Genomic DNA, 57671 nt, shown 5'->3' with positions numbered 1-57671 from the left:
GGGTCGAGGTGGGCGTACCGCCCGCGGCGCTCGCCGGGCACCCGGCCCGACGCGGAGCCCGACGGCGCGCCGTCGCCGGCGGGCGAGCCCGCGCCGTCGGGAACGGCCGGGTCGTCGGTCCAGCGCGGGGCGGTCCGCGGGAGGCGGGACTCGCCGCCATGGTCGACACGCGGGCCGTCGAACAGCGTGTCGAGGCCGGGCAGCGGGAGGTTCTCGAAGAGCGAAGCCATAGCCCCTCAAGCCTAGGCGCCCCCGCCCACATCCGAAGCCGCCGCGACGGGTCCCACGGTGTCGGTACGGGGTGCCGACCGGAACGGCGTCACCGGACGGAGAGGGTCTGGATCAGGGTCACCCTCGACCCGAACGGTTCCGGTGCCGGTCCGACCACCTGCCACGACTGCAGGCGCCAGCCGATCTCAGCGATCTCGTGCAGAGCACGCTCCCAGCGTTCGCCGTCCCGCGAGACCGGCTGGAAGAGCACCGGGGCGAAGTACTGGTCGGCGGCGGCCCACGCGTCGCGCGCATCCGAGACCGCCTGCCGTCGGACCCCGGCGAGGTCTTCCCGGGCGGCGGCCTCGGCGTCGTCCGCGCTCCGCCGGTCCTCCTCGCGGCGCGCGGCGGACTCGGGCGTCCCGCCGAGCGCTCGGGAGAGCCACAGGTCGGGGTCCTCGCCCAGGCGTTCGAGGCTCGCGCGAGCCTCTGCAGCCTCGTTCTCGGCGTCCTGGGTGCTCGCGAGCCGCACGTCGACGGACGTGGCCCGCGTGGCGAAGTAGCGCATGGGCAGGATTCTCGCCCGTCGTCAGGTGATCGCGAGCCCGACACCCCACGTCGCCGCCGCGAGGAGGCCGCCCAGGAGCTGCACGAGGATCGTGATGCCGGTCGCCTGCATCGCGGCGACGGTCGCGCGCCACGCGGCGCGGCGGTCGCGGCGGCGCAGGAGCTCCGCGACGAACACCGCGAGCACGAAGCCGATGAAGAGCCCGATCACGGGGATCACGAAGAACCCGACGACGCCCGCGACCCCGCCCCACACGAGGGTCGACCAGGGGACCTCCGCCCGGCGCATGTGGCGGCCCGCGAGGACGTACTGCGACACCTCGGCGGCGACCACGAGCACCGCGGCGACCGCGAAGACCACCCACGCGGCGGTGCCGCCCGTGACGATCGCCCACACGAGGACCGCGCCGAGCACGAGCACGTTCCCGGGCAGGACCTGCACGACGATCCCGACCAGCCCGACCAGGATCGCCAGCCCGACGAGGACCTCTCCACCGACGCTCACGGGGGAAACCCTCGCACGTCGCGCGCGCTACGCACGCCCCGCGAGCGGCACCAGCCGTGGGTGCGCGACGCCGTCGAGCACCCACGACCGGATCATCGCGCTGAACAGGTCCGGGTCCTCCGCGCTCCACTGGTGGTGCATCCCGGGCGCCAGGCGCACGACGGCGCCCGGGACGCGGCGCTCGATCGTCGCCAGCGCGCTGCGGGCGGGGCGGAGGTCGCGGCCGCCCGCGACGGCGAGCACGCGGGCCCCGGACTCCGCGAGGCCGTCGGGCCAGCGCCCGCCGTAGACGTCGGCCAGCAGCCGCGCCATGGTCTCGCGGCGGATCGCGAGACCCGAGCGCACGAACAGGTCACGGGACTCCGCGGGGATCCCGGTGGCGACGGCCTGGCCGCGCCAGTACCAGCGCCGGTCCCAGACCCGGAGCTGCGCGCGGCCGAGCGCGCCGGCGAGCCCGGGCACGCCGTCGACCACCGCGCCCGACGCCAGGACGGAGCGCACGAGGCCGGGGTGCCGCGCGGCGAGGTGCAGCGCGACGATCCCGCCGAGCGACAGCCCGACGACGTGCACCTCCCGCCCGGCGGGGAGCGCGGAGACCGTCGCGGCGACGTCGTCGACGACCGCGTCGAGCGACGCCGGGACCTCGTCCCCGCGGCTCCCGAAGCCGAGCAGGTCGGGCGTCCACACGTCGAGGTCGTCGAGCGCCTCGACCTGCGGCTCCCACATCCACGACGCCACGGTGCCCCCGTGCAGCAGGACGACGGAGACCGAGCCGGCGCCCGGCGCGCCCGGGCTGCTCGCGGGATGGTGCACGACGACGTCCGGCAGGCTCACGGGAGCACCTCGCGCTCGGTCTCGTCGAGCCACGCGAGCTCGGTCCGGGCGTGCGCGAGACCGTGGCGCAGCGTCGCGAGCCGGAGGGCGAGGCCGCGCGTGCCGCGCACGCGGTCCGCGTCGGGGCCGCCGCTCGCGAGGACCGCCGCGACCCGCTCCTCCTCGGCGGTGAGCGCCGCGACCGTCTCCTCGGCCAGGGTCCGCCGGGACGCGAGCAGCGCCGCGACGCCCTCGTCGTCGAGCTGGTCGGCGAAGAACAGCCGCCCGAGGAAGGGCTCGCGCGGGTCCTCGGGCCGCAGCGGCGAGGCGAGCCAGTCGCGCAGCGCCGCGCGGCCGGCGTCGGTGATCGTGTGGACCTTGCGGTCCGGGTAGCTCTCCTGGGGCACCACCTCCACCTCGGCGAGCCCGGCGTCCACGATCGCGGCGAGGGTGCGGTAGAGCTGCGAGCGGTCGGCCGCCCAGAAGTGGCGCACGGAGGAGTCGAACGCGCGCTTGAGGTCGTAGCCCGTCATGGGCCGGACCGTGAGGAGACCGAGCACGAGGTAGCGGAGGACCATGCGACTAGTGGACCATGCACCTAGTTTTCCGTCAACACCTCGGGGACGACGGAGGCCCGCCGACGGACGATCCGTCGACGGGCCCCGGCCGGGTCGCTGCGGTCAGTTCCAGAAGACCGCGACGAGGATGTTCACGAGGGTCAGACCCCCGATGGCGTGCTTGACGCCCGGCGCCACGGCGCCGTCGGCCGCCTTGGCCCCCTGGCGCTTGGCGACGAACGCCAGGACGGCGATGACCAGGGCGATGACCAGCTTGACGCCGATCTTGGCCATGTCCGGGCCGCCGTCACCCCAGACCGACGCCTCGCCGATGCCGACCATGGCGATCCCCGCGACGAGCGCGGTGAGCGCGCCGTGGAAGACGCCCTTGTACAGGCCCGGCGAGCGCAGGGACGCGAGGTAGCCGCCGAGGACGATGGCCCACCCGATGAAGTGCAGCGCGACGAAGACGTTGTAGAGGAACTCCATGGCGCCATCCTATTTGCTGACGCCGCTGTCGTGAAACTTTGCACAAGGTGAGCCCGGTCGCACCGACCCCTCTTCCGGCAGCCGGCCGAGGGGCCCGAACCGCTCGACAAACTGGACTCGACCAGTCTAGTATTTTCCGTTTTCCCACCATACGGACGAGGGGTGTCCACCACGCTGGACCGCGGCTATCGTTCTGCGCATGACCACGGCAGCCCGCACCCTCCTCGTGACCTCGCGTCACGGGATGCCGGCGTGCGCGCACACGTGTCTCAGCTGTTGTCGCTGAACCGCGCCCGACTCAGCGCGAGCCCGCAGGCTCGCCCCTCTCCCCGGAGAAACCCTGAGAACCGGCGCGCGCCGTCGGTCCTCAGCCACTCGCACCCTCGCTGAGCGCTCGCCGTCGCGCGTCCCCGCCCCCGAACGAGGACACGAGGAACCCCGATGACGCAGGCCACGACTGCGCCGGAGACCACCGAGGACGCCACCGCGCGACCTGGTCGTCCCGCCGGCGAGCGCGCCGCACGGCCGGCGCGCGCCGCCCGCCCGAACGGGCAGTGGAAGGTGGACGGCACCGAGCCGCTCAACGCCAACGAGGAGCTCAAGCGCGCGGGCAACGGCCTCGACGTGCGCGAGCGCATCGAGACGATCTACGCCCGCGAGGGCTTCGACTCCATCCCCGGCGACGACCTGCACGGCCGCTTCCGGTGGTGGGGGCTGTACACCCAGCGCAAGCCCGGGATCGACGGGGGCAAGACCGCGACGCTCGAGCCGAACGAGCTCGAGGACAGGTACTTCATGCTCCGCGTCCGCTCGGACGGCCAGGAGCTGGACGTGCGCGCGCTGCGCGTCCTCGGCGGCATCTCGCGCGACTTCGCGCGGGGGTCGGCCGACATCACCGACCGGCAGAACATCCAGTACCACTGGATCGAGATCGAGTCCGTCCCCGAGATCTGGGACCGCCTCGCGACCGTCGGCCTCGAGACGACGACGGCCTGCGGTGACACCCCGCGCGGCTTCCTCGGCAGCCCCGTCGCGGGCATCGCGGCGGACGAGATCATCGACCCGACGCCCGTGATCCTCGAGATCAAGCGGCGGTACATCGGCGACCCGGAGCTCGCGAACCTGCCGCGCAAGTTCAAGACCGCCGTCACCGGCCACCCCAGCCTCGACGTCGTGCACGAGATCAACGACGTGTCGCTCGTCGGCGTCGTGCACCCCGAGCTCGGCCCGGGCTACGACCTCTGGGTCGGCGGCGCCCTCTCGACGACCCCGCGGCTCGGCGAGCGCCTGGGCGCCTTCGTCACCGAGGAGCAGGCGGCCGACGTGTGGCACGGCGTCGTGCGGATCTTCCGCGACTACGGCTACCGCCGGCTGCGCAACAAGGCGCGCCTGAAGTTCCTGCTCGCCGACTGGGGAACGGAGAAGTTCCGCGAGGTGCTCGAGAGCGAGTACCTGGGCTACCGCCTCGCCGACGGCCCCGCGCCCGCGCCGGCGACCGGTCCGGGCGACCACGTGGGCGTGCACCTGCAGAAGGACGGGAACTACTACGTCGGGGCCGCCCCGGTCGTGGGGCGCGTGGGCGGCAGCACGCTCACGGGGCTCGCGGACCTGGTGGAGAAGGTCGGCGCCCGGTCCGTGCGCCTCACGGCGCACCAGAAGCTGGTCGTCCTGGGGGTCCCGCCCGAGGGCGTGGACGAGCTCGTCGCGGGCCTCGAGCCGCTCGGGCTCACCGCCCGGCCGAGCCCGTTCCGCCGCTCGACCATGGCGTGCACGGGCATCGAGTTCTGCAAGCTCGCGATCGTCGACACCAAGGACACGGCGGCGCGCGTCATCGGCGAGCTCGAGGAGCGCCTCGCCGACGTCCCGTCGCTGGTCGAGCGGCCGCTCGACCTCAACATCAACGGCTGCCCCAACTCGTGCGCGCGCATCCAGACGGCGGACATCGGCCTCAAGGGCCAGATCATCACCGTCGACGGGGAGCAGATGCCCGGGTACCAGGTGCACCTCGGCGGCGGCCTCGTCGGCACGGGCCGCGACGAGGGCGGCCTGGGCCGCACGGTGCGCGGCCTCAAGGTGCCCGCGACGCAGATCGCCGACTACGTCGAGCGCGTCGTGCACCGGTACGAGGCGGAGAAGGACGGGACCGAGACCTTCGCGCAGTGGGCGCACCGCGCGGACGAGGAGGCGCTCCAGTGAGCGAGGACCAGGCCACGACGACGTCCGACCCGCTGGCCGCGCTGCGTGCCGCGGCGCGGGCGAAGGCCGAGCAGCGCGAGAGCGCCAAGGCGGCGCACCACGCGGAGCGCGCGCGGCACGGCAGGCCCAAGCGGTCCCTCGACGAGCTGCGCGAGATCGCCCGGCGCGGCGAGGAGCTGCTGCACGGCGCGGGCACGCCCGGCGTCGCGGGCGCCACGCGCCCCGAGGCGACCGCGGAGGAGGTCATCGCCTGGGCGGCGCGCGAGTTCGGGACGTCGGTCGCGGTGGCGTGCTCCATGGCCGACGCCGTGCTGCCCCACGTCGTGGCGGCGCAGGTCCCCTGGGTCGACGTGCTCTTCCTCGACACGGGGTACCACTTCGCCGAGACGGTCGGCACGCGGGACGCCGTCGAGCAGCAGATGGACGTGACGATCGTCGATGTCCGGCCCGAGCTCACGGTCGCCCAGCAGGACGCCGCCCACGGCACGGACCTGTTCTCGCGCGACCCGGCGCTGTGCTGCCAGATGCGCAAGGTCGAGCCGCTGCACCGCACGCTCGCGGGCTACGAGGTGTGGGTCACCGGCGTGCGCCGCGACGAGGCGCCGACCCGGACGAACACCCCCCTCGTCACGTTCGACGAGAAGAACGGGCTCGTGAAGATCAACCCGCTCGCGGCCTGGTCGTTCGACGACCTGCTCGCCTACGCCGCGCGGCACCAGGTGATCCTCAACCCCTTGCTGAACGACGGCTACCCGTCGATCGGCTGCCAGCCGTGCACCCGGCGCGTCGCGCCGGGCGAGGACCCGAGGGCCGGCCGCTGGGCGGGGCTCGACAAGACAGAGTGCGGACTCCACGTATGAGGACGGGCATGACGACCATCGACCTGACGACCGACGCACCGGGCTCCCCCGCCGGTGCTCCCGCCGGCGCCTCCGCGGACGCGCCGGTCCCCGGCGCGGCGCTGCCCGGGGGGCGCCGCCTCGCGCAGCTCGACGCGCTCGAGAGCGAGGGCATCCACATCGTCCGCGAGGTGGTGGCCGAGTTCGAGCGCCCCGTGCTGCTGTTCAGCGGCGGCAAGGACTCCGTGGTGATGCTGCACCTCGCGGTCAAGGCGTTCGCGCCCGGCCCGGTGCCGTTCCCCGTGCTGCACGTGGACACGGGCCACAACTTCCCCGAGGTGCTCGCCTACCGCGACGCGACCGCCGAGCGCCTGGGCCTGCGGCTCGAGGTCGCGAGCGTGCAGGACTACCTCGACGACGGCCGCCTGCGCGAGCGCGCCGACGGGACGCGCAACCCGCTGCAGACGCAGCCGCTGCTCGACGCGATCTCGGGCCACAAGTTCGACGCCGTGTTCGGCGGCGGCCGGCGCGACGAGGAGAAGGCGCGCGCCAAGGAGCGCGTCTTCTCGCTGCGCGACGAGTTCGGCCAGTGGGACCCGCGCAACCAGCGCCCGGAGCTCTGGAACCTCTACAACGGGCGCCACCGGCCGGGCGAGCACGTGCGCGTCTTCCCGCTGTCGAACTGGACCGAGCTCGACGTGTGGCGCTACATCGCGCGCGAGCGCATCGAGCTCCCGGGGCTCTACTACGCGCACGAGCGCGAGGTGTTCGACCGCGACGGGATGCTGCTCGCCGTCGGGCCGTACTCGGAGCCCCGCACGGACGCCGAGGCCGCGTCGCTGCGCACGGAGACGGTGCGCTACCGGACCGTCGGCGACATGTCGTGCACCGGCGCCGTGCGGTCGGACGCGGCGGGCGTCGAGGACGTCATCGCCGAGGTCGCCGCGACGCGCATCACCGAGCGTGGCGCGACCCGCGCCGACGACCGCCTCTCCGAGGCCGCCATGGAGGACCGCAAGAAGGAGGGGTACTTCTGATGGGCACCCAGACCAGCACCGGCACCGTCGCCGAGAGCACGGCCGTCCCGCTCGACGACGCGCGCCGCGGCACGCTGCTGCGCCTCGCGACGGCCGGCTCCGTCGACGACGGCAAGTCCACGCTCGTGGGCCGCCTGCTCTTCGACTCGAAGTCCGTGCTCGCGGACCAGCTCGACGCCGTCGAGCGCGTCTCGCGCGACCGCGGCCTCGAGTCGGCCGACCTCGCGCTCCTCACGGACGGCCTGCGCGCCGAGCGCGAGCAGGGCATCACGATCGACGTGGCGTACCGGTACTTCGCGACCGCGCGCCGCTCGTTCATCCTCGCCGACTGCCCCGGCCACGTGCAGTACACGCGCAACACCGTCACGGGCGCGTCGACGGCGGACGTCGTCGTGCTGCTCATCGACGCGCGCAAGGGCCTGCTCGAGCAGACGCGCCGCCACCTCGCGGTCGCGAGCCTCCTGCGCGTGCCGCACGTGGTCGTCGCGGTCAACAAGATCGACCTCGTCGACTACAGCGAGGCCCGGTACGAGGAGCTCGCGGCGGACATCCGCGCGGCGGCGACGTCGCTCGGCGTCGGCGACGTCCACACCCTCCCCGTGTCCGCGCTCGTGGGCGACAACGTGGTGGACCGGGCGAGCGCCAACACGCCCTGGTACGACGGCCCGAGCCTGCTCGAGCTGCTCGAGGAGCTCCCGACGGGAGACGACCCGGAGGCCGAGGCCTTCCGCTTCCCCGTCCAGGTCGTCATCCGCCCGCAGGCCGCGGCCGACGAGCGCTACCGCGACTACCGCGGGTACGCCGGGCAGGTGGCGTCGGGCGTCGTGACGGTCGGGGACGAGGTCGTGGTGCTGCCGTCCCGGCGCCGCACGACCGTCGTCGGGATCGACACGGCCGACTCGCTCGCGTCCGGCGAGGTGCTCACGGAGGCGTTCGCGCCGCAGTCCGTGACGATCCGCCTCGCCGACGACGTGGACGTCGCGCGCGGCGACCTCATCGCGTCCGCCGCCGAGGCCCCCGAGGTCACGCAGGACGTCGAGGGCACCGTGGCGTGGCTCAGCGACCGCCCGCTCCTGCCGGGCGCGCGCGTGCTCCTCAAGCACACGACCCGCACGGTGCAGGCCGTCGTGCGCGACGTCGTCGGGCGGCTCGACCTCGACACCGCCGAGCTCGAGCCCGCCGAGCGCCTCGACCTCAACGACATCGGCCGCGTGACGCTGCGGCTCGCGTCCCCGGTCGCCGCCGAGGAGTACGTCGTGGCCCGGCGGACGGGCGCGTTCCTGCTCGTCGACGGCCAGGACGGCGGCACGCTCGCTGCCGGCATGGTCGGCGACGCGCTCGCCGCCGCCCGCCGTCCGGCGTCCCGGCCCGGCTCGTACGCGATCTAGGCTGGAACCCGTGACCGCACCCGAGCACGAGACGTATCCCCTGGGCCTGCGTCTCGACGGCCGCCGGACCGTCGTCGTCGGCGGCGGCCCCGTCGCGGCGCGGCGCGCGCGCGGGCTCCTCGACGCGGGCGCCGTCGTGACCGTCGTCGCGCCGTTCGTCTGCGAGGACCTCGCGGAGCTGCTCGCGGTGCACGGCCCCGCCGCCGACGCCCACGGGCACGTCACCCCGCCCGCGGACCACGGCGCACCGCTGTCGTGGGTGCGGCGCGACTACCTCACGGGTGACCTCGACGGCGCGTGGCTCGTCCACACCGCGACCGGCGACCCGCGGGTGGACGCCGAGGTCGCGGCCGACGCCGAGGCCGACCGGGTCTTCTGCGTCGCCGCGGGCGACGCGGACCTCGCGACCGCGTGGGTGCCCGCCGTGGCACGCACGCGCGTCCCGGGCGGTGCCTCTCGCGGCGCCCCGGCCGCGGAGGTCACGGTGTCCGTCAACGCGGGCCGGGACCCGCGCCGCGCCCAGCGCGTCCGCGACGCCGTCGCGGCGCTGCTCGAGGCGGGCGAGCTCCCGCTCCGGGCGGTCCGCCTGGCGGGCACGCGCCCCGCGGCCGACGACGACGCCCCCCGCGCCGGGGCCGTCTCGGAGCCGCTCGTGCGGCCGGTGGGGACCGTCGCGCTCGTCGGTGGCGGCCCCGGCGACACCGGGCTGATCTCGGTGCGGGGACGTCGCCTCCTCGCGGAGGCGGACGTCGTCGTGGTCGACCGGCTCGGGCCGCGCGGACTGCTCGCCGAGCTCGGCGACGACGTCGAGGTCGTGGACGTCGGCAAGACGCCGGGCCACCACCCGGTGCCGCAGTCGGAGATCAACCGGATCCTCGTGCACCACGCGCTCGTCGGGCGGCGGGTCGTGCGGCTCAAGGGCGGCGACCCCTACGTGTTCGGGCGCGGGGGCGAGGAGGCCGAGGCGTGCCGCGAGCACGGCATCCCGGTCGAGGTCGTCCCGGGCGTGACGAGCGCCGTCTCCGTGCCCGCCGCAGCGGGCATCCCTGTCACGCACCGCGGCCTGTCGCGCGGGTTCACCGTGCTCACCGGGCACGAGGACGTCGGCAAGGTCCCCGCCGCGAGCGACCACACGGTCGTCCTGCTCATGGGCGTCTCGCGCCTCGCGGAGACGGCCGCCGCGCTCGTCGCGCAGGGCCGTCCGCCCGAGACGCCGGTCGCGGTCGTGGAGGACGGCTACGGCCCGCGGCAGCGCACGACCGTCGGCACCCTCGCGACCATCGCCGACCGCGCGCGCGAGGCGGGCGTCCGCCCGCCGGCCGTGACCGTCGTCGGCGACGTGGTGACCCTCTCCCCCGCCTGGACCTCCGCCGCCCCGCGCGGCGGCCACGGTGCGCGGCCCCGCTCCGGGTAGCCGCGGGCTCAGCCTCCCGCTCGACCGGGGTCGTCGTGCGGGACCAGCACCCGCACGCCCGGGCGGTCGAGCACGGTCGTCGTCGTCTCGTCGAGAGTCCGCCAGGTCTCGTCGCTGAACCCGTCACCGGTCGTCCGCACGAGGACGGCGGACGTCCCCGAGGTCAGGTAGCGCAGCGCCTCGTCCTGCCAGGCGAGGTTCAGACGGCGCGGGACGGCCTCGCCGGCGGCGTCGTGCGCGCCGCGGTCGTAGGTGTACCCCGACAGGTCCACCGGGAGCTCGCAGCCGCGCTCGAGGTCACGGCTCAGCACGTCGAGGACGGCGAGCATCCCGGGGGAGTCCGCGCGCACGCAGCCGTCGTCCGGGAGCCGGGCCGCGACCTCGGCCGTCGGGATGGGCACGAAGCGGGGCGCGGTCAGCACGGCCGCCACCAGGAGGGCTCCGGCCCCGGCGCCCAGGGCCGTCCCCGCCACGACCCGCCCCGGACGTGGCAGCAGCGAGCACGCCGCCGCCAGGACGAGGACCAGGGCCGGCGCCGGGAAGGCGGCGTACTGCGCGTACGCGGACGGCGCGGCCAGCAGCACGGCGACCTGCACCACGAGCAGCGCGACCCACAGCTGCCCGCGCCGTCCGGCCCAGGCGACGACCGCCGCGACGGTCACCAGCACCAGCACCGTCCAGACGGCCGCGACCTGGGCCCGGTGCGACACGAGCTCGTCGAGACCGCCCGTCCCCGTGATCCACACGAGCCGCTGCTCGAGGTCCGTCGGCTCCCGCGGCCGGCCGAGCTGGGTGAGCACCACCATGCGGACCATGTCCGAGCCCGCGGCGAGGAGGAACGGCAGCAGCACCGTCGCCAGCGCGACGATGGCGCCCGCGGCGGCGCGGGCGGCGGTGCGCCACCCGGCGACGACCAGGAGCCAGAGGAGCACCACGACCAGCGGCACGACGCCCCAGATCTTGACGGTCGCACCGAGCCCGAGGACGGCACCGCCCGCCCACGCCCAGAGACGCCCGCGGCCGGTGCCCTCCCGGCGTGCGTCCAGGCCCCGGAGCAGCAGCACGACCCCGCCGAGCAGGCACAGGGAGCCCAGGGGCTCGAGCAGCGTGAGTCGCTCGGCCCATGCCGCGGCGTAGGACGCCGCGTACAGGAGGCCGCCCACGACCGCGGCCGTCGCGCCCCACCGGCGCGCGACGCGCGTCACGAGCACGGCGTTCGCCGCGCCGACGAGCATGACGCCGACGCGCGCGGCGACCAGGGCGTGGTCGTCGCTCGTCCACGCGGTGAGCCCTGCGAAGGGCGTCAGGGCGAGCATCGAGCCGGGCGGGTGCAGCAGCAGGAAGTCCCGGTAGGGCAGGCGGCCGTGCACGAACGCCACCGCCGCCGAGAAGTACACGCCGTCGTCGTACCCGCGGTACGCGCCGACCCCGGCCGAGCCCCCGACGAGGTGCCACCGCACCGCGAACGCCAGCACCGCCACGACGGCGGCCACGGCCCACCCCCACCGAGCGGCAGCGGGCTCTCGGCGCGGGGCACGGGCTGCCAGGCTCACACCCGCCAGTGTGCGTCAGGCCCGGGGCGGGCGCGCGGCACGGACGGTCCCGCTACAGGAGGCGGCGCTGGGCCGCCCAGCGGGTGAGCTCGTGGCGGGAGGAGAGCTGGAGCTTGCGCAGGACCGCGGAGACGTGGGTCTCGACGGTCTTGATCGAGATGAACAGCTCGGACGCGACCTCGCGGTAGGTGTACCCGCGCGCGATGAGGCGCATGACCTCCTGCTCGCGCGCGGACAGCCGGTCCAGCTCGTCGTCGCGCACCGCGACGTCGCCCGCCCCCGTGCCGAACGCGTCGAGCACGAAGCCCGCGAGGCGTGGCGAGAACACCGCGTCGCCGTCCGCGACCTGCCCGACGGCGGCCGACAGGTCCGGCCCGGAGATCGCCTTGGTCACGTATCCGCGCGCCCCGGCGCGGATGACCGCGACGACGTCCTCCGCGGCGTCCGACACCGAGAGCGCGAGGAACCGCACGTCGCCGAGCGCGTCGGCGCAGCGCTGGATGACCTCCGCGCCGCCGCCCCCGCTGCCGCCCGGCAGGTGCACGTCGAGCAGCACGACCGGGGGCCGCAGCTCGTGGACGCGCGCGACGGCGGACTCGACGTCGTCCGCCTCCCCCACCACGGTGACGAGGGCCGGGTCGAGGCTCGCGCGCACGCCCGCGCGGAACATGTGGTGGTCGTCGACGAGCACCACCGGGACGGGGCCGGTCGCGGGTCCGCCGGCGGCCGGCGTGCTGGGGATGGTCGTCACGGGGTCTCCTGGTTCGAGGGTGCGCTCGACGGGGTGCCCGACGGCGGGCGGGCGGGCTCGGGCTCGGTCGTCAGGGCGCGCGGCACGCGCAACCGTACCTCCGTGCCCCACCCGGGCCTGCTGATGATCTCGGCCTTCCCGCCGCGGCGCTGGACCCGGCCGAGGATCGACTCCCGGACGCCGAACCGGTCGGGCGCGACGTCCTCCATGTCGAAGCCCTCCCCGCGGTCGCGCACGAAGACCTCGACGGCCGCGTCGCTGACCTCCAGGTAGACCGAGTAGGGCGGACCGCCGTGCGCGACGGCGTTGACGAGCGCCTCGCGGGTCGCCTGCAGCAGCGCCGCCGTCTCCTGCGTGGGCGTGCAGTCGCCCACCACGACGACGTCGACCACGACCGGCCCGGGGTCGGTCTCGCCGGTCGACCCGCCGGTCGACCCGACGGGCGCGCCGATGGGTTCCGCCCGACGGCCCACGCGCCCGTCCTCGACCTCCGCGACCAGCCCGCGCAGCTCGGCGGCGAGCGACGTCCCGGGCGAGGGGCGGTCGTCGTACAGCCACTCGCGCAGCTCGCGCTCCTGGGCGCGCGCGAGGCGCGCGACGGTGTCGGCGTCGGACGACCGCGCGCGGATGAGGGCGAGCGTCTGCAGCACCGAGTCGTGCAGGTGCGCCGCGATGTCGGCGCGCTCCGCCTCGCGGGCGCGCGCGGCGCGCTCGTCGCCGAGCTCGCGCACCAGCTTGAGCCACCACGGCGCGAGCACGATCGCGACGCCGCCGAGCACGGCGACCGCCGCGACCGCCGCGCGGACGATCTGGGTGGGCCGCGCGTCCTGGCCCACGAGCAGGACGATGCCCACGAGCACGAGCACGACGCCGCCGGCGATGCGGAGGACCCCGGCGGGCGTGCGCCCGCCGGCCCGGGTGAGCAGCCGGCCGCGCTCGACGGCGTCGAGCTGGCTCCACGCGAGCGCCGCGCCCGCGAGCGCGATGAGGACCGGGATCACCCACGACACCTCGACGTCGACGCCCGTGCGCAGCGCCACGAGCAGCGCGGCGCCGCCCAGCAGGACGACGCCGATCGCGACGTCGCGCACGGGCAGCCGGCGCACGCTGCCCTGGAGCCGGGGGGCGAGGCGCGACAGCGACGCCGGGCGCTGCTCGTCACGCGCCGCGGCCGGGTCGCCGGAGGGGACCGTGAGCCACCAGAAGACGTAGAGCGCGACGCCCGCGCCGCCCGCGAGCCCGAGGAGCGCCATCACGAGGCGCACGACACCGACGCCGACGCCCAGGTGCGCGGCGAGCCCGGCGCACACGCCCGCGACCCACCGGCCGCGCTCGGGGCGGCGCAGCGGCAGGCCGCGCGGTCGGGAACCGGGCCCGGCACCGGTGGGTGCACCGGGCCGCAGGCCGGGGCGGGCAGGAGTCGTCACCCCCCGATCGTCACACGTCGCGGGCGCCCGGAGCGCCCCCGGACGGGGAAACCAGGGTCGGTCCGCGGCCGGTTCAGGGTCGGGTCAGGGTGGCACCCGATACCGGCGAGGCGGCTCCCGGGCCAGAGTGGTGGCCATGAGCACTCCCGACCTTCCCGGACCCGGCGCCCAGCCCGGGCCCTCCGGCGGCGCCGCCGACGCGTCCGGCGCACAGCCGGGCACCGTCCCTCCCGGGCCGAGCGGACCCGACCCCGCGTGGGCAGGGCCCGCCGGCCCGTCCGACCCTGGCCAGGGTCCTCCGCAGGGCACCCCCCAGGGCCCTCCGCAGGGCCCTGGCGGGACCCGCCCGAACGGCACCGACGGCTTCTTCGACGCCGTCCGCCGCGTGGGCATCTTCCGCTCGGACGACCGGTGGATCGGCGGCGTCGCGTCCGGCGTCGCCGAGCGGTTCGGGATCGACCCCCTCATCGTGCGCGGGCTGCTCTTCGTGACGTTCTTCCTGTCGGGCGCCGGGCTCGTCCTCTACGGCGCCGCCTGGGCCCTCCTGCCGGAGCGGCGTGACGGGCGCATCCACCTCCAGGAGGCGTTCCGCGGCAACGTGGACGTCGCGCTGCTCGGCGCGGCCGCGTTCGTCGTCGTCGGGTTCTCGTGGGGCGGCGGCTGGTGGTCGTGGTGGGACGCGCTCCACCTGGGGTGGCTCACCGGCCTGTTCTGGGTCGCGGCGTTCGTCACCGTGGCGGTCGTCGTGGTCTCCGCGCTCACGCAGCGCGGCCCCCGGGGACCCCAGGGCGCACCGCCGCAGGCTCCTCCGTGGCCCGGCGGCCCCGGCGCATCGGGCACCGGCGGGCCCGCCGCACCCGGCCACGGCCCGGGTGGACCCGGCTACGGTCCCGGAGGACCGGGCTACGGTCCCGGCGGACCGGGCAACGGTCCGGGTGGACCTGGCTACGCTCCGGGCGGACCGGGGTACGCTCCGGGCGCTGCCGGCGGCCCCGCGCCGGCCGACGCCCCGTGGGGCTCCCCCGGGACGCCGTCGGCCTCGGCGTCGTCGGGCCCCCAGGACCGGGTGACCTGGTCCGCCGAGGCCAGCCCGTACGCCTCGACCGCCCAGGGTGTCACCGCGCCTCTCCCCCCGTACGCCCCGGGCGCACCGCTCGGCGCGACCGCCGCTCCGCAGCGCGCCCACCAGGGACCGCGGAACCTGTCCGCGCAGCAGCCCCCGAGGCCCCCGCGCGCCCCCCAGCCGCCGAAGCCCCCGCGTCCGCGGGGGCCCGGCGCGACCACGACGGGGGTCGTGGTCGGACTGAGCCTCCTGCTCGGTGCGTTCCTCCTCGTCGTCGACCGGCAGGGCGACCTGCCCTGGCCGGTGTTCCTCACCTGGGCGGGCCTGTCCGGGATCCTCGCGGGCCTGGCGATCGTCGTGAGCGGCCTGCGCGGACGCACGAGCGGCGGCCTCGGCTGGCTCGCGGTGCTCCTGCTGGTCGTCGCGCTCCCGGCGTCCGCGTGGCGGTCGGCCCCGTTCACGTTCTTCCTGGACGACTCCGTGCGGACCGTCACGGACGGCACGCACCGCGTGACCGACCCGGACGTCGCCGAGGAGGGCTTCGCCGTGGCGTTCGGCGACCCCACGATCGACCTCTCCGGGCTCGACCTGTCGGACGCGTCCGGAGCCTCTCCCGTCGAGGTCCCGGTCCAGCTCGGCGCCGGGGATGCGACCGTCGTCGTGCCCGACGGCGTCCCCGTCCGCGCGGAGGTCCAGGTGCTCGCCGGGAACGCGCGCTGGCACGTCGACGGCGACCGGCAGGAGATCGGTGGCGTCAGCACGCAGCCGGTCACGTTCGACAACGACGAGGTCCAGTCCGGCGACGACCCGCTGCTCGTGCTGCGGGTCGAGGTCGGGGCCGGCCAGATCACGATCGAGGAGGACTGATGAACGACTCAGAACGCCGCGCCGACGACACGCGGCCGCTCGGCGACGAGCTGTTCGACACGCCGCGGGCCGAGGCCCCCGAGGCGGACGCGCACCCGACGGTCCCGCTGTCCACCGAGCCCGCGGCCACGGAGCCCCTCGCCGGGCCGCCGGCGTCCGAGCCGCACGCCACGGAGCCCCTGCCCGTGGCGCGGGTGCGGGACGGGGAGACCTCCGTCCTGGACGTGCCCGGACCGGCGGCCCCCACGCACCCGACCGCCGCTCCCGGCGGCCCGACGACGTCCGGCCCGGCCCCCGGCGCGGTCCCGCCCGGAGGGCGGTCCGTCCCGGCGACGCCCGGGTCGCCCACGGCACCCACGGCACCCACGGTGCTGTTCGCCCCTGCCGAGCCCCAGGCGCCCGGTCGGCGCGGGCCGCGCGTCGCCACGATCGTGTGGGGCTTCGTCATCGTCGCGTTCGGCGTCGTCGTCCTCGCCGCCGCGCTCGGCGCGCGGGTCGACCTCGGGCTGGCCACGATCGTCGTGCTCGCCGCCGCGGGGCTCACGCTCGTGGTCGGGTCCATCGTCTCGGGGGCCCGGCGCCGACGAGGCTGAGCCCGGTCTCGTCTGCACGCGGACCTCGCGACCGGGGACGTTGGCGCGGACCCGGCGGCCCAGGAGAGACCGGGGTCGAGAGACACCGGGTCGAGAGACACCGGGTCGAGAGACACCGAGGGGCCGTGGCAGGTGTGCCACGGCCCCTCGGCGTGTCCGAGCGACGCCGCCCCGCACGCTCTCCCCGGTGCGACCCGGTGGGAACGGGTCCTCGGCGTCCGGACGGACGGCCGGGACGATCAGGGGGTGGGCCCGTCACCCCGGCGCTCGGGCGCGGTGCCCGTGGGTCCGGTCGCGGGCGGCGTCGTGTCCGGCGAGGTCGCGGGCGACGCGCCGGGTGCGGACGGCGTGCCCGTGCCGGGTGCGCCGGTCGGCTCGACCGGCGTCGCGGCCGCGCGGGCCTCGGCGCCGGGCGTCGAGAGCGCGGACGTGCGGCCCGGGGCCTCGACGGGACGAGTCGGTTCCGGACGGACGGGCGGGGCGGTCGGCGCGGGCTCCGCGTGCGCCGGGGCGGCGTGCCGTCCCGCGTCCGACAGGTCGCCCGACGACGTGTACGCCCCCGGCGTCTCGACCGCGACGCTCGGGCCGCCCGCGAGCCGCCGGAGCGCGATCCCGACGAGGATGAACAGGATGCCGAGCCCCATGACGAGCAGGCACACCCCGAACGCGACGACGGACGTGAAGAGCGACGCCCGGAGGAACGACGCCGTCATGACCGTCTGCCGCGTCGGGTCGTCCTGGTCGAGCTCGGCGTACGTCTGGCCGCCGCTCGCCTCGAGCGCGTGCTTGTTGATGACCTCGGCCTGCGCGTACGCGGTGAGCGGCCCGTTGACGTGGCGGCCCGCCATGAACGACGCGTCGTCCGAGACGGTGATCTCCTCGGCGGACAGCTGGTTCGCGACCACGATCCAGGTCCCGATGCCCGCGAGGAGGAGGACGATGCCGGCGATGATCGACACGAGGCCGATGCCTCGCGCCCCCTTGGCCGGCGTGACGGTGACGGTGCTCGACATGGCGCGTTCTCCCCTTCGTCAGGACCCACCTGCTGCCGCACCGCGGTCCGCGACCCGCGGGCGCGGGTCCGCCGCAGGGCGGTCGAACCACCCATACGGGACCCACGGTAGCGACGACGGCGGCCCCCCGCGCGGCGAACGCGCACCTCAGCGCCGCGCCGGGATGGGAGGATGCCGACCGTGCGCATCACCCACCTGACCGACTGCTACCTCCCCCTGCTCGGCGGGATCGAGACCCAGGTCGCGCGGCTCGCGCAGCAGCAGGCGGCGGCCGGCCACGACGTGTCCGTCGTGTGCACCACGCCCGCGCGCCCCGGCGCGCACGGCGTCTCGACCGAGCGGGACGGCGACGTCACGGTCCACCGGCTCGCGGCGCGCGTCCCGGGCGGCTACCCCGTCCACCCGCGCGCGCCCCACCACGTGGCGCGGATCCTGGGCGCGGACCGGCCCGACGTCGTGCACCTGCACATGGGCGTCCTCACCCCCTCGACGCAGGCGTCGCTGCGCACGGTGGTCCGGGCCGGGCTGCCCGCGGTGCTCACCGTGCACAGCGTGTGGGGCGGCGCCGAGCGGGCGTTCGCGGGGCTGGACCGCGTCGTGCGGTGGTCACGGTGGCCGGTGCTGTGGTCGGCGGTGAGCGAGCTGACCGCCGCTCCGCTGCGCCGCATCGTCGGCGACCACGGCGAGGTCGTGGTGCTGCACAACGGCCTCGACCTGGACGCGTGGCGCGTACCCCGCACCGAGCGCGCGGACCGCATGGAGGGCTCCGCCGTGCACGTCGTCGCCGCGACGCGGTTCGCCCCGCGCAAGCGCGTGCTGCCGCTCCTGGAGGTGGTGCGCGACGCCGTCGGGCGCCTCCCCGAGGGTGCGCTCCACGTGACGCTCGCCGGGGACGGCCCCGAGCTGGCCGACGCGCGGCGCTTCGTCGCGGAGCACGGGCTGGGGTCGGTCGTGTCGCTGCCGGGCCGCCTCGACGCGACCGGGCTCCAGCGCCTCTACGCACGGGCCGACGTGTTCGCCGCGCCCGCCGTGGAGGAGGCGTTCGGCATCGCCGCGCTGGAGGGCCAGGCCGCCGGTCTCGCGGTCCTGACGCGCTCGCAGTCGGGCGTCGCGGAACGCCTCACCGACGGCGTCGACGCGCTCCTCGCGGACGACGACGCCGGGCTCGCCGACGCGCTCGTGCGGCTCGCGACCGAGGACGGCCTGCTCGACCGGATCGTCGCGCACAACCGCGACGTGCCGTCGTCGGCGGGCTGGCCGCGCGTGCTCGCCGACGTGGAGCGCGCCTACGAACGGGCCGCGACGATCGTCGTCGATCGTCGGGCCCGTCCGTCCCGCTAGGGGGTCACTCCCACTCGATGGTGCCCGGGGGCTTGCTCGTGACGTCGAGCACGACCCGGTTGACCTCGGCCACCTCGTTGGTGATGCGCGTCGAGATGACGGACAGCACGTCGTAGGGCAGGCGCGTCCAGTCGGCCGTCATCGCGTCCTCGGACGAGACGGGGCGCAGGACGATCGGGTGGCCGTAGGTGCGGCCGTCGCCCTGGACGCCGACCGAGCGCACGTCGGCGAGCAGCACGACCGGGCACTGCCAGATCTCGTTGTCGAGACCCGCCTTCGTCAGCTCCTCGCGCGCGATCGCGTCCGCGGCGCGCAGCGTCTCGAGGCGGTCCGCCGTGACCTCGCCGACGATGCGGATGCCGAGCCCGGGGCCCGGGAACGGCTGGCGCGCGACGATCTCCTCGGGCACGCCAAGCTCGCGACCGACCGCGCGGACCTCGTCCTTGAACAGGGTGCGCAGCGGCTCGACGAGCGAGAACTGCAGGTCGTCGGGCAGACCGCCGACGTTGTGGTGGCTCTTGATGTTCGCCGCGCCCTCGCCGCCGCCCGACTCGACGACGTCCGGGTACAGCGTGCCCTGCACGAGGAACTTGACCTCGGCGCCGTGCTCGCCCGCGTCCTCGACGATCTGGCGCGCCGCGTCCTCGAACACGCGGATGAACTCGCGGCCGATGATCTTGCGCTTGGTCTCGGGGTCGCTGTGCCCGGCGAGCGCGGTGAGGAACCGCTCCTTCTCGTCGCGGATCACGAGGTTGACGCCGGTCGCCGCGACGAAGTCGCGCTCGATCTGCTCGACCTCGCCCGCGCGCATGAGCCCGTGGTCCACGTGCACGCACGTGAGCTGGTCGCCCACGGCGCGCTGCACGAGCGCGGCCGCGACCGCGGAGTCGACGCCGCCGGAGAGCGCGCAGATGACGCGCGCGTCGCCGACCTGGGCGCGGATCGCCGCGACCTGGTCCGCGATGACGTTGCCGGGCGTCCAGTCCGGGGCCAGCCCGGCGCCGTCGTACAGGAAGTGCTCCAGCACGGTCTGGCCGTGCGCGGAGTGCTTGACCTCGGGGTGCCACTGCACGCCGTAGAGGCGGCGCGTGGTGTTCTCGAACGCCGCGACGGGCGAGCCGGCCGACGTCGCGAGGACCTCGAACCCCTCGGGCGCGCGGTGCACCGCGTCGCCGTGGCTCATCCACGTGGTCTGGTTCTCCGGCGTGCCGTCGAGCAGCACGCCCGCGGCGCACACCTCGACCTCGGTCCCGCCGTACTCGCGCAGGCCCGTCTGGGCCACCTCGCCGCCGAGCGCCTTCGCCATGGCCTGGAAACCGTAGCAGATGCCCATGACGGGCACGCCGGCCTCGAACAGCGCCGGGTCGACGAACGGGGCGCCGGTCGCGTACACGGACGACGGACCACCCGAGAGGATGATCGCGACCGGGTCCTTCGCGAGCATCTGCTCGACCGTGAACGTGTGCGGCACGATCTCGGAGTAGACCTTGGCCTCGCGCACGCGGCGCGCGATGAGCTGCGCGTACTGGGCGCCGAAGTCGACGACGAGCACGGGGCGCGGGGTCGCGGCGACCTCGGCGGTGGTGGGGGTGTCGGGAGCGGTGGCGGGTGACGTCACCGCTCCAGGATAGTCGCCGCGCGGCGGGCGACCGTCACGCGTCTCAGGCGCCGGCGCGCTCGCCCGCTCGCGCGGCGGCTCGTCCTGCCACGCGCTCGCGCAGGGCGCGCGCGGCACGCTCCGGGTCCGGCGCCTGCGTGATCGCCCGCACCACGACGACGCGGTCCGCCCCGGCGTCGAGCACCGCGTCGAGCCGGTCCGGGTCCACCCCGCCGATCGCGAACCACGGCGTGCCCGGCCGCGTCGCGGCGACCGCGCGCAGCAGGTCGAGCCCGACGGCGGCACGCCCCGGCTTGGTGGGCGTCGCCCACAGCGGGCCCACGCAGAAGTAGTCGACGCCCGGGTCGGCCTCGGCCGCGGCCGCCTGCTCGGCCGAGTGCGTGGACCGGCCGAGCACGGGGTCCGGGCCCAGCAGGGCGCGCACCGCAGGCACCGGCAGGTCCCCCTGGCCCATGTGGACGACGGGCGCGCCCGCGAGCCGTGCGACGTCGGCCCGGTCGTTCACCGCCCACAGGGCGCCGTGCTCCGCCGCGACCCGCGCGACGAGCTCCTGGAGCTCGAGCTCGCGCGCCACGTCGAGCGTCTTGTCGCGCAGCTGGACCACGTCGACCCCGCCCGCGAGCGCCGCCCGCAGGAAGTCCTCGAGGTCGCCGCGCTCCTCGCGCGCGTCGGTGCACAGGTAGAGGCGCGCGTCGGCGAGGCGGGCGCGCGCGTCGTCCGGTGCCGGCACGACGGGGTGCGCGGGCGTGGCGAAGGTCTCGGTGCTCACCCGCCGGAGCCTAGCCGCGCCCGCTCCCCCGCGCGGGTACTGTGGCCGACAGCACGGGAGCCCCGCACGGGGCTGAGAGGGCGTCGGAGCCGACCGTCGAACCTGATCTGGGTCATGCCAGCGAAGGGAGCGCGCATGCACACCCCTGTCCGTCCCGAGCCCCGCCCGCCGGGAGCCGGTCCTGCCGTGCCCGACGGCGCGCGCGACGTCGTCGTCGTGGGCGGTGGGATCGTGGGGCTCGCCGTGGCGTGGCGCGCCGCGCGCGCCGGTCTGACGGTCACGGTGCTGGACCCGTCGCCGGGCGACGGCGCGACGCGCGCCGCCGCCGGCATGCTCGCCCCGGTCACGGAGGCCGACTTCGGCGAGGACGACGCGCTGCGCCTGCACCTCGCGGCCGCCGGAGCCTGGCCCGGCTTCGCCGCCGACCTGCGCGCCGCGACGGGGGCCGACGTCGGGCTGCGCACCGCAGGTACCCTCACCCTCGCGTACGACGCCGACGACCTCGCGCTGCTCCGCCGCGTCCTCGCCCTCCACGCGGCGCACGGCCTGGCCTCGCGCGAGCTCACCGTCGCCGACGCGCGCCGGCGCGAGCCGTACCTCGGCCCCCGGGTCGCGGGCGCGGCGTGGGCGCCCGCCGACCACGCGGTCGACCCCCGCGCGACGCACGCGGCGCTGCTCGGCGCGCTCGACGTCGCCCCCGGCGCGGGCTCCGGGGCGGGTGCGCCCGCGGGCGGGGACGGCCGTGCCGGGGTGCGCGCCGTCGTCGTGCGGGCGTCGGCGACGCGGCTCGCGGTCGACCCGGCCGGGCGCGTCGTGGGCGTGCACGACGACGGGGGCCGGCTCCACGCGGCCGGTGCCGTCGTCGTCGCGGCGGGCTGGGAGTCCGGCGCGCTGCTCGCGGACGTGCCAGGCGTCGTCGTACCGACGCGACCGGTCAAGGGGCAGACGCTGCGCCTCGACGCCGGGCCGGACCTCGCGCTGGAGCACGTGGTGCGCGGGGTCGTGCAGGGGCGGCCCGTGTACGTCGTGCCGCGCGACCCCGTACCCGACGGGCAGGGTCACGGCTGCGCGGGGCACCGGGAGGTCGTCGTCGGCGCGACGACCGAGGAGAACCCGGACGACCGCCGCGCGACCGCCGGCGGCGTCTTCGCCCTGCTGCGCGACGCGCGCGCCCTCCTGCCCGGGATCGACGAGGCCGCGCTCGTCGACGTGACCCCGCGTGCGCGGCCCGCGACCCCGGACAACCTGCCGCTCGTCGGCCCGACCGCCGTCCCCGGCCTGCACCTCGCGACCGGACACGGGCGCAACGGCATCCTCCTCGCGCCGCTCACCGCCGACGCGGTCGTCGCCGGCCTCACCGGCACCGCACTCCAGCCCACCGTCGCGGTCGCCCTCGCCCCGACCCGCACCGACCGCTTCGCCGAACCCGGGCTCTCTCCCCACGGCGCGCCCGACCTGGGGAACGATCCCGGGTTCGGCACCGGCCGGGCGGGCGCCTTCTCCACGACGACACCGAGGTGATTCCCGTGACCCCACCCGTTCCGACCGCGCTCGTCAACGGCGAGCCGTACCCGCTCGACGCGCCCGTGCACCTCGAGCAGCTCGTCGCGGCGCTCGTGCCCGCATACGTCGCCGACGGGACGCCGCAAGGCGTCGCCGTCGCCGTGGACGACGCCGTCGTGCCGCGCGGCTCCTGGGCGACGACCGTCGTCGCGCCCGGCGACCGCATCGAGATCGTGACCGCCGTCCAGGGCGGCTGAGGAGGACCCGTGACCACGACCGACACCACCCCGCGCCGCGCCGCGGAAGGCGACGGCCTCGCCGACGACCCGCTCGTCGTCGCCGGCACGACGATCGGCTCCCGCCTCGTCATGGGGACGGGCGGGGCGGCGAACCTGCTCACGCTCGAGGACGCGCTCGTCGCGTCGGGCACCGCGCTGACGACCGTCGCGATGCGCCGCGTCGCGGTGCGCGCGGGCGGCGATGCCAGCCCCGACGCCGGGATCTGGGCGCTGCTCGCGCGCCTCGGCATCCGCGCGCTGCCCAACACCGCCGGGTGCTTCTCGGTGCGCGAGGCCGTGCTCACCGCGCACCTCGCGCGCGAGGCGTGCGGCACCGAGTGGGTCAAGCTCGAGGTGATCGCGGACGACGTCACGCTCCTGCCCGACCCCGTCGGTCTCGTCGAGGCGGCCGAGCAGCTCGTGCGCGACGGGTTCGTCGTGCTTCCCTACACGAACGACGACCCGATCCTCGCGCGCCGGCTCGAGGACGTCGGGTGCGCCGCCGTCATGCCTCTCGGCGCGCCGATCGGCACCGGCCTCGGCATCCTCAACCCCCGCAACATCGAGGCGATCGCCACCGCGGCCCGCGTACCCGTGATCCTTGACGCGGGGATCGGGACGGCGTCGGACGCCGCGCAGGCGATGGAGCTCGGGTGCGACGGCGTCCTGCTCGCGACCGCCGTCACGCGCGCCGCCGACCCGGTCCGCATGGCGCACGCCATGCGCCTCGCCGTCGAGTCCGGCCGCCTCGCCGCCGGCGCCGGCCGCATCCCCCGCCGCGAGGGCGCCCTCGCGAGCTCGTCCCCCCAGGGCCGCCTCGACCTCGCCCTGTGACAGCGAAGCCGGGCGGCGGGGGGCTACCTGCTGTCGATCCGGCCGAGCGCCGTACCGCTCTCGGCCAGCGCCGCGGCAGCCCGCGCCCATCCGACATCAGCCGGGTCGAGCGCGCTGCGCAGATAGGCGGTGGTCAGCCGCTGCAGCACCGCGACCCGCTCGGGGTTCTCGTCGGTGGTCTCGGCCGCCTCCCAGCCCGGGATGCCGCCCAGGGAGTGCTCGGCGCCGGACAGGGTCAGCAGGTCCGTGGCTCCCGGGCTCTGGACGTAGGCGTCGGTGAACCAGTCCGGGCCACGGCTGGACATCGCCGACTGGTCGCGGTCGCCGGCCACGACGAGCGTGGGCGTGGTCAGCTCGGCGAACGAGGGGTTCATGAAGGGGAAGTGCTGCCGGGCGAACGGGTGCAGCTCGTCGCCTCCGATCCCGGTCGCTGCCAGGAGCACGCCGGCCCGCACCCGCCCGTCCGAGCGGTCCTGGCCTGGCTCGCCCGTGCCGTCGAGGACGCGGGCGCCGAGCAGCATCTGCACCGTCTGGGCGCCCCAGGAGTGCCCGACCGCGACGACCCGGCCGGGATCGACCCGTCCGACGAGGTCCGGCACGGCACGCTCGATCGTCTCGAGCTGGTCCACGGCCCGCACGAGGTCGGCGTGACGCTCGAGCCAGACCTGAGCGAAAGCGGGATGGTCGAACCCGATGCCGTCGCGGCGCGAGTCCAGGTGGGAAGGCTGCACGACGACGAACCCGCGAGAGGCCCAGAAACCTGCCAGCGGTGCGTACCCGTCGAACGACCACCCGTTGCCGTGCGAGAAGAGCAGCACCGGAAGGTCCTGCCCGGACACGGGGGCGGAGACGCGCAGGTCGAGAGGCAGCGCGCGCCCGGGTGCGTCGAGGCGCACGGGGGCGACGGAGACGACGGGGCTCCCGCCACCGACGACGTCGTCGAGATCCTGGACGACCTGCGCAGCCGTCGTCGTGGGGGTACCGCTCATGAGGGATCACCCGTCCTTTGCGTCCGAAGGCGCCGCCGAGCACAATAGAACCGGAGCGCCACTCCGGAACTATATGGAACCTCGCTCCGCTTATCAAGACCTCGACGAAAGGTCCTCATGACGTCTCCCGGAGCGGCCGGCCCGACGCCGCGGACGAAGCGCGCCGACGCGCGGCGCAACGAGCGGGCGTTGCTCGATGCCGCAGCCGCCGTCTTCGTGACCGACGGCGTGGACGCACCTGTACGACTGATCGCCGAGCGCGCCGGGGTCGGCATGGGGACGATCTATCGACACTTCCCCACGCGCGCCGCACTGGTGGCCGCGGTGTACCGGCACCAGGTCGAGGCGCTGGCCGACGCCGGACCCGAGCTCCTGCGCGACACCGAGGACCCCGGTGCCGCCCTCCGGCGATGGGTGAGCGGCTTCGTGGACTTCCTCGTGACCAAGCACGGGCTCGCCGGCGTCCTCGGGGCCGACTCGGCGGACGCGAACGCCTTGCACCGGTACTTCGTGGACCGGCTCGTCCCGGTGTGCGACGCCCTGCTCGACGCTGCGCTCGGGCCCCGGCCCCAGTGCCGGCCGAGCGGGTACATGTTCCTGCGGGGCATCGGCAACCTCTGCATCGGCGGCGATGACGACCCCCGCTACGACGCTGCCCGACTGGCTGACCTCCTGGTCGCCGGGGTGCTCGCCGCGGAGCCGCGCCACCTGCTCGACGACGACTGAACCAGCCGGGAGGACGGGACCTCCGGTCACGACGCGGGCGGGGAGCGCGCCGACCTCGCGAAAGGTCGGGAGCAGGTCGGAGGCCGGGGAACCTATTCCTCCGCGGAGGTCCCCGCGATCTCCGTGAGGAGCGCGGGGACGCCGCCGACGACGGAGCGGGCGTCGATCCCGGCGGCGCGGGCGACGTCGGCGACGCGGGCCGAGCGGGCGCCGACCGCGCACAGGACGAGCACGGTGCGGTCCGTCGGCAGGTCCGCGAGCGCCGCGGCGGCGTCGCCGCCGAGGAACGCGCCGCTCGGCACGAGCGTCGATCCCGGGACGGGGCGCACCTGCGCCTCCCAGTCCTCGCGCACGTCGAGCAGGTACGGCGCCGCGCCGTCGTCGCCGAGCAGCGCCGCGGCGTCGGGCGCGCTGACGTCGCGCTCCCCGGTCGGCGGCGCCGCGACCGGCGCCGCAGGGGCGAGCCCGCAGAACGCGGCGTACGCGTCGTCGCCCGGCAGGAGCGCGGTGACGGGGTCGCGCGTCGGGTCGGCGCGCACGGTGAGCTGGCGCCACGAGAGGTCGAGCGCGTCGTAGACGGCGAGACGGCCGAGCAGCGTCGTGCCGGCGCCGGTGACGAGCTTGATCGCCTCGGTCGCCATGACCGAGCCGACGGTCCCGCACATCGCGCCGAACACCCCGCCGGTCGCGCAGTCGGGCGCGGCACCGGGCGGCGGCGGGACGGGGAACACGTCGCGGTACGTGACGCCGCGCGCCTCGTCGTCCCCCGGGCCGACGGGAGCCGCGCCGCCCGGGAGCGGGACGTCGTCGGGCACCGCGAACCGCGGCGCGGCCCAGAAGACGCTCACCTGACCCTGGAAGCGGTAGATCGAGCCCCAGACCACGGGGACGCCGAGGACCTCGGCCGCGTCGGAGACGAGGTAGCGCGTGGGGAAGTTGTCGGCGCCGTCGAGCACGACGTCGTAGCCGCGCAGCACGTCGAGCGCAGCGTCCGCGTCGAGGCGGACCGCGTGCTCGACGACGCGCACGTGCGGGTTGACGTCGGCGATGGCGTCACGCGCGGAGTCGACCTTGCGACGGCCGACGTCGGGCCCGCCGTGGATGACCTGGCGCTGGAGGTTGGACGTGTCGACGACGTCGTCGTCGACGATGCCGATCGTGCCCACGCCCGCGGCGGCGAGGTAGAGCAGGGCGGGGCTGCCGAGGCCGCCCGCGCCGACGACGAGCACGCGCGCGGCCGCGAGGCGACGCTGGCCCTCGGGACCGACGCCGGGCAGCGCGAGGTGGCGCGCGTACCGCTCGAGCTCCGCGGTGGTCAGCTCGGGGCCGGGTGCGACGAGGGGCGCGAGCGGCACGAGGGGCGCCGTCATGACGCGTACTGCTCCTCCAGGACGGCGAGCTTGGCCTCGGCCTCGGCGTGCACCTTCTTCTCGAGGATGAACGACATGACCGGCACGACGCCCGCGAACACCATGGTCGCGAGGCGGCCCCAGCCCCAGCGCATCTTGGTCCACAGGTCGAGGACCGTCACGAGGTAGACGACGTAGATCCAGCCGTGGGCGAACGGGATCCACGACACGTACCGCATGACGTCGTCGACGTCGACGAACTGACCGACCCCGTACTTGACGAGCATCTCGACGCACAGGATGAGGAGCATCACGCCGGTGATGATCGCGAGGACCCGGTAGCGGGCGAGGGCACCGCGCGCCTTGCGGATCGCGGTGCGCGCGGCCTCCGTGCTGGGCGCTGCCGCGGCGGGCGCGTCGGTCGGGGTGGCCGGGTCCTGCGTGGTCATGGGAGAGGTCCTCGTTCCGGGCGAGACGGCCGCGGCGGTCCCTGCCGCGCGCGGTGGCGTGTGACGCGGTCGCAGCGGTTAAACCGTCGCCGCGTGTCGGACGCCGAACCTAGGGTAGAACACCGTGCGACCCCTCCCCCTCCCCGACCCGGGGACCCCCGACCTGCGCGGACCGACGCGCTACCTGCTCTGGCTGGCCCGGCGCCAGTGGACCGTGCTCACCGCCTCCGTGCTGCTCGGCCTGGCCAACTTCGCGTGCCAGGCGTTCCAGCCGTACATGCTCGGCCGTGCGCTCGACGAGGGGCTCGCGGAGGGGTTCGGGCCGGAGCTGTGGCGCTGGGCGGGTCTCCTGCTCGCGCTGGGGCTGGGCATCGTCGTCACGGGAGTGACGCAGCACCGGTTCGACATCGCGAACTGGCTGCGCTCGGCGCTCACGACGTCCCAGCTCGTGGGCGACGTCACCGCGCGCTCCGGCGACGCGATCACGGAGGAGCTGCCGACGGGCGAGGTCGTGTCGACCGTGGCGAGCGACGCCATGCGCGTCGGCCAGCTCTTCTCCATGATGGGCCAGTTCCTCGGCGCGCTCGGGGCGTACGTCGTGGTGGCCGTCATCATGCTCTCGACGTCGCTCCAGCTCGGGCTCGTCGTCGTGCTGGGCCTGCCGGTCGTGGCCGCGGTGCTGGCGCTGCTCGTGAAGCCGTTGCAGCAGCGGCAGGCCGCGCAGCGCGAGGCGCAGGGCCGGCTCACGACGCTCGGCGCGGACACGGTCTCCGGCCTGCGGATCCTGCGCGGCATCGGCGGCGAGGGCGTGTTCGTCGGCCGCTACGCGCGGCAGTCGCAGAAGGTGCGGGAGGCGGGCGTGAAGGTCGCGCACACGCAGGCCACGCTCGACGCCCTCCAGGTGCTCCTGCCGGGCCTCCTCGTCGTCCTCGTCGTCTACCTGGGCGCGACGGCGGCGCTGGCCGGCGACATCACGCCCGGCCAGCTCGTCGCGTTCTACGGGTACGCGGCCTTCCTCGGCTGGCCGCTGCAGGTCGCGACGCAGATGCTCAACATCGCGACGCGCGCACACGTCGCGTCGCGCAAGATCGTGCGCGTCCTCGCCGTCGTGCCCGCCGCGGGCGCGACGCCGGCCACGGCGCCCATGCCGCCCGAGGGCAGCCCCCTCGTCGACGAGACGAGCGGACTGGTCCTCGAGCCGGGCCGCGTCGTCGCGCTCGTGTCCGCGGACCCCGACGCGTCGGCGGCCGTCGCCACGCGCCTCGGCCGGTTCGACGACGACGCGGAGGCCGCGACGCCCGTGCGGCTCGGCGGGACGCTGCTCGCCGAGCTCGACAAGCACGCGCTGCGGCGCCGCGTCGTCGTCGCCGAGGCGACGCCCCAGCTCTTCTCGGGCGCGCTGCGCGACGAGCTCGACCCGCGGGGCACGGCGACCGAGGCCGACGTGCTCGCCGCCGTGCGGACCGCCGACGCCCACGACGTGCTCGACTCCGTCCCCGACGGCCTCGCGGGCGAGCTGCCCGAGAAGGGCCGCTCGCTCTCGGGCGGGCAGCGCCAGCGCGTCGCGCTCGCGCGCGCCCTGCTCACCGAGCCCGAGGTCCTCGTGCTCGTCGAGCCGACGAGCGCCGTCGACGCCCACACGGAGGCCCGGATCGCCGCGAGCCTCGCCGACGCCCGGCGCGGGCGCACGACGCTCGTCGTCACCGCGTCGCCGCTCGTGCTCGAGCACGTCGACGAGGTCCTGCTCCTCGAGGGCGGTCGCGTCACCGCGCGCGGCACGCACCGCGACCTCGTGGACCGCGCCCACGCGTCCGGCACCGCGCCGGACGACGACGCGGCCCGCTACCTGCGCGTCGTCGGGCGCTCGCTCGACGAGTCCCCCGTCCTCGCCCGCACCGCACCCGAAGGAGGAGAGTCGTGAAGCTCCCCGTCGCCGACGGCCCCGCCGTCCGCGCCGCCGCCGGGCGGCTCTTCGCCCGCCACCGCGGCACGTTCGTCCTGATCGCCGTGCTCCACACCCTGGCCGCCGTCGCCGGGCTCGTCGGCCCGTGGCTGCTCGGCCGCCTCGTCGACGCCGTCACCGAGGGCACGACCTCGTCCTACGTGACGACCGTCGTCGCCGTCGGCGCGGGGGCCGTCGTCGCGCAGGCCGTGCTGCGCCGGTACGCGCAGCGCCTGTCCATGGTGTTCGGCGAGACGGTGTTCGCCGAGCTGCGCGAGGACCTCGTCGAGACGGTGACCTCGCTCCCCCTGTCGACCGTCGAGCGCGCGGGCACGGGCGACCTCGTCGCCCGCACGACCAACGACGTCGACCGCATCCAGCACGCGGTGCGGTTCGGCGTGCCGCAGCTCCTCGTCGCCGTCGTGACGCTCGTGCTCACGGTCGTGGCGTCGGTCGTCGTCGCGCCGCTGGTCGCGATCGCGCTGTTCGTGGGGGTCCCGCTGCTCGTCGTCGTCTCGCGCTGGTACCTCAGGCGCGCGTCGGCGGGCTACCAGCGCGAGGCCGCCGCGTACGCGACGCTCAACGGCACCATCACGGAGAACGTGGAGGGCGCGCGCACGGTCGACGCGCTCTCCCTCACCGAGCGGCGCAAGGCCCGCGTCCGCGCCGACCTCACCGAGGCGTACGAGTCGGAGAAGTACACGCTCGGGCTGCGCACCGTGCTGTTCCCCGGCATCGACCTCGCGATCGCGATCGCGCCCGTCGCGGCGCTCGTGTGGGGCGCGTGGCTGCTGTCGCAGGGCCAGACGACGCTCGGCGCCGTCGCGACGGTGACGACGTACGCGTTCCAGCTCGCCGGCCCGGTGTGGAACCTCATCTTCTGGCTCGACGAGATCCAGGTCGCCGCGGCCTCCTACGCGCGCATCGTCGGCGTCACGCAGGTCCCCGGCGACCGCACCGCGACGGGCGACGTGCCCGACGGCGACCGGCTCGTCGCGCGCGACGTCGAGTACGCCTACCGCGAGGGCCACCCCGTGCTGCACGGCGTCTCGCTGGACCTGGAGCCGGGCGAGCGGCTCGCCGTCGTCGGTCCGTCCGGCGCGGGCAAGTCGACGCTCGGGCGCATGCTCGCGGGCATCCACCCGCCCACGGCCGGGTCGGTCCGCTCGGGCGGCGTCCGCCTCGTCGACCTGCCGCTGGAGGACCTGCGCCGCGAGGTCGCGCTCGTCACGCAGGAGCACCACGTGTTCGTCGGGACGCTCGCGGACAACCTGCGTCTCGCGAAGGTCGACGCGAGCGACGCCGAGCTGCGCGACGCGCTCGACGCCGTGGACGCGCGCGTCTGGGCGGAGACCCTGCCCGACGGCCTCGAGACGACCGTCGGCTCGGGCGGGCACGTTCTCACCCCCGCGCAGGCGCAGCAGGTCGCGCTCGCGCGGCTCGTGCTCCTCGACCCGCACACGCTCGTGCTGGACGAGGCGACGTCGCTCCTCGACCCCCGCGCGGCCCGCCACCTCGAGCGGTCGCTCGACGCCGTGCTCGCGGGCCGGACCGTCGTCGCGATCGCGCACCGCCTGCACACCGCGCACGACGCCGACCGCGTCGCCGTGGTCGACGGCGGCCGCATCAGCGAGATCGGCCCGCACGACGAGCTCGTCGCGGCGGGCGGCAACTACGCGCGCCTCTGGCACTCCTGGCAGCAGGAGTAGCCGCCCGCGAGATCGACCCCAGCGTCCCGAGATCGACCCCAGCGTCCCGAGATCGACCCTCTGAGGGTCGATCTCGGTCGCTGGGGTCGATCTCGCGGGTTCGGTTGTCCACAGACCACGGCGTGACGCCCCACGCCCCGCCCGCGTCGGCCACGCTCGGCACCATGCCGCACGACATCCCGCCGATCGACACCCTGCCCCGGGCCACCCCGGCGCGCGACGCCGCGCCCGTGGAGCCGTCCGCCCGCGACACTCCGGCGGGCCGCACGTCGTCGGACGGCCGTGCGGACGTCGCCTCCCCCGACGCCACGCCCCGGCGCCCCGGCGACGACCGACAGACCGAGCGTCCCGCCCCGCCGACGGCGACCCGCTTCTCCGAGGAGCGCCGCACGGAGCTCGCGCGCCGCACCCTGGCCGGGACCCTCGACCGCGTCCGGCGCGGCGTCTACCTCCCGCCGGTCCCGGACGACCTGAGCCCCGCGCAGCTCCGCCGCGAGCTGGTGCTGCGGCGCGTCAGCGCCGTCGCCGAGCGGCTGTCGAGCGCGTACTGGTTCAGCCACACGAGCGCCGCGCTGCTGCACGGCTGCTGGACCTGGCGGCTGGCCGACGTCGTCCACCTCACCCAGCTCCGCCCGCCCAAGGCGGCACAGACCCGCGAGCCGGCGCTCCGTCGGCACTGGACCCCGCTCCCCGTCCGGGACCGCACCCTCGTCTCCGGCCTCCCGGTCACGACGCTCGAGCGCACGGTCGTGGACTGCGCCCGCTCCCTGCCGGGAGCGCAGGCTCTGGTCGTCGCCGACTCGGCGCTGCGCGCGGGGGCCGACCCGGCGGTGCTGGCCGTCCTCCTCACGGAGGCCGCCGGGCGGCGCGGCGTCCGCAGGGCGCGCGACGTCGTCGGGCTCGCGGACGCCCGGTCGGAGTCCCCGGGCGAGTCCGTCGTGCGATGGGTCGTGCACGACGCCGGACTGCCCGCTCCCGTGCCCGGGCTCGAGGTCCCGACGTGGCGCGGGAGCCTGTGGGTCGACCTCGGGTGGCCGGAGCACCGGGTCGCGGTCGAGTTCGACGGCGCGGTCAAGTACTCCGGCGGCGACTTCGGGGACCCGCGGACACGCCTGCAGCGGGAGAAGGAGCGGCACGACGCGCTCGTCGAGGCGGGGTGGGTCGTGCTGCGCGTGGTGTGGGCGGACCTGGGCGACCCGGCGACGATCGTGCGCCGCGTCGAGCGGGCTCTTCGTCGGTGACGACTTCCGCAGGGGCGGGGTCAGCGGGTCGAGGCACGGCGCGAGGTCGACCCGTACGTCCGAGATCGGCCCTCAGGAGGTCGACGTCGGGCCGGGCGGGTCGATCTCGGCGGGGGCCGGGAGGCCGGCGATGCCACCGCCGTCGCCGCGGGTGCGGCGCTTGCCGCCCGCGGCCTCGTCGCGCACGAGGCGGATCCACAGCAGCACGGCGAAGCCGCCGAACACCCACCACTGCAGCGCGTAGAAGAGGTTCTGGAGGTTGAGACCCGTGCCGCCCTCGATCGTCGGGCGCGGGAGCTGCGCCGGGCCGCCCTCGGCCGCCGACGGCTGCTCGGGGTCGGAGGTGAGCAGCACGAGGTACCCGGAGTACATCGGCCCGCCCCACTCGTTGACGAGCGCCCCGGTCGAGATGGCGTCGGTCAGCCCGGGGGCGGAGCCGCCCTGGCCCGCGGCCTCCGAGGCCTGCAGGTAGCCCGTGAGCCGCACGACGCCGTCCGGCGGCTCGAGCGCCGCGCCCTGCTCGGGCGTCTCGACCCAGCCGCGGACCACGGGCAGCACGGGAGCGCCCGAGAGGTCGGACCACGACGCGCCCTGCGTCCCGTCGTCGGTCACGTGCAGCGGGGTGAGGACGAGGTAGCCGACGCGGCCGTCGAGCGCGCGGTCCTCCACGAGGAGCTGGCCGGCAGGGTCGTACTCCCCCTCGACCCACGCCTGGCGACCGACGAGCTCGCCCGGGAAGGAGGACTGCGGCGGGAGCAGCTCCCCGACGCCCTCCGGCCCGGCCGCCTCGAGCTCCGCGGCCTCCTGCTGCGCCGCGAGCTCGGCGCGCTGCTGGGCGCGGTCGAGCTGCCAGACGCCCAGGCGCGCGCACACCGCGGCGGCGAGGAGGAACAGCACGAGCAGGCCGACCACGCGGGGCTGGCGGGCGACCGCCCAGAACGAACGGCGGGCGGTGGGCTCGGGCACGACCCCACGGTAGCCGGGCCGCCCGCGAGAACCCGCATCGCGGGCGTCGTACCGGTCGAACCTCACACCGGCGCGGTCCGACGCGGTGCCGGGAGCGACCGGGTCCCGGGACCTAGGACCTTTTCTGCGGTCCCGGACGGACGTCACACCTCCCGGGGCCGTCACGGACCGTGCAGGGCCCCGGTCGATGCGGTTGTATGAAGCCGTAGTCGTTCACGAACCCTTCCCCCCCGCAGGAGCGTGAGATGAGCACGACCACCGCCACCGAGTCCACCGCCTGGCGACCCGCCGAGGTCGCGCCCCTCGACGACGACACCCTGCGTCGCGTCGACGCGTGGTGGCGCGCGGCGAACTACCTGTCGGTCGGGCAGATCTACCTGCTCGACAACCCGCTGCTGCGCACGCCGCTGGAGCGCGAGGACGTCAAGCCGCGCCTGCTGGGCCACTGGGGCACGACCCCCGGGCTGAACTTCCTCTACGCGCACCTCAACCGCGCGATCGCGCAGCGCCGCCAGTCGACGATCTACGTCGCGGGCCCCGGTCACGGCGGTCCCGGCCTCGTCGCGAACGCGTACCTCGAGGGCACGTACTCCGAGACGTACACGGACATCACGCAGGACACCGAGGGCCTGCGCCGCCTGTTCCGCCAGTTCTCGTTCCCGGGCGGCATCCCGAGCCACGTCGCGCCGGAGACCCCCGGGTCGATCCACGAGGGCGGTGAGCTGGGCTACGCGCTCTCCCACGCGTACGGCGCGGCGTTCGACAACCCGGACCTGCTGGTCGCGGCGGTCGTGGGCGACGGCGAGGCGGAGACCGGCCCGCTCGCGACGAGCTGGCACTCCAACAAGTTCGTCAACGCGCGCAACGACGGCGTCGTGCTGCCGATCCTGCACCTCAACGGGTACAAGATCGCCAACCCGACGGTGCTCGCGCGGATCAGCGACGACGAGCTGCGCGACCTCATGGTCGGCTACGGCCACACCCCGTACTTCTTCACGGGCGGGTTCGACGGCGAGGACCACTTCGAGGTCCACCAGCGTTTCGCGCGGCTCCTCGACGAGGTGCTCAACCACATCGCGCAGATCAAGGCGGACGCCGCGGCCGGGAACGACGAACGTCCCGCGTGGCCCATGATCGTCTTCCGCACGCCCAAGGGCTGGACCTGCCCGCCCGTCATCGACGGCAAGAAGACCGAGGACTCGTGGCGCGCGCACCAGGTGCCGCTCGCGAGCGCGCGCGACACCCCGGAGCACCTCGACGTGCTGCGCGGCTGGCTCGAGTCGTACCGCGCGGACGAGCTGTTCGACGAGGACGGCCGTCTGCAGGACGACATCGCCGCGCTCGCCCCCGAGGGGACGCTGCGCATGAGTGACAACCCGCACGCGAACGGCGGGCTGCTGCTCAAGGACCTGCGTCTCCCGGACTTCCGGGACTACGCCGTGGACGTGGCGGGACCGGGGAGCGCCGTCGCCGAGGCCACGCGCGTCCTCGGGCAGTGGCTCACGGACGTCGTGCGGCTGAACCCGGACAACTTCCGCATCTTCGGTCCGGACGAGACCGCGTCGAACCGCCTGCAGGCGGTCTACGAGGTCACGGACAAGCAGTGGAACGCCGACTTCTACGGGCCCGACGTCGACGAGCACCTCGCGCGCGCCGGCCGCGTCATGGAGATGCTCTCGGAGCACCAGTGCCAGGGCTGGCTCGAGGGCTACCTGCTCACCGGGCGCCACGGCCTGTTCACGAGCTACGAGGCCTTCATCCACATCGTCGACTCGATGTTCAACCAGCACGCGAAGTGGCTCAAGGTCACCAACCACATCCCGTGGCGGCGGCCGGTCGCGAGCCTCAACTACCTGCTGTCGAGCCACGTGTGGCGCCAGGACCACAACGGCTTCAGCCACCAGGACCCGGGCTTCATCGACCACGTCGTCAACAAGAAGGCCGAGATCGTCCGGGTGTACCTGCCGCCGGACGCCAACACCCTCCTGTCCACCTACGACCACTGCCTGCGCTCGCGCCAGTACGTGAACGTCGTGGTGGCGGGCAAGCAGCCGGCGCCGCAGTTCCTGTCCATGGAGCAGGCGGTCGCGCACTGCACGCGCGGGCTCGGCATCTGGGAGTGGGCCGGGACCGAGGTCGAGGGCGAGGACCCGGACGTCGTGCTCGGCGCCGCCGGCGACGTCCCGACGCTCGAGGTGCTCGCCGCGGCGGACATCCTGCGCCGCCGCATCCCGGACCTCAAGGTCCGGGTCGTCAACGTCGTGGACCTCATGCGGCTCCAGGACGAGAAGGAGCACCCGCACGGTCTGTCGGACAAGGACTTCGACACGCTCTTCACCGCGGACAGGCCCGTGATCTTCAACTACCACGGCTACCCGTGGCTGATCCACCGCCTCACCTACCGCCGCACCAACCACGCGAACATCCACGTGCGCGGCTACAAGGAGGAGGGCACCACCACCACCCCGTTCGACATGGCCATGCTCAACGACATCGACCGCTACCACCTGGTGATCGACGTCATCGACCGCGTGCCGTCCCTGCGCTCGACCTACGCGGGTCTGCGCCAGGAGATGGTCGACGCGCGGCTGACGGCCCGGCAGTACACCCGCGAGCACGGGGAGGACATCCCCGAGGTGCGCGACTGGGTGTGGCCGGACGTCGGCGAGACGGCGACCGAGGAGGGTGGCCCGCAGTACAACGGCGCGAGCGCCGCCGTGCAGGACACCGGAGGAGACAACGAGTGAGCGACACCGCTCGCAGCATCTACATCACCTCGCCCGAGGGCGAGACGGGCAAGTCCACGATCGCGCTGGGGGTCCTCGACCTGCTGGTCCGCAAGGTCCAGCGGGTCGGGGTCTTCCGGCCGGTCACCCGGGCCGCGGGCCCGGACGTGCAGGACTACGTGCTCGAGCTCCTGCTCGCGCACGACGGCGTGGACGTCACCGCCGAGCAGGCGATCGGCGTCACGTACGAGGACGTCCACGCCGACCCGGAGGCCGCGCTCTCGCAGATCGTGGCCCGGTACCACGAGGTCGCGAGCCAGTGCGACTTCGTAGTCGTCGTGGGCACGGACTACACCGACGTCGCCGGGCCGACCGAGCTGTCGTTCAACGCGCGCGTCGCGGCGAACCTCGGCGCGCCGGTCCTCCTCGTGGTGTCCGGCAAGGGCCGCACGCCCGACGCCGTGGGCAACCTCATCGAGGTGAGCGTCGCCGAGCTGCGCTCGCAGCACGCGCAGCCCATCGGCGTCGTCGCGAACCGCGTGCAGCCCGACGACCTCGACGCGGTGCGCGCGCTCCTCGGGTCGCTCGGACCGGACGGCGAGCCGCTCGCGGGCGGGACGTCGTCGGGCCCGACGGCGGAGCCCGCCCCGGGCGCGCGGCTGCCGGGCTGGGCGGTGCCCGAGGACCCGTTCCTCGACGCCCCGACCGTGCGGATCCTCATGGAGGCGGTGGGCGGGACGCTCGCGTTCGGCGAGGAGGAGCTCCTCGCGCGCGAGGCGACCGACCTGCTCGTCGGCGCGATGTCGTTCGAGCACCTGCTCGACCGGCTCACCGACGGCGCCGTCGTCATCACGCCCGGCGACCGGGTGGACATCCTCATCGGGCTGCTCGCCGCCCACTCGGCGTCGGGCTTCCCGTCGCTCGCGGGCGTCATCCTCAACGGCGGGTTCTTCCCGCCCGAGTCGACGGCGCGCCTCGTCGCCGACCTCGACCCGAGCCTGCCGGTCATCCGCACCGACCTCGGGACGTTCCGCACGGCGAGCGCCACCGCGAGCGCCCGCGGCCGCGTCACCAAGGAGTCGCAGCGCAAGGTCGACACGGCGCTCGCGCTGTTCGAGCAGAGCGTCGACGGCGCGGCGCTCCTCGCCGGCCTCGACGTGCCCCGCCCCGAGGTCGTCACGCCGCTGATGTTCGAGTACGAGCTGCTCTCGCGCGCCCGCGCGGACCGCAAGCACGTCGTGCTCCCCGAGGGCGACGACGACCGCATCCTGCGCGCCGCGTCGACCCTGCTGGGCCGGCAGGTCGCCGAGCTGACGATCCTCGGCGAGGAGCACAAGGTCCGCGCCCGCGCGGCCGAGCTCGGCCTCGACATCGACGCCGCCCACGTCGTCAGCCCGCACGACCCGGAGCTCGTCGACCGGTTCGCGGCGGAGTACGCCCGCCTGCGCGCCCACAAGGGCATCCGGCTCGAGGAGGCGCGCGAGCGCGTCCAGGACGTGTCGTACTTCGGCACGATGATGGTCCACCTCGGCCTCGCGGACGGCATGGTCTCGGGCGCCAAGCACACGACGGCGCACACCATCAAGCCGTCGTTCGAGATCATCAAGACCCAGCCGGGCGTGTCCGTCGTGTCCTCGGTGTTCCTCATGTGCCTGCAGGACCGCGTGCTCGTCTACGGGGACTGCGCGGTCATCCCGGACCCGACGGCGGAGCAGCTCGCGGACATCGCGATCTCCTCCGCGGCGACGGCGCAGCAGTTCGGCGTCGACCAGCGCGTCGCGATGCTGTCGTACTCCACCGGCGAGTCGGGGTCGGGCGCCGACGTCGACAAGGTCCGTCGGGGCACGGCCCTCGTCCGCGAGCGCCGCCCCGACCTGTTCGTCGAGGGCCCGATCCAGTACGACGCCGCCGTGGACGCGTCCGTCGCGGCGTCGAAGATGCCGGGCTCGGACGTCGCGGGGCGCGCGACGGTGTTCATCTTCCCGGACCTCAACACGGGCAACAACACCTACAAGGCGGTGCAGCGCTCGGCGGGCGCCGTCGCGGTGGGCCCGGTCCTCCAGGGCCTCAACAAGCCGGTGAACGACCTGTCGCGCGGCGCGCTCGTGCAGGACATCGTCAACACCGTCGCGATCACCGCGATCCAGGCGCAGGCCCCGGCCGACGCCGCCGATCCCACCTCTGACTCCCAGGGAGCCATGTCATGACGATCCTGCCCGAGGGCGAGCGCCCCAACCCCTACAGCGCGTACGGCGCGCACGGGTCCGTGCTCGTCATGAACTCGGGGTCGTCCTCGCTCAAGTACCAGCTCGTCAACCCCGTCGGCGGCGAGGCGATCGCCGCGGGCACGATCGAGCGCATCGGCGAGGAGTCCGGGATCATCAAGCACCGGTTCGCCGGGAACACGACGACGCGCGAGGAGCCCGTCGCGGACCACGGGCACGCGCTGCGCATCGCGCTGAGCATGTTCGACGAGGTCGGCCCGACGCTCTCGGACGCCGACGTGTACGCGGTGGGGCACCGCGTGGTGCAGGGCGGCTCGCTGTTCGCCGACCCGGTCCTCGTCGACGACGGCGTGCTCGAGCGGATCCGCTCGCTGTCCCCGCTCGCGCCGCTGCACAACCCGGCGAACGTCAAGGGCATCGAGGTCGCGCGGTCGCTGCTCGGCGACGTGCCGCACGTCGCGGTGTTCGACACCGCGTTCTTCCAGCGGCTGCCGCAGCACGTCGCGACGTACGCCCTGGACGCCGAGGTCGCCGAGAAGTACGCGATCCGCCGCTACGGCGCCCACGGCACGAGCCACCAGTACGTGTCCGGGAAGGTCGCGCGCGTCCTCGGGCGCCGGATCGAGGGTCTCAACACGATCGTCCTGCACCTCGGCAACGGCGCCTCGGCGTCGGCCGTCAAGGGCGGCGTGCCGGTCGAGACGTCGATGGGCCTCACCCCGCTCGAGGGCCTCGTCATGGGCACGCGCACGGGCGACATCGACCCCGCGGTCGTGTTCCACCTCGCGCGCAACGCGGGCATGAGCATCGACGAGATCGACGACCTGTTCAACAAGCGCTCGGGCGTCAAGGGGCTGTCCGGCGTGAACGACTTCCGCGAGCTGCACCGGCTCATGGAGGCCGGCCACGAGGGTGCCCGCCTCGCGTTCGACGTGTACATCCACCGGCTGCGCAAGTACGTCGGCGCGTACGCCGCCGTGCTGGGCCGCGTGGACGTCGTCGCCTTCACCGCGGGCGTCGGCGAGCACGACGCCGAGGTGCGCGCCGCCGTCGTCGAGGGGCTCGAGCCGCTCGGCCTCGCAGTCGACCCGGACCGCAACGCCGTCGACTCCGGCGAGCCGCGAGTCATCTCGCCGGACTGGACGAGCACGCTCGTCATGGTGGTCCCGACGATGGAGGAGCTCGCCATCGCGCGCCAGTCGGTCGAGGTCGTCGAGGCGGCCTCGCGCGCCGGCTGATCCCCGCACGCCCGGGCTCCTCCGGGTGACACCTACGCGGCTCAGGCCGCTCCCCGGCCGGTGGCATGCTCGGGTGGTGACCGTTCTCATCGACCCGCCCGCGTGGCCCGCGCACGGGACGCTGTTCAGCCATCTCGTGTCGGACGCCTCGCTGGCGGAGCTGCACGCGTTCGCGGCCTCGATCGGCGTGAGCCGCCGCGCGTTCGACCTCGACCACTACGACGTCGCCGCCGAGCGGTACGACGTCGCCGTGGCGGCGGGTGCCGTCCCCGTCGGCGGGCGCGAGCTCGCCAGGAGGCTCGGGTCGTCCGGGCTACGCGTGCCGGGCCGGGCGCGGCGCGCGGCGAAGGCCGACGCGCTGCTCGCCCGGTGGGACGCGCTCCTGCCCGGGTCCCGGGACGTCGGCGTCGATCTCGTCAAGCGCTGGCACGAGCCGCACCGCGTCTACCACGGGCCGGAGCACCTGGTGCACGCGCTCGACTCGCTCGCGCTCCTGGAGGGGCGGCCCCCCGGCGTGCCCGACGGCGTGAGCCCGCCCGGTCACGAGCCCGTCGGCACGACGTCGGTCGGCCGGGCGTCGTACGGCGCGGCGACGAGCGGCGCGGCGACGAGCGGACTGCCGGGCGGCGCGGCGAGCGACGCCGCGGTGACCCAGCTCGCGCTGTGGTTCCACGACGCCGTGCACGACGGCGAGGCGGGACGCGACGAGGAACGCTCCGCCGACCTGGCGCGTGCCCGGCTCGCGGGCCACCTCGGCCCTGCGGCCGTCGACGAGGTCGTGCGGCTCGTGCTCGTGACGACGGACCACTCCCCCGCGGCGGGCGACCGGTCGGGCGCGCTCGTGTCCGACGCCGACCTCGCGATCCTCGGCTCCGCGACGGACCGCTACGCGCGGTACGTCCGGCAGGTCCGCGCCGAGTACGCCCACGTGCCCGACGACGCCTTCCGCACGGGTCGCGCCGCCGTGCTGCGCGGGCTGCTCGGAGGCGGAGCGCTGTTCCGCACCCCGCAGGGTGCCGCGCGGTGGGAGGCCCGCGCCCAGAGCAACCTGCGCGACGAGCTCACCACCCTCGACACCCCCGCCTGACCCACCCCACCCCGGCCCCCACGACCCGCCGAGCAGGTGGTCCCGGTCCGTCCGGGACGACAGACGGGCCACGATCGCCTGCTCGACGCGCCACGATCGCCCGCTCGGCGCTCCGGCGGCGCTAGGGTCGGGGCGTGACCGACGAGCTGGCCTCGACCACCCCCGCCGCGCAGGCCCCGTCATCGTCACCGACGTCGTCCGGGTCGGTGTCCTCCCGCCGGTCCCCGCGGGACCGCTCCCGCCGGTCGCGGCGTCGGCGGGCGACGATCTGGGTCGCCGCCGGTCTGGCGGCGCTCGTGCTGGCGCCGTTCGTCGTCGTGCAGGGTGTCGGGCGCGCGCACGTCGCCGACCCGGCGGACGTGCCGCCGAGCGACGCGATCGTCGTGCCGGGCGCCGGGCTGCGTCCCGACGGGTCGCCGTCCACGTACCTGCGCCGCCGGCTCGACGCCGCGGCGGAGCTCTACGCCCGCGGAGTCGCACCCGTCGTGCTCGTGAGCGGCGACGCGCACGACGACTACGACGAGCCTGGGTCGATGCGCGCGTGGCTGCTCGACCGGGGCGTACCGGACGACGCGATCCTGCTGGACCGCGCGGGCTTCGACACGCACGCCACGTGCACGCGCGCCGTGTCGGAGTTCGGCGTCGGCACGGCGGTCGTGGTCACGCAGGGCTATCACCTGCCGCGCACGCTGTTCTCGTGCCGCGTCGCGGGCCTCGACGCCGTCGGGATCGGGGTCAGCGCGGCGAGCGTGGAGCCGTGGAAGGCCGTGCTCTACCGCGTCCGCGAGGTCCCGGCGGCGACGAAGGCCGTGCTCGACGCCGTGCGCCGCTGAGGACTCCCCGGCGCCCGCCCGGCTCCGTGGGCCGGCCGCCCGGTCAGGGCAGGCGCAGGCGACGCATGACGTCGAGCGCGGACGTGAGCACCTTGCTGGGGAGCTCGCCCCCGATCTCGTAGAGCGTGTCGAGCGTGAGGCCCTGGTTCGCGCCGCGCTGCACGGAGATCGTCTGCGCCTCCGTGAGCGCCTCGATCCCCTCGCGGCCGTGCCGACGCCCGAGGCCGGACGCCTTGAACCCGCCCATCGGGGCGCCGACCGAACCCCAGGCGGCGGAGTACCCGTCGTTGACGTTGACCGTGCCCGCCTCCACGCGCGCCGCGATCCGGCGGCCGCGCGCGACGTCGCGCGTCCACACGCTCGCGTTGAGCCCGAACTCGGAGTCGTTCATGACCCGCACGGCCTCGTCGTCGCTCGCGACCCGGCGCACGGACACGACCGGGCCGAACGTCTCCTCCCGGGCGCACGCGGCGTCGTCGGGCACGTCGTCCAGGACGGTGGGCGCGTAGAACCACGGGCCGATGTCCGCGCGGTGCACGCCGCCCGCGAGGACGCGCGCGCCGCGCGCGATGGCGTCCTCGACGTGCGCGACGACGCGGTCCAGCTGCGCCTGCGACGTGAGGGACCCCATGTCGGCGGAGTAGTCGAGGCCGGCCCCGAGGCGCATCTCCCGCACGAGCGGCACGAACTCGTCGAGGAACGCGTCGGCGACGTCCTCGTGCAGCACGATCCGCTCGATCGAGACGCAGAGCTGCCCCGAGTTGGAGAAGCACGCGCGGACGGCGCCGCGCGCGGCGGCGCGCACGTCGGCGTCGGCCGCGACATACAGCGGGTTCTTGCCGCCGAGCTCGAGGGTCGCGCCGATGAGCCGCTCCCCCGCACGCGCGGCGACCTTGCGGCCCGTCGCCGTCGAGCCGGTGAACGCGATGTGGTCCACGTGGTCCGTGACCGCCGCGCCGACGTCCCCGCCGCCCGCGACGACGAGGAACAGGTCGGCGGGCAGCCCCGCCTCCTCGAGCAGCTCGGCGCCCCACAGGGCGCTGAGCGTCGTCTGCGGGTCCGGCTTGAGCACGACGGCGTTGCCCGCCACGAGCGCGGGCACGGCCTCCGCGAACGCGAGCGTCAGCGGGTAGTTCCACGGCGCGATGACGCCGACGACGCCCACGGGACGGCGGTGCACGCGCGTGCCCGTCAGCACGGGCAGCATGCCCGGCGCCCGGCGGTCGGCGAGGTAGCGCGGCCCGCGCTGGGCGTAGTGGCGCGTGAGGATCGCGACGTCCGCGACCTCCTCGAACGCGCTGCGGCGCGACTTGCCGGACTCCATCTGGATGAGGTCGAGCCCGTCGGACTGCCGCGCGAGCACGAGCTCGCCGAACCGGCGCAGCACGGCCGCGCGCTCCCGGACGGGGAGCGCCGCCCACGCCGGCTGCGCGGCCCGCGCCCGCTCGACCACCCGCGCGACGTCCTCGACGGAGGACACCGGGAACGCGGCGAGCGGCGCGCCCGTGAAGGGCAGGACGGAGCGGTGCATGCCCGCCTCGTTGCTGGTGACGACGCGCTGCGCGAGCGGTGCGACGACGTCGGGCTCGAGCACGTACGTCGCCGCGGGGTTCTCGGGGTCGATCAGGCCGTCCAGCGCGGCGCCCTCGCCGGGTCCGCTGCCGGGGGTGCCGGATGAGCTCGTCATGGGGACAGGCTACGTCGTCGGACCGACAGGACCGGTGACGGGCAGCTCCCACGTCGTGAGCACGGGGCGGAAGCCCTGGCGCGCCCAGAACGGCGCCGAGAGCGGGTTGAGGACACCGTGGTGCAGGAGCACGACCGCGTCCTCCCCGGCGCGTTCCCGCACGCGCGCGAGCGCCGCGTCGACGAGAGCACTGCCGACCCCGGCCCCGCGCGCCGCGCCGGTCACGTGCAGGAGCACCAGGTAGGAGACCGGTCCGGCCGTGACCGTCCCGGCGACCGCCCCGGACCGCTCCGGCGGCTCGACCGCGACCACGCCCAGGACGTCCTCGCCGAGCTCCCCGGACGCGCCCCCGCGAGCCTCGGCCCGGGCCGCCGTTGCGACGAGGAACGTCGTCGCCGGGTTCGCCACCGCGCCCACGACCTGGGTCGCGAGGTGCTCCCGGGCTCCGGGGCGCACCCGGGCCGCGCCCACGAGCTCGTCGTACGCGAGCTCGTCGAGCTGGTGCGCCACGAGCGCCGGGACGTCGTCGGGCGTCGCGTCGCGCACCACCGCTCCGGCACGACCTCGCGGCGCGGCGGGCGCCGTCCCGCGCCGCGCCGCCAGGTGGACGGTCGGGCGCATCCCGTGCGCGGCGAGCGCCGCGACGGCCTCGACGTCCCGGCTCGGCCACAGCAGGACCATGCCGTGGTCGCGCGGGGCCGGTCCCACCTGGCGCACGCCGTCGCCGTCGGGCGGAGTGCCCGGGTCCCCGGCGACGCGCGCCGCCCAGGCGGCGAGGAGCGCCGCGACCGCGCCCGGGACGTCCGGGCCGGCCGCCCGCGCGCGCAGCCGGTGCTCGCGCAGCGGGCGGAACAGCGCTGCCGGGGAGGCCGCGCCGACGTCGCCGGCCGCGAGGAGACCTGCAGCCCGGGACCCGTCGGGCAGCCGGATCGCGAGCAGCCGCCCGTCGTCCGGAGCGGCGCCCAGGTCCGGGACCGCGACGAGCGGGTCGAGCGCGCGGACCCGCGCGCGGTGCTCGGCCTCGAGCGCGGCCAGATCGTCGGCGTCCGGCGCCCAGGCCGTCGTCATCGTCCGGCGTCGCGCGCGTCCGGCGCGCCGAGCGGTCGGCCGAGGACGACGCACTCCTGGTCGGTGTAGCCGAGGCGCTCGTAGAAGCCGCGGACCGCCTCGTTGGTCGAGCGCACCATGAGGCGCACGGCCCGCGCGCCCTGCGCGGCGAGCCACGCCTCCGCCGCGACGACCGTGGCGCGACCCGTGCCGGTGCCCTGCAGGCGCGGGTCCACGGCGACGTAGTAGAGCCAGCCGCGGTGGCCGTCGACGCCGGCCATCGCCGACGCGACGACCTCGCCCGCGCGGACGACGCCACCGGGATCGCTGTCGGGAGCGCCGTCGTCGGTCGTCGGTCCCGGGAGGTCGCGCGTCGCCCGGCCCACGAGCACCGTGGACGTCTCCCCCAGGCGCGCGTCCGCGAGGTCGCGGTACGGGTCGTTCCACGGCCGGGTGAGGTCGCACGCGCGCCACAGGGCGACGACGGCCTCGACGTCGTCGTCCGCGACCTCGGCGAAGGTGACGTCCGCGCCCGGACCGCGGAGGTCGTCGTCGGGCGCTGCGTCACGCACGGGACCGGGCACGGCGGCACTCACGCGGGTCAGCCGCGGTCCGTCCGCGACGCGCCCCGTCACGGCGCGGTTCAGCGGGGCTGGTACGGCGAGACGACGACCTCGACGCGCTGGAACTCCTTGAGGTCGGAGTACCCGGTCGTCGCCATCGCCCGCCGCAGCGCGCCGACGAGGTTGAGCGTGCCGTCCGCCTGGCGACCCGGGCCGAAGAGGATCTCCTCCAGCGTCCCGGCCGTGCCGACGCGCACGCGCTCGCCGCGCGGGAGCTGCGCGTGGTGCGCCTCCGAGCCCCAGTGCCAGCCCCGGCCCGGCGCCTCCTCGGCGCGCGCGAGCGCCGCGCCGATCATCACGGCGTCCGCGCCGCACGCGACGGCCTTGACGAGGTCGCCCGAGCGGCCGACGCCGCCGTCGGCGATGACGTGGACGTAGCGGCCACCCGACTCGTCGAGGTAGTCGCGGCGCGCGGCCGCGACGTCCGCGACCGCCGTCGCCATGGGCGCGTGGATGCCCAGCGAGACGCGCGTGGTGTGCGCCGCGCCGCCCCCGAAGCCGACGAGGACTCCTGCGGCCCCCGTGCGCATGAGGTGCAGCGCAGCGGTGTACGTGGACGCGCCGCCGACGACGACCGGGACGTCGAGCTCGTAGATGAACCGCTTGAGGTTGAGCGGCTCCGCGACGCCCGAGACGTGCTCGGCCGAGACGGTCGTGCCGCGGATGACGAAGAGGTCGACGCCCGCGTCGACGACGGTCTGGTAGTGCTCCTGGGTGCGCTGCGGCGACAGGGCGCCGGCGACCGTGACGCCCGCGGCGCGGATCTCCTTGAGGCGCTGCGTGATGAGGTCCGGCTTGATGGGCTCGGCGTAGATCTCCTGCATGCGCCGCGTCGCCTCGAGCGGCTCGAGCGTCGCGATCTCCTCCAGGAGCGCGGTGGGGTCGTCGTAGCGCGTCCACAGGCCCTCGAGGTCGAGCACGCCGAGGCCGCCGTGGTTGCCGAGCGCGACGGCCGTGGCCGGGCTCATCACCGAGTCCATGGGCGCCGCGAGGATCGGCAGCTCGAAGTGGTACGCGTCGATCTGCCAGCCGACCGACACCTCCTTGGGGTCGCGCGTGCGCCGGGAGGGCACGACCGCGACGTCGTCGAAGGAGAACGCGCGCCGACCGCGCTTGCCACGTCCGATCTCGATCTCGTTGCTCACCGGGCCAGCCTACCGGCGGGCCGAACCCGCCACCTGCACGACCGCCGTGTGGGTGGGCGCTGGCAGGGTGACGCTCGTCGCCGGGACGTCCGGCGGCACCGGCCGCGGCGCGCCGGGACCCGAGCGAGACACCCGAGGTGGACCATGACGACGACGCCCTGGACGGCGGGACCGCTCCTCGGTCTCGACACCGAGACCACGGGCGTCGACGTGGACGTCGACCGGATCGTCACCGCGGCGCTCGTCCTGCGCGAGCCCGGGTCGACGCACGTGCGGACGTGGCTCCTCGACCCCGGCGTCGAGATCCCCGCCGAGGCGACGGCGATCCACGGCGTCACGACGGCGCACGCGGCCGCACGCGGCGCCGCGCCGGCCGAGGCGCTGGAGGAGATCGCGACGCTCGTCGTCGACGCCCAGCGCGACGGCGTCCCGCTCGTCGCGTACAACGCCGCGTTCGACCTGTCCCTCCTCGACGCGGAGCTCGTCCGCCACGGCCTGCCGACGCTCGCCGCCCGGCTCGGGCGGCCCGTGCGCCCGGTGCTCGACCCGCTCGTGCTCGACCGGGCGTGGGACCCGGAGCGCGAGGGCAAGCGCCGCCTCGTCGACCTCTGCGCGCGCTACGAGGTGCTCGACGTCGGCCCGCTGCACACCGCGGACGCGGACGTCCTCGCCACGCTCGACCTCCTCGACGCCCTCGTCCGCGCCTTCCCCGACCTCGGCGCCCTGGGCCCCGGCGCCCTCCACGACCTGCAGGTCGCGGCGCACCGCCGCTGGGTCGACGCGCTCGACCCCGAGCGCGAGCCGCCCTACGTCGGAGCCGGCGCAGACGGCCGCTGGCCCTCGTAGCGGACGTCGCCCATCTCACGACGCGGATGGAGATCCTGTGACGAACCGGTGATCCCGCCAGGGCTGGGCCACGTCGGCGCGTGAATATCTCATCCATGAGTTATCGTCGCTCGCATGACAGCGATCGACGACGCCCCACTCACGCAGGTCGGCACGCTCATCCGCGGCGCCCGCCAGAACCGGGGCCTCACGCAGACCCAGCTCGCCGAGCGGCTCGGCACGAGCCAGAGCGCCGTGCACCGCATCGAGCAGGGCGCCCAGAACCTCAGCCTGGAGATGCTCAACCGCATCAGCCTCGCGCTCGACTCCGAGATCATCAGCCTCGGCGGACCCAAGCACGCGCACCTGCGCGTCCAGGGCGGCCACACCCTGTCCGGGCGCATCGAGGTCAACTCCTCGAAGAACGGCGCGGTCGCGCTCCTGTGCGCGTCGCTCCTCAACCGGGGCCGCACCACCCTGCGCGGCGTCGCCCGCATCGTCGAGGTCGACCGGATCGTCGACGTGCTCCGCTCGATCGGCGTCCGCGCGACCTGGACGACCGGCGGCCGCGACCTCGAGATCGTCGTGCCGGACCGGCTCGACCTCGCCGCCATCGACGTCGACGCCGCGCGTCGCACCCGCTCGATCATCATGTTCCTCGGCCCGCTGCTCGGGCTCCGGGACGCGTTCGAGCTCCCGTACGCCGGTGGCTGCGACCTCGGCACGCGCACCGTCGAGCCGCACATGATCGCGCTGCGGCCGTTCGGCCTCGCGGTCACCGCGACGGGCGGCAACTATCACGCGACGGTCGCCCCGGCGTCAGGCACCGACCTGTCGGTCGTGCTCACCGAGCGCGGTGACACCGTCACCGAGAACGCGCTCATGGCCGCGGCCCGGCGCGACGGCGTGACGACCATCCGCAACGCCAGCCCCAACTACATGGTCCAGGACCTGTGCTTCTACCTCGAGCTGCTCGGCGTCCGGGTGGAGGGCATCGGCACGACGACGCTGCGCGTCCACGGCCGCACGGACATCGACGTGGACGTGGAGTACGCCGTCTCGGAGGACCCGGTCGAGGCGATGAGCCTGCTCACCGCGGGCATCGTCACCGGCTCCGAGATCACGGTCGCGCGCGTCCCGATCGAGTTCATGGAGATCGAGCTCGCGACCCTGTCCGAGATGGGCTTGCGCTACACGCAGAGCACCGAGTACCTGTCCCGCAACGGCCGGACGCGCCTCGTCGACGTCACCGTGCACCCGAGCGAGCTGCACGCCCCGATCGACAAGATCCACCCCATGCCGTTCCCCGGCCTCAACATCGACAACCTGCCGTTCTTCGCGGTCATCGCCGCGAACGCGCAGGGCACGACGCTCATCCACGACTGGGTCTACGAGGGCCGCGCGATCCACCTCACCGACCTCACGCGCCTCGGGGCGGACGTGCGGCTCCTGGACGCCCACCGCCTCCAGGTCACCGGCCCGACGCGCTGGTCCGGCGCCGAGGTGAGCTGCCCGCCGGCGCTGCGCCCCGCCGTCGTGATCCTCCTCGCGATGCTCGCCGCGAAGGGCACGTCGGTCCTGCGCGGGGTGGACATCATCGCGCGCGGCTACGAGGGCCTCACGGAGCGCCTCCGCGAGCTCGGCGCCAACATCGAGACCTTCCGCGACTGACACCTACCTACCTGCCGAGTGCATGAAGAGTCGCGGTCGGGACGTCCGACCGCGACTCTTTCCTGCACTCAGCGTCCCCGGGGGGTGTCGTCAGAAGCCCGTGTAGTTGGGGGCCTCGACGGTCATCTGGACGTCGTGCGGGTGGCTCTCCTTGAGCGACGCCGACGTGATGCGGATGAAGCGGCCCTTCTCCTGGAGCTCCGGGACGGTCCGCGCGCCGACGTAGAACATCGTCTGGTGCAGGCCGCCGACGAGCTGGTGCGCGACCGTGCCGAGCGAGCCCTTGTAGGCGACCTGGCCCTCGATGCCCTCGGGGACGATCATGTCGTCGCTCGTGACCTCGGCCTGGAAGTAGCGGTCCTTCGAGTAGGACTTCTTGCCGCGCGAGGACATGGCGCCCATGGAGCCCATCCCCCGGTACGCCTTGTACTGCTTGCCGTTGACCAGGATCGTCTCGCCGGGCGACTCCTCGGTGCCCGCGAGCATCGAGCCGAGCATCACCGACTCCGCGCCCGCGACGATGGCCTTGCCGATCTCGCCCGAGTGGCGCATGCCGCCGTCGGCGATGACGGGCACGCCTGCCGGGCGCGCGGCGAGCGACGCCTCGTAGACCGCCGTGACCTGCGGGACGCCCACGCCGGTGACGATGCGCGTCGTGCAGATGGAGCCCGGGCCGACGCCGACCTTGACCGCGTCCGCGCCCGCATCGACGAACGCCTGGGCGCCCTCGCGCGTCGCGACGTTGCCGCCGATGACCTGGACGTCGCGCGTCGCCGGGTCGGACTTCAGGCGCGCGACCATCTCGATGAGCATGCGCACGTTGCCGTGCGCCGTGTCGGCGACGAGCACGTCGACGCCCGCGTCGATGAGGGTCGTGGCGCGCTGCCACGCGTCGCCGAAGTAGCCGATCGCGGCCCCCACGAGCAGGCGGCCCTGACCGTCCTTGGACGCTTGCGGGAACTGCTCGGACTTCACGAAGTCCTTGACCGTGATGAGCCCCGAGAGACGGCCGTCGGCGTCGACGAGCGGGAGGCGCTCGAGCTTGTGCTTGCGCAGGAGGGCAGTCGCCTCCTCGCGCGAGATCCCGGCCGGGCCGGTGATGAGCGGCAGCGGCGTCATGACCTCGTCGACCTTGGTCGTCGCCCACTCCGCGACGGGCGTGAAGCGCAGGTCGCGGTTGGTGACCATGCCGATGAGGCGGCGCTCCGCGTCGAGCACGGGGAAGCCGGAGATGCGGTACTCGCCGGCCGTCTTGTCGAGCTCCTCGAGCGTCGCGTCCGGGCCGATGGTCACCGGGTTGTCGATGATGCCCGTCTGCGTGCGCTTCACCAGGTCCACCTGGAGCGCCTGGTCCTCGATGGAGAGGTTGCGGTGCAGGACGCCGATGCCGCCCTGGCGCGCCATCGCGATCGCCATGCGCGACTCGGTGACGGTGTCCATGGCCGCCGAGACGAGCGGGACGCGGATCGAGATCTCGCGCGTCAGGCGCGTCGTGGTGTCGATGTCCGACGGCGCCAGGTCCGAGTAGCCGGGCTGCAGCAGGACGTCGTCGTAGGTGAGACCCAGGAAACCGAAGGGGTCGCGGTCGGGAGCGGCGGCGGGGACGGGCGAGGCGGTCACACCAGGATTCTACGCCGCGGGGCCCTCCGGTATTCCCGCGCCGTCCGCGCACGAGGGCCCGCGCGACACCCCGCCCGACACCTCAGCGGACGACCGCGAGGAGCTCGTGCAGGAGCCCCGGGAAGCTGCGCACGCGGTGCACCGTCGCGGCGAGCGGGAGGTCGCCGGCCGCCTCGTCGCTCGGCAGGCCGACGAAGAACGGCAGGCTCGGGTTCGCCTCGTGCGCCGCGTGGACGATCCCCAGGTCGGGGCGCGCCTGGGTCGTCACCATGGCGACCGCGGACGGCCGCACCATCGTGACGATCTCGAGCGTGCGGTGGACGTTGGCCGGGCCGGTGACGATACGGGCCATCGCGCCGTGCGACGCGAGCGACGCGGCGAGGGCGTGCGCGGCCAGGGGCAGCGGCTCGTCGGGCGCCGCGAACACGAGGACGATCCGGCGCATGCGGCTCGGGTGGTTGCGGGGCGGGCCGCCGGCCGCGACGATCGCGTCCTCGCTCGCCTGCGTGTACTCGCGCAGCGCGCCGAGCGTCGCGTTCGCGAGGACCACCTCGGGAACCTCGCCCGGGCCCGCGAGCACGGTGCGCTCGGCGAGCCGCTCCAGCGCCGGCTCGACGAGGTCGGACCACCAGGCCGCCGGGTCGCCGCCCGCGGGGATCCGCAGGAGCCGGTCGCACGTGCGCTGGTCGTAGGCGATCGCGGCGTCGACGACGTCGGACACGCGCGTGGGGCGCGGGGCCTCCCGCACGCCGAGGGCACGCGGCGCGGTCCCCCGCGACGGCTCTCCGCCGGGCACCGCGCGCAGGAACGGGCGCGACGGCGGAGCGGGCTCGGGGGCCGTGTCGTCCGCGTCGAGGTCGTCGTCGACGTCGGGGCCGCCCTCGGCGCCGTGCTCGTCGAACGAGACCGCACCGCGGTGCGCGTCGAGCTCGTCCTCGTCGGCGGCGAGGGCCGCGCGGGCCGCGTCGGCGGGCGCGACGCCGTCGAGCGTGAGGCGCCGCATGACGACCAGACGGGCGACGTCGTCGTCCGTGTAGCGCCGGTGGGAGCCCGCGCGGTGCTGCGAGGGCCCGAGGCCGTAGCGGCGGTCCCAGGTCCGCAGGGTCGCGGGCGCGACACCGAGCCGGCGCGCGACGGCGGCGACGGCGAGGCCGGGGTTCGTGGACATGCTCGGTCGGGCTCCCTCGGGGTCGGGGGCGGACCGGACGGAGGTCATGGATCGATTCTGCCGACCGCACCACCGTCCCGCCACCTCGTCCAGGTCACAGTCGTGCAGCCTTCGAGTCAGGCTTGTGCAGGGTTTGTTCACCATACGCGCAAACGCGCCAGCACTTCCGCATCGCGTCAGCGTAGACCCGGACGCTGCATCGTTCTCGCCGTCCCCATGACCTCCTCTCCCCCTGCCGAACGGCCGTGACCTGGCCCTTCACCTTTCTCGCACAGGGGGCTTGAACAACTTCTGAAACGCTTGTAGGTTGTTCGCCATGGCTGAGATCTCAAGGCTTCCCGGGCCCGTCATGGAGCTGTGGGAATGGCAGTACCAGGGTTCGTGCCGCGACGCGGACGACACGTTGTTCTTCCACCCCGAGGGGGAGCGCGGCTCGACGCGACGACGTCGTGCGGAGGCCGCGAAGGCGATCTGCCACTCGTGCCCCGTCATGATGCAGTGCCGCGAGCAGTCGCTCCGCGTGCGCGAGCCGTACGGGGTGTGGGGCGGCCTGAGCGAGGACGAGCGGGCGGCGATCCTCGCCGGCGGCGCGCGCCGCACCGGCTGAGCACCGGCGGCACGACCAGCAGCAGCAGCACCACCAGCAGACCTGCACGGCACCGGTCCGACGTCGTACCGGGAGCACGTGCGCACGACCCGTGGGAACGGTGGGGCGACCGGCCACGGAACGCAGCAGGGCCCGCGACCGGACGGTCGCGGGCCCTGCTGCTGGAACGGGTCGGCGTCAGCCGACCACCACGGCGAGGATGTCGCGCGCGGACAGGACCAGGTAGTCCACGCCGCCGTACTTGACCTCGGTGCCGCCGTACTTGCTGTAGATGACCTTGTCGCCGACGCTCACGTCGAGCGGGACGCGGTTGCCGTTGTCGTCGACACGGCCCGGACCGACGGCCAGGACCTCGCCCTCCTGGGGCTTCTCCTTGGCGGTGTCCGGGATGACCAGGCCGGATGCGGTCGTGGTCTCGGCCTCGAGGGCCTTCACGACGATCCGGTCCTCGAGCGGCTTGATGGGGACCGACACGTCGGACCTCCCCTTTCGCGGTGAGAACTGCAACGGATGGGTCGAGCGCACCGGCTGGCCGTCGTCGCGGGTGCCGGACAGCCTGGTCGCACGTGGTGCCGCCTCCGCGGACGGTGGCGGCACGTCCTCAAATCTAGGTCGCCGTTAGCACTCGGTCAAGGCGAGTGCCAACGTCCGCCCCTCGGACGATCGCGGTCCCGGCTGCGCGTGGTCCCCGTCCCCCGTGGAAGGATCGACGCCATGGACGCCGCCACGCTGACCAAGCTGCTCAGCCCCGAGGGCTGGGCGCTGCTCGGCGCGCTCCCCCCATACGACGAGCAGCAGGCGCTCGTGCTCTCGGCGGGGCTGCGCGCGAAGGGCGTCGACCCCGACCTCGCCGCTGCGGCGCTCACGCAGTCGCGCCTGCGGGCCGCGGCCCGCGGCAAGCTCGGCGCGTTCGCCGACGGCATGCTCTTCACGCAGGCGGGGCTGGAGCAGGCGAGCCGGCTCGTCGTCGCCGGCCTGCACGCGCGCCGGTACCAGGACGCGGGGATCCGGCGCGTCGCCGACCTCACGAGCGGGATCGGCGTCGACGCGCTCGCCTTCGCGGCGGCGGAGCTGGAGGTGCTCGCGACCGACGTCGACGAGCTCACCGCGGCCATCGCGACCGTGAACCTGCGCCACTTCCCCGAGGCCGAGGTACGCCACGGCGACGGGCTCGCGCTGGACCTCGAGGGCGAGCGGGTCGAGGGCGTGTACGCCGACCCCGCCCGACGGACACGGGGCGGCAAGCGCGTGTTCGACCCGAAGGCCTACGCCCCGCCGCTCGACGCCGTGTGGGCGCTGCGCGAGCGGGTCCCCGCGGTCGGCATCAAGGTCGGCCCCGGGATCCCGCACGACGGCCTGCCCGCGGACGCCGAGACCGAGTGGGTCTCGGTCGACGGCGACGTCGTGGAGGCCGGCCTCTGGTTCGGGCCGCTCGCGCCCGAGGGGCCGGGCCGCTCGGCGCTCGTCCTCACCACGTGGACCGGGCCGGACGGGACCGAGCGCACCACGACGCGCCGGGTCGCCCACCGCCCGGGCGACGACGACGTCGTCCCCGACGTGGGCGGCGTCGGGCAGTACCTCTACGAGCCCGACGGCGCGGTCATCCGCGCGGGCCTCGTCGCCCACGCGGCGCGCGGGCTGGGCGGTCGGCTGCTCGACCGGACGATCGCGTACGTGACGACCGACTCCCCCGCGCCGCTCGACGCGACCGGCCTCGCCGACGGGCTCGCGCGCGGCTACCGCGTGCTCGACACGATGCCGTTCGGCCTCAAGCGCCTGCGTTCCTACCTGCGCGAGCGGGGCGTCGGGCGCCTGACGATCAAGAAGCGCGGCACGGCCGTCACGCCCGAGCAGCTCCGACGCCAGCTCGCCCTCACGGGCGACGCGACCGCCACGATCGTCCTGACGCGTGTGGGCGGGTCCCAGCAGGTCCTCGTCGTCGAGCCGCTCGCCGCCCCCTCGACGGGCGCCCCGCAGAGCGGTGTCCGGGAGGGTCCGCGGTGAGCGTCCTGCCGCGGCGCACCGCGATCCCGTTCGCGCGGTCGGAGCGCTCGACCGTCGGGCTCGAGTGGGAGCTCGCGCTGGTCGACGCGGACTCCGGCGACCTGCGCCAGGTCGCGCAGACGGTCCTCGACGCCGTGCGCCCGGAGGACGGGGGCACGCACCCCTCGATCAAGCAGGAGCTGCTGCTCAACACGGTCGAGGTCGTGAGCGGCGTGTGCCGCACCGTCGGGGAGGCCGGCCGGGACCTCGAGCGCTCGATCGAGGAGCTGCGGGCGGTGACCGACCCGCTGCGCGTCGAGCTCATGAGCGCGGGCACGCACCCGTTCGCGCGCTGGGCGCAGCAGAAGGTCACCGACAAGCAGCGCTACACCACGCTCATCGACCGCACCCAGTGGTGGGGGCGGCAGATGCTCATCTACGGGGTGCACGTGCACGTGGGCATCGAGGACCGCGCCAAGGTGCTGCCGGTCCAGCGCGCGATGCTCACGACGTTCGCCCACCTGCAGTCGCTCTCGGCCAGCTCGCCGTTCTGGGGCGGCAAGGACACGGGGTACGCGTCGAACCGCGCGCTGATGTTCCAGCAGCTCCCCACCGCGGGGCTCCCGTTCCAGTTCGCCACGTGGGAGGAGCTCGAGGGATACGTCGCGGACATGCTGCACACGGGCGTCATCGACGCGTTCGACGAGATCCGCTGGGACCTGCGCCCCGCCCCGCAGTTCGGCACGCTCGAGACGCGCATCTGCGACGGCGTCACCAACATCTCCGAGCTGCTCGCGCTCGCCGCGCTCACGCACTGCCTGGTCGAGCACTTCTCGACGATGCTCGACGAGGGCCGCGAGCTCCCGAGCATCCCGCCCTGGTTCGCGCAGGAGAACAAGTGGCGCTCGGCGCGCTACGGCATGGACGCGATCATCATCCTCGACCGCGCGGGCAACGAGGAGCTGGTGACCGACGCCGTCGGCCGGCTGCTCGTCGAGCTCGAGCCCGTCGCCGCCCGCCTCGGGTGCCTCGACGAGCTCGACGGCGTGCGCACGATCGTGCGCCGCGGGGCCTCCTACCAGCGCCAGCGCGCCGTCGCGCGCCGCAACGGGGGCGAGCTCGACGCCGTCGTGCGCTCGCTCGTCGCGGAGATGCGGGCGGGCCGCCCGCTCTGACGTCGCCCGCGGTGGTCAGTAGTCGCGCAGGACCACGCCGAGGTCGGCGGCCCGGTCGGCGAGCCACGTCGGCGACCAGTCGTCGGTGTCGCACGGCGACGACGTCCGGTCGGCCGCCGCCTCCGAGTACCCGCCCCACGACAAGACGCGGCACGTCGCGTCGGTCTCGAGCGCGTGCGTCCACTCCTCGTCCTCCGCGAACCCCGAGTCGACGGCCGACTGGAGCAGGTCGAACTCGTGCCACCACTGGAGCATGTGCGACAGCTCGTGCGCGAGGAGCACCTGCTTGGTCGCCGGGTCGGAGTCCTCGCCCCACCACACGAACAGCACGGTCGGGTGGGCGGGCTGGAAGCAGCCCGCCGAGCCCGTCGCGTACGCGTCGTGCTCGGCGACGTGCGCCATGCCGCAGTTGAGCGCCGGGTCGTCGGTGAACACGACCTGCACGCCCTCGTTGGCGGGGTTGAGCGCGAGCAGCCACGCCGTGGGGTCGGGGTGGTCGGGCAGGAAGGGCGTCGTCTGCGTCGCGCCCGGCACGGGGTCGGGCAGCGGCTCGGCGTACTCGCCCGCCTTCCAGGCGGCCTCCACGCCGGTGGCCGACGCGGTCGCGTCGGGGCTCGCGTCCTCCCAGACCGTCGGGGGCGGCACGGCGCCTTCCTGCTCGGTGGGCAGGACCGCGCCGTCGTCCCGCGCCCCGCCGAGGGAGTTGACGAGGTACGCGACGACGGACACCACCAGGACGAGGACGAACATCACGACCCGGCCGGCACGACCCCGGCGCCGGCGCGGCACCTCCCACGAGACGGTGGACGCCCCGTACGCGGGGACGGTCGCCGCCGGTGCCCCGTAGGCCGGCGGGGCCGCGGGGCCGCCCGAGAGCGCGGGGGCGCCGTGGGCCTGGCCGTACGGCGGAGCGGTCGTCGGACCCGCCGTCCCGTAGGGCGGCGCTCCGACGGGCGCCGCGACGGACCCGTACGCGGGCACGGCCGCCAGGAGCGCCCGGTGCTGCGCCGTCCAGTACGCCGCCGCCTGCTCGGCCCGCGCGCGCTCCGGCCCGGGCGGCGCCGACGCGGCCGCGTGCGCCCAGGCGTGGGCGCGTCTCGACGCCTCGTCGGGCGTGAGACCGGGCTCGGGGATCACACGTGGGTCACGGTCAGCGGCATCGACGAGTCCACGCCGATGTCGAGGCTCGACGGCGCCACGCCGGCCCGCACGACGGCGGACCCGAGCGCGGCGATCATCGCCCCGTTGTCGGTGCAGTAGCGGATCGGCGGGATGCGCAGCTCGATCCCGGCCTCCGCGCACCGCTTCGCGGCCATGTCGCGCAGCTGCGAGTTGGCGCTGAACCCGCCGCCGACGACGAGCGTCGACACGCCGTGCCGCTCGCACGCCGCGATGGTCTTGGCGGTGAGCACGTCAGCGACGGACTCCGCGAAGGAGGCCGCGACGTCGTGCACGGGGATCTCCTCCCCCGCGTCCTGCCGCGCCTCGACCCAGCGCGCGACGGCGGTCTTGAGGCCGGAGAACGAGAAGTCGTACGCGTGCTTCTCCTGGTCCTTGCGGGCCGTGAGGCCGCGCGGGAAGCGGATCGCCGTCGGGTCGCCCTCGCGCGCGAGGCGGTCGATGTGCGGCCCGCCCGGGTACGGCAGGCCCAGCAGGCGCCCGACCTTGTCGAATGCCTCGCCCGCCGCGTCGTCGAGCGTCGAGCCGAGCTCGGTGACGGACGTCGCGACGTCGTCGACCAGGAGGAGCGAGCTGTGCCCGCCGGACACGACGAGCGCCATGACGCGCTCCGGGAACGCGCCGTGCACGAGCTCGTCGACCGCCGCGTGACCGATGACGTGGTTGACGCCGTAGAGCGGCTTGCCGAGCGCGAGCGCGAGCGCCTTGGCGGCGGACGCGCCGATCGTCAGCGGGCCGACCAGCCCGGGCCCGGCGGTGACGGCGATCGCGTCGACCTCGGACAGGTCGACGTCCGCCGTGCCGAGCGTGCGCTCGATCGTCGGGATCATCGCCTCGAGGTGGGCGCGCGACGCGACCTCGGGGATGATGCCGCCGTACCGCGCGTGCTCGTCCATCGAGCTCGCGACCGTGTCGACGAGCAGCTCGCGACCGCGGACCAGCGCGACGCCGGTCTCGTCGCAGGACGTCTCGATGCCGAGCACCAGGGGCTCGCCGGCGCTCACTGACGGCTCACTGACAGAGGGAAAGGCATGGCGTCCAGGGTAGTCGCGTGCGGGGCCGGGCCGTGCCGTGTCGCCCACGTCACACCGTCTGTCGGGAAGATGATTCAACGCTCAACCGTTGCCCCGGTCATGAGCACCGACACCCTCATCGAGTCCCCTGCCGCGCCGAACGAGCTCGCCGACCAGCTCGCGATCGACGCGCAGGCTGCGGACCGCCTGTTCCGCGACGCGCACACGACCCACGCCTTCTCCGACGAGCCCGTCACCGACGCGCAGATCCAGGCGGCCTGGGACCTCGTCCGCTGGGCACCCACCGCGATGAACACGCTCCCGCTGCGCCTGCTCGTCGTCCGCACGCCCGAGGCGAAGCAGCGCCTCGGCGCGCACATGGCGGACTTCAACCGCGACAAGACGCTCGCCGCGCCCGTGACCGTCGTCGCCGCCGCCGACCCGTCGTTCCACCAGCACCTCGGCACCCTCGCGCCGTTCCGCGAGGGCATGACCGAGCAGCTCGACCCGCAGACCGAGCTGCGCGAGGGCATGGCCCGCACCAACGCGCTCATCCAGATCGGCTACCTCATCGTCGGGCTGCGCGCCGCCGGCCTGTCCGTCGGCCCGATGACCGGCTTCGACGCCGCGGGGATCGACGCCGAGTTCTTCGGCGAGTCCGGCTGGCGCACGCTCGTCGCGATCAACGTGGGCTACCCCGCGGACGAGGGCGCGCACTTCCCGCGCCAGGCCCGCCTCGACTTCCACCAGGTGGCCGAGATCCTCTGAGCACCCCACCCGTCGTCACGCGCGCGAGGCGGCACCCCTCCACGGGGTGCCGCCT

General features: G+C 75.1%; 51 protein-coding genes and 1 riboswitch (1 of these 52 running past the window's edge). Of the genes, 26 read left to right on the top strand and 25 right to left on the bottom strand.

The features are described 5' to 3' along the window. From pcrA to ACFC2L_RS18325, 6 genes are all read right to left on the bottom strand, one after another. Positions 1-230: the 5' portion of a DNA helicase PcrA gene (gene pcrA, locus ACFC2L_RS18350; protein WP_375825774.1), read on the bottom strand. It extends 2527 nt beyond the left edge of the window; only the first 230 of its 2757 coding nucleotides appear in the window; its start codon is at positions 228-230; the stop codon falls past the left edge of the window. Positions 231-319: 89 nt separating this feature from the next. Continuing rightward, positions 320-778 carry a hypothetical protein gene (locus ACFC2L_RS18345; RefSeq protein ID WP_375825773.1) on the bottom strand — a complete coding sequence of 153 codons (459 nt, stop codon included), beginning with the start codon at positions 776-778 and terminating at the stop codon, positions 320-322. A 21-nt stretch (positions 779-799) separates the two neighbouring features. Continuing rightward, a complete protein-coding gene (locus ACFC2L_RS18340; protein ID WP_375825772.1) occupies positions 800-1282 on the bottom strand; it encodes a DUF456 domain-containing protein in 483 nt (160 codons plus the stop codon). 27 nt (positions 1283-1309) lie between these two features. Beyond that, the gene (locus ACFC2L_RS18335; protein WP_375825771.1) at positions 1310-2116 is read right to left on the bottom strand and encodes an alpha/beta fold hydrolase; all 807 of its coding nucleotides are present in this window, start codon (positions 2114-2116) and stop codon (positions 1310-1312) included. Continuing rightward, on the bottom strand, positions 2113-2673 hold the full coding sequence (locus tag ACFC2L_RS18330) for a PadR family transcriptional regulator (protein ID WP_375825770.1): 561 nt from the start codon (positions 2671-2673) through the stop codon (positions 2113-2115). Before ACFC2L_RS18330 ends, ACFC2L_RS18335 begins: the two co-directional genes overlap by 4 nt. A 102-nt stretch (positions 2674-2775) precedes the next feature. Continuing rightward, entirely contained in the window at positions 2776-3141 is a 366-nt protein-coding gene (locus ACFC2L_RS18325; RefSeq protein WP_253050870.1) for a hypothetical protein, read from the bottom strand. 441 nt (positions 3142-3582) lie between these two features. On the opposite strand from ACFC2L_RS18325, the gene ACFC2L_RS18320 reads away from it, so the two are divergent. From ACFC2L_RS18320 to cobA, 5 genes are all read left to right on the top strand, one after another. Then, the gene (locus ACFC2L_RS18320; protein ID WP_375825769.1) at positions 3583-5337 is read left to right on the top strand and encodes a nitrite/sulfite reductase; all 1755 of its coding nucleotides are present in this window, start codon (positions 3583-3585) and stop codon (positions 5335-5337) included. A 146-nt stretch (positions 5338-5483) separates the two neighbouring features. Further along, on the top strand, positions 5484-6197 hold the full coding sequence (locus ACFC2L_RS18315) for a phosphoadenylyl-sulfate reductase (protein WP_375825785.1): 714 nt from the start codon (positions 5484-5486) through the stop codon (positions 6195-6197). Between the two features lie 8 nt (positions 6198-6205). Continuing rightward, a complete protein-coding gene (gene cysD, locus ACFC2L_RS18310) occupies positions 6206-7213 on the top strand; it encodes a sulfate adenylyltransferase subunit CysD (protein ID WP_375825768.1) in 1008 nt (335 codons plus the stop codon). Further along, positions 7213-8601 (top strand): sulfate adenylyltransferase subunit 1, encoded by a 1389-nt coding sequence (locus ACFC2L_RS18305; protein ID WP_375825767.1) that lies wholly within the window; start codon positions 7213-7215, stop codon positions 8599-8601. Before cysD ends, ACFC2L_RS18305 begins: the two co-directional genes overlap by 1 nt. A gap of 10 nt (positions 8602-8611) precedes the next feature. Then, positions 8612-10015, top strand: a complete 1404-nt coding sequence (cobA, locus tag ACFC2L_RS18300; protein ID WP_375825766.1) for a uroporphyrinogen-III C-methyltransferase — start codon at positions 8612-8614, stop codon at positions 10013-10015. 8 nt (positions 10016-10023) lie between these two features. Here cobA and ACFC2L_RS18295 read toward each other — a convergent pair whose 3' ends face one another. The 3 genes from ACFC2L_RS18295 to ACFC2L_RS18285 form a co-directional block, all read right to left on the bottom strand. Continuing rightward, positions 10024-11508 carry a phospholipid carrier-dependent glycosyltransferase gene (locus ACFC2L_RS18295; RefSeq protein WP_375825765.1) on the bottom strand — a complete coding sequence of 495 codons (1485 nt, stop codon included), beginning with the start codon at positions 11506-11508 and terminating at the stop codon, positions 10024-10026. Positions 11509-11620: 112 nt separating this feature from the next. Further along, the gene (locus ACFC2L_RS18290) at positions 11621-12238 is read right to left on the bottom strand and encodes a LuxR C-terminal-related transcriptional regulator (RefSeq protein ID WP_375825783.1); all 618 of its coding nucleotides are present in this window, start codon (positions 12236-12238) and stop codon (positions 11621-11623) included. A 77-nt stretch (positions 12239-12315) separates the two neighbouring features. Then, the gene (locus tag ACFC2L_RS18285) at positions 12316-13746 is read right to left on the bottom strand and encodes a PspC domain-containing protein (protein WP_375825763.1); all 1431 of its coding nucleotides are present in this window, start codon (positions 13744-13746) and stop codon (positions 12316-12318) included. 136 nt (positions 13747-13882) lie between these two features. On the opposite strand from ACFC2L_RS18285, the gene ACFC2L_RS18280 reads away from it, so the two are divergent. Next, a complete protein-coding gene (locus ACFC2L_RS18280) occupies positions 13883-15676 on the top strand; it encodes a PspC domain-containing protein (RefSeq protein WP_375825762.1) in 1794 nt (597 codons plus the stop codon). Next, on the top strand, positions 15676-16269 hold the full coding sequence (locus ACFC2L_RS18275; protein ID WP_375825761.1) for a hypothetical protein: 594 nt from the start codon (positions 15676-15678) through the stop codon (positions 16267-16269). Before ACFC2L_RS18280 ends, ACFC2L_RS18275 begins: the two co-directional genes overlap by 1 nt. Before the next feature lie 239 nt (positions 16270-16508). Here ACFC2L_RS18275 and ACFC2L_RS18270 read toward each other — a convergent pair whose 3' ends face one another. Continuing rightward, positions 16509-17282, bottom strand: coding sequence for a hypothetical protein (locus ACFC2L_RS18270; protein ID WP_375825760.1), 774 nt, complete (start codon positions 17280-17282; stop codon positions 16509-16511). Between the two features lie 180 nt (positions 17283-17462). Here ACFC2L_RS18270 and ACFC2L_RS18265 point away from each other — a divergent pair, with 180 nt between their 5' ends. After that, on the top strand, positions 17463-18623 hold the full coding sequence (locus tag ACFC2L_RS18265; protein WP_375825759.1) for a glycosyltransferase family 4 protein: 1161 nt from the start codon (positions 17463-17465) through the stop codon (positions 18621-18623). A gap of 4 nt (positions 18624-18627) precedes the next feature. Here ACFC2L_RS18265 and guaA read toward each other — a convergent pair whose 3' ends face one another. Beyond that, positions 18628-20241, bottom strand: coding sequence for a glutamine-hydrolyzing GMP synthase (gene guaA / locus ACFC2L_RS18260; protein ID WP_375825758.1), 1614 nt, complete (start codon positions 20239-20241; stop codon positions 18628-18630). 43 nt (positions 20242-20284) lie between these two features. Beyond that, on the bottom strand, positions 20285-21010 hold the full coding sequence (thiE, locus tag ACFC2L_RS18255; protein WP_375825757.1) for a thiamine phosphate synthase: 726 nt from the start codon (positions 21008-21010) through the stop codon (positions 20285-20287). 51 nt (positions 21011-21061) lie between these two features. Then, a riboswitch (TPP riboswitch) is annotated at positions 21062-21141 on the top strand. A gap of 4 nt (positions 21142-21145) precedes the next feature. Between thiE and ACFC2L_RS18250 the strand changes: the two genes are divergently transcribed. From ACFC2L_RS18250 to ACFC2L_RS18240, 3 genes are read left to right on the top strand one after another with little or no spacing between them, the layout of a single operon-like run. Next, positions 21146-22531 carry an FAD-dependent oxidoreductase gene (locus ACFC2L_RS18250; RefSeq protein WP_375825756.1) on the top strand — a complete coding sequence of 462 codons (1386 nt, stop codon included), beginning with the start codon at positions 21146-21148 and terminating at the stop codon, positions 22529-22531. A 5-nt stretch (positions 22532-22536) separates the two neighbouring features. Continuing rightward, positions 22537-22770, top strand: a complete 234-nt coding sequence (thiS, locus tag ACFC2L_RS18245; RefSeq protein ID WP_375825755.1) for a sulfur carrier protein ThiS — start codon at positions 22537-22539, stop codon at positions 22768-22770. Between the two features lie 9 nt (positions 22771-22779). Then, positions 22780-23625 (top strand): thiazole synthase, encoded by an 846-nt coding sequence (locus tag ACFC2L_RS18240; protein WP_375825754.1) that lies wholly within the window; start codon positions 22780-22782, stop codon positions 23623-23625. A 23-nt stretch (positions 23626-23648) separates the two neighbouring features. Here the strand turns inward: ACFC2L_RS18240 and ACFC2L_RS18235 are convergent, their stop codons facing one another. Continuing rightward, positions 23649-24614 (bottom strand): alpha/beta hydrolase family protein, encoded by a 966-nt coding sequence (locus tag ACFC2L_RS18235; protein ID WP_375825753.1) that lies wholly within the window; start codon positions 24612-24614, stop codon positions 23649-23651. A 117-nt stretch (positions 24615-24731) separates the two neighbouring features. Between ACFC2L_RS18235 and ACFC2L_RS18230 the strand changes: the two genes are divergently transcribed. After that, on the top strand, positions 24732-25340 hold the full coding sequence (locus tag ACFC2L_RS18230; RefSeq protein ID WP_375825752.1) for a TetR/AcrR family transcriptional regulator: 609 nt from the start codon (positions 24732-24734) through the stop codon (positions 25338-25340). 92 nt (positions 25341-25432) lie between these two features. On the opposite strand, the gene ACFC2L_RS18225 is transcribed toward ACFC2L_RS18230, so the two are convergent. Together ACFC2L_RS18225 and ACFC2L_RS18220 are read right to left on the bottom strand one after the other, a co-directional pair. Beyond that, entirely contained in the window at positions 25433-26710 is a 1278-nt protein-coding gene (locus ACFC2L_RS18225) for a ThiF family adenylyltransferase (RefSeq protein WP_375825751.1), read from the bottom strand. Next, entirely contained in the window at positions 26707-27138 is a 432-nt protein-coding gene (locus ACFC2L_RS18220) for a DUF3817 domain-containing protein (protein ID WP_264032042.1), read from the bottom strand. Before ACFC2L_RS18220 ends, ACFC2L_RS18225 begins: the two co-directional genes overlap by 4 nt. Positions 27139-27262: 124 nt before the next feature. Between ACFC2L_RS18220 and ACFC2L_RS18215 the strand changes: the two genes are divergently transcribed. From ACFC2L_RS18215 to ACFC2L_RS18205, 3 genes are all read left to right on the top strand, one after another. Beyond that, a complete protein-coding gene (locus ACFC2L_RS18215; protein WP_375825749.1) occupies positions 27263-29059 on the top strand; it encodes an ABC transporter transmembrane domain-containing protein in 1797 nt (598 codons plus the stop codon). Continuing rightward, the gene (locus tag ACFC2L_RS18210) at positions 29056-30789 is read left to right on the top strand and encodes an ABC transporter ATP-binding protein (RefSeq protein ID WP_375825748.1); all 1734 of its coding nucleotides are present in this window, start codon (positions 29056-29058) and stop codon (positions 30787-30789) included. Before ACFC2L_RS18215 ends, ACFC2L_RS18210 begins: the two co-directional genes overlap by 4 nt. 122 nt (positions 30790-30911) lie before the next feature. Continuing rightward, the gene (locus ACFC2L_RS18205; protein WP_375825746.1) at positions 30912-32030 is read left to right on the top strand and encodes a hypothetical protein; all 1119 of its coding nucleotides are present in this window, start codon (positions 30912-30914) and stop codon (positions 32028-32030) included. Positions 32031-32102: 72 nt separating this feature from the next. Here the strand turns inward: ACFC2L_RS18205 and ACFC2L_RS18200 are convergent, their stop codons facing one another. Next, entirely contained in the window at positions 32103-32996 is an 894-nt protein-coding gene (locus tag ACFC2L_RS18200; protein WP_375825745.1) for an SURF1 family protein, read from the bottom strand. A 245-nt stretch (positions 32997-33241) separates the two neighbouring features. Between ACFC2L_RS18200 and ACFC2L_RS18195 the strand changes: the two genes are divergently transcribed. The 5 genes from ACFC2L_RS18195 to ACFC2L_RS18175 all read left to right on the top strand — a co-directional run bounded on the left by ACFC2L_RS18195 (position 33242) and on the right by ACFC2L_RS18175 (position 41105). Beyond that, complete coding sequence (locus tag ACFC2L_RS18195; RefSeq protein WP_375825744.1) at positions 33242-35743, top strand: phosphoketolase; 2502 nt, start codon at positions 33242-33244, stop codon at positions 35741-35743. Next, entirely contained in the window at positions 35740-37929 is a 2190-nt protein-coding gene (gene pta / locus ACFC2L_RS18190) for a phosphate acetyltransferase (RefSeq protein WP_375825743.1), read from the top strand. The genes ACFC2L_RS18195 and pta overlap by 4 nt, the downstream gene beginning before the upstream one ends. After that, a complete protein-coding gene (locus ACFC2L_RS18185; protein WP_043656335.1) occupies positions 37926-39185 on the top strand; it encodes an acetate/propionate family kinase in 1260 nt (419 codons plus the stop codon). Before pta ends, ACFC2L_RS18185 begins: the two co-directional genes overlap by 4 nt. A gap of 76 nt (positions 39186-39261) precedes the next feature. Beyond that, a complete protein-coding gene (locus ACFC2L_RS18180) occupies positions 39262-40272 on the top strand; it encodes a DUF4031 domain-containing protein (protein ID WP_375825742.1) in 1011 nt (336 codons plus the stop codon). 134 nt (positions 40273-40406) lie between these two features. Then, positions 40407-41105 carry a vancomycin high temperature exclusion protein gene (locus ACFC2L_RS18175; protein WP_375825741.1) on the top strand — a complete coding sequence of 233 codons (699 nt, stop codon included), beginning with the start codon at positions 40407-40409 and terminating at the stop codon, positions 41103-41105. Between the two features lie 43 nt (positions 41106-41148). Here ACFC2L_RS18175 and ACFC2L_RS18170 read toward each other — a convergent pair whose 3' ends face one another. Genes ACFC2L_RS18170 through ACFC2L_RS18155 form a run of 4 tightly spaced genes read right to left on the bottom strand, consistent with a single transcriptional unit; the run spans position 41149 to position 45607 of the window. After that, positions 41149-42792: a succinic semialdehyde dehydrogenase gene (locus ACFC2L_RS18170; protein ID WP_375825740.1), complete on the bottom strand. Its 1644-nt coding sequence runs from the start codon at positions 42790-42792 to the stop codon at positions 41149-41151. Between the two features lie 9 nt (positions 42793-42801). After that, on the bottom strand, positions 42802-43860 hold the full coding sequence (locus tag ACFC2L_RS18165) for a GNAT family N-acetyltransferase (protein ID WP_375825739.1): 1059 nt from the start codon (positions 43858-43860) through the stop codon (positions 42802-42804). Continuing rightward, positions 43857-44435, bottom strand: a complete 579-nt coding sequence (locus tag ACFC2L_RS18160) for a GNAT family N-acetyltransferase (RefSeq protein ID WP_375825738.1) — start codon at positions 44433-44435, stop codon at positions 43857-43859. Before ACFC2L_RS18160 ends, ACFC2L_RS18165 begins: the two co-directional genes overlap by 4 nt. A gap of 47 nt (positions 44436-44482) precedes the next feature. After that, the gene (locus ACFC2L_RS18155; protein WP_053369640.1) at positions 44483-45607 is read right to left on the bottom strand and encodes a GuaB3 family IMP dehydrogenase-related protein; all 1125 of its coding nucleotides are present in this window, start codon (positions 45605-45607) and stop codon (positions 44483-44485) included. Positions 45608-45751: 144 nt separating this feature from the next. Between ACFC2L_RS18155 and ACFC2L_RS18150 the strand changes: the two genes are divergently transcribed. Further along, positions 45752-46453, top strand: a complete 702-nt coding sequence (locus ACFC2L_RS18150) for an exonuclease domain-containing protein (RefSeq protein ID WP_375825737.1) — start codon at positions 45752-45754, stop codon at positions 46451-46453. Between the two features lie 114 nt (positions 46454-46567). Continuing rightward, entirely contained in the window at positions 46568-48103 is a 1536-nt protein-coding gene (locus ACFC2L_RS18145; RefSeq protein WP_375825736.1) for a helix-turn-helix domain-containing protein, read from the top strand. A gap of 90 nt (positions 48104-48193) precedes the next feature. On the opposite strand, the gene guaB is transcribed toward ACFC2L_RS18145, so the two are convergent. Both guaB and ACFC2L_RS18135 read right to left on the bottom strand, forming a co-directional pair. Beyond that, complete coding sequence (guaB, locus tag ACFC2L_RS18140) at positions 48194-49723, bottom strand: IMP dehydrogenase (RefSeq protein ID WP_375825735.1); 1530 nt, start codon at positions 49721-49723, stop codon at positions 48194-48196. 82 nt (positions 49724-49805) lie between these two features. Further along, positions 49806-50939, bottom strand: coding sequence for a MerR family transcriptional regulator (locus ACFC2L_RS18135; protein ID WP_375825734.1), 1134 nt, complete (start codon positions 50937-50939; stop codon positions 49806-49808). Between the two features lie 268 nt (positions 50940-51207). Here ACFC2L_RS18135 and ACFC2L_RS18130 point away from each other — a divergent pair, with 268 nt between their 5' ends. Further along, positions 51208-51498 carry a WhiB family transcriptional regulator gene (locus tag ACFC2L_RS18130; RefSeq protein WP_031316449.1) on the top strand — a complete coding sequence of 97 codons (291 nt, stop codon included), beginning with the start codon at positions 51208-51210 and terminating at the stop codon, positions 51496-51498. Positions 51499-51675: 177 nt separating this feature from the next. Here the strand turns inward: ACFC2L_RS18130 and groES are convergent, their stop codons facing one another. Then, a complete protein-coding gene (gene groES / locus ACFC2L_RS18125; RefSeq protein WP_253050840.1) occupies positions 51676-51972 on the bottom strand; it encodes a co-chaperone GroES in 297 nt (98 codons plus the stop codon). 240 nt (positions 51973-52212) lie between these two features. Between groES and ACFC2L_RS18120 the strand changes: the two genes are divergently transcribed. Together ACFC2L_RS18120 and ACFC2L_RS18115 are read left to right on the top strand one after the other, a co-directional pair. Further along, on the top strand, positions 52213-53502 hold the full coding sequence (locus tag ACFC2L_RS18120) for an SAM-dependent methyltransferase (RefSeq protein WP_375825733.1): 1290 nt from the start codon (positions 52213-52215) through the stop codon (positions 53500-53502). Beyond that, complete coding sequence (locus ACFC2L_RS18115; protein WP_375825732.1) at positions 53499-54656, top strand: glutamate--cysteine ligase; 1158 nt, start codon at positions 53499-53501, stop codon at positions 54654-54656. The genes ACFC2L_RS18120 and ACFC2L_RS18115 overlap by 4 nt, the downstream gene beginning before the upstream one ends. Before the next feature lie 15 nt (positions 54657-54671). Here ACFC2L_RS18115 and ACFC2L_RS18110 read toward each other — a convergent pair whose 3' ends face one another. Both ACFC2L_RS18110 and tsaD read right to left on the bottom strand, forming a co-directional pair. Then, entirely contained in the window at positions 54672-55793 is a 1122-nt protein-coding gene (locus tag ACFC2L_RS18110) for a hypothetical protein (protein ID WP_375825731.1), read from the bottom strand. Next, positions 55790-56839 carry a tRNA (adenosine(37)-N6)-threonylcarbamoyltransferase complex transferase subunit TsaD gene (tsaD, locus tag ACFC2L_RS18105; protein ID WP_375825730.1) on the bottom strand — a complete coding sequence of 350 codons (1050 nt, stop codon included), beginning with the start codon at positions 56837-56839 and terminating at the stop codon, positions 55790-55792. Before tsaD ends, ACFC2L_RS18110 begins: the two co-directional genes overlap by 4 nt. A 129-nt stretch (positions 56840-56968) precedes the next feature. Here tsaD and ACFC2L_RS18100 point away from each other — a divergent pair, with 129 nt between their 5' ends. Further along, positions 56969-57616, top strand: a complete 648-nt coding sequence (locus ACFC2L_RS18100) for a malonic semialdehyde reductase (protein WP_375825729.1) — start codon at positions 56969-56971, stop codon at positions 57614-57616. Positions 57617-57671 lie beyond the last annotated feature (55 nt).

Source organism: Cellulosimicrobium sp. NPDC055967 (assembly GCF_042269845.1).
Classification (GTDB): Bacteria; Actinomycetota; Actinomycetes; order Actinomycetales; family Cellulomonadaceae; genus Cellulosimicrobium.
Note: the sequence above shows the minus strand (reverse complement) of the source record. Positions and strands in the feature narration are given on the sequence as shown.

Coding starts and splice junctions, on each gene's coding strand:
- ACFC2L_RS18270 (WP_375825760.1), bottom strand. CDS start 17,282: ATGTCGAGCACCGTCACCGTCACGCCGGCCAAGGGGGCGCGAGGCATC.
- ACFC2L_RS18225 (WP_375825751.1), bottom strand. CDS start 26,710: ATGACGGCGCCCCTCGTGCCGCTCGCGCCCCTCGTCGCACCCGGCCCC.
- ACFC2L_RS18185 (WP_043656335.1), top strand. CDS start 37,926: ATGACGATCCTGCCCGAGGGCGAGCGCCCCAACCCCTACAGCGCGTAC.
- ACFC2L_RS18220 (WP_264032042.1), bottom strand. CDS start 27,138: ATGACCACGCAGGACCCGGCCACCCCGACCGACGCGCCCGCCGCGGCA.
- ACFC2L_RS18305 (WP_375825767.1), top strand. CDS start 7,213: ATGGGCACCCAGACCAGCACCGGCACCGTCGCCGAGAGCACGGCCGTC.
- ACFC2L_RS18150 (WP_375825737.1), top strand. CDS start 45,752: ATGACGACGACGCCCTGGACGGCGGGACCGCTCCTCGGTCTCGACACC.
- ACFC2L_RS18250 (WP_375825756.1), top strand. CDS start 21,146: ATGCACACCCCTGTCCGTCCCGAGCCCCGCCCGCCGGGAGCCGGTCCT.
- ACFC2L_RS18100 (WP_375825729.1), top strand. CDS start 56,969: ATGAGCACCGACACCCTCATCGAGTCCCCTGCCGCGCCGAACGAGCTC.
- ACFC2L_RS18135 (WP_375825734.1), bottom strand. CDS start 50,939: ATGACCTCCGTCCGGTCCGCCCCCGACCCCGAGGGAGCCCGACCGAGC.
- ACFC2L_RS18130 (WP_031316449.1), top strand. CDS start 51,208: ATGGCTGAGATCTCAAGGCTTCCCGGGCCCGTCATGGAGCTGTGGGAA.
- ACFC2L_RS18290 (WP_375825783.1), bottom strand. CDS start 12,238: ATGTTCCGCGCGGGCGTGCGCGCGAGCCTCGACCCGGCCCTCGTCACC.
- ACFC2L_RS18230 (WP_375825752.1), top strand. CDS start 24,732: ATGACGTCTCCCGGAGCGGCCGGCCCGACGCCGCGGACGAAGCGCGCC.
- ACFC2L_RS18280 (WP_375825762.1), top strand. CDS start 13,883: ATGAGCACTCCCGACCTTCCCGGACCCGGCGCCCAGCCCGGGCCCTCC.
- ACFC2L_RS18120 (WP_375825733.1), top strand. CDS start 52,213: ATGGACGCCGCCACGCTGACCAAGCTGCTCAGCCCCGAGGGCTGGGCG.
- ACFC2L_RS18170 (WP_375825740.1), bottom strand. CDS start 42,792: ATGACGAGCTCATCCGGCACCCCCGGCAGCGGACCCGGCGAGGGCGCC.
- ACFC2L_RS18165 (WP_375825739.1), bottom strand. CDS start 43,860: ATGACGACGGCCTGGGCGCCGGACGCCGACGATCTGGCCGCGCTCGAG.
- ACFC2L_RS18145 (WP_375825736.1), top strand. CDS start 46,568: ATGACAGCGATCGACGACGCCCCACTCACGCAGGTCGGCACGCTCATC.
- cysD (WP_375825768.1), top strand. CDS start 6,206: ATGACGACCATCGACCTGACGACCGACGCACCGGGCTCCCCCGCCGGT.
- ACFC2L_RS18330 (WP_375825770.1), bottom strand. CDS start 2,673: ATGGTCCTCCGCTACCTCGTGCTCGGTCTCCTCACGGTCCGGCCCATG.
- ACFC2L_RS18320 (WP_375825769.1), top strand. CDS start 3,583: ATGACGCAGGCCACGACTGCGCCGGAGACCACCGAGGACGCCACCGCG.
- ACFC2L_RS18235 (WP_375825753.1), bottom strand. CDS start 24,614: ATGAGCGGTACCCCCACGACGACGGCTGCGCAGGTCGTCCAGGATCTC.
- ACFC2L_RS18345 (WP_375825773.1), bottom strand. CDS start 778: ATGCGCTACTTCGCCACGCGGGCCACGTCCGTCGACGTGCGGCTCGCG.
- ACFC2L_RS18195 (WP_375825744.1), top strand. CDS start 33,242: ATGAGCACGACCACCGCCACCGAGTCCACCGCCTGGCGACCCGCCGAG.
- ACFC2L_RS18325 (WP_253050870.1), bottom strand. CDS start 3,141: ATGGAGTTCCTCTACAACGTCTTCGTCGCGCTGCACTTCATCGGGTGG.
- ACFC2L_RS18275 (WP_375825761.1), top strand. CDS start 15,676: ATGAACGACTCAGAACGCCGCGCCGACGACACGCGGCCGCTCGGCGAC.